This window comes from Methylophilus sp. 3sh_L (genome assembly GCF_046766015.1).
Taxonomy (GTDB): Bacteria; Pseudomonadota; Gammaproteobacteria; order Burkholderiales; family Methylophilaceae; genus Methylophilus.
Genome location: NZ_JBKOUF010000003.1, coordinates 230,686 through 286,849 on the forward strand (window position 1 = coordinate 230,686; position 56,164 = coordinate 286,849).

Consider the following 56,164-nt stretch of genomic DNA (forward strand, 5'->3'; position numbering starts at 1 on the left):
AGACTCAACTGGCTCATAGGTCATGCACACGTGGTTAAGTGGCACATAAAACATTTTGTTTTTAGGTGAAAACGCGGACGGTTGTTCGTCTTTGACCCCTAGCGCAGAAGGGCATACGCCTTTCGCGTTGTAATCCTGGTGGGTAGAAAACTTTGGATCCTTAACCGGAATACCTGTTTTCAAATCAATCTTGGTTGCCCAGTTGACGAACGGATGCATTTTCTCAGCGACCAGCAGCGTGCCGTTTGCACGGTCAAAGGTATAACCAAAGCCGTTGCGGTCAAAGTGGGTGGCCAATTGTTTGCCGTTGGCTTCCCACAGCACGATTTCGTTCATGCCGTCATAATCCCACTCATCGTGTGGCGTCATCTGGTAGCCCCAGCGAGCCAACCCGCTATCGAGGTCACGGGCAAAAATCGTCATCGACCATTTGTTGTCGCCTGGACGTACGTCTGGGTTCCAGGTGCCTGGGTTACCGCTGCCGTAGTACATCAGGTTCAATTTCGGATCATAAGAGTACCAACCCCATGTTGGGCCACCGCCATTCTGCCAGCCGTCTTTCTGCTGTTGTGGTTTGAGCCAGGTGCGTACCCCCAGGTTAGCTTCTGGATATTTCAATTGTGCTTTGTCCAGATTTTTAAAGGAGCCACCCATTTTGTTGCCACCATTGACATCTTCATACAATGACAAAGCATTGTAGTGCGGGTTTTCCTTGTTGAAGTCTGGTCCAATCATCACTTCGCTGTCAGGGCCGGTGCTGTAGGCTTTCCAGATCAGGCTACCATCTTTGATGTTGTAGGCGCTGATGTGGCAACGTACACCGAATTCACCGCCTGAACAGCCAGTGATTACTTTATCTTTAAACACGTGCGGAGCGTTGGTGTTGGCCGCACCTGTTCTTGGATCATTCACCGTTACTTCCCAAACTTTGGCCCCTGTTTTTGCATCCAGTGCAACCAGTACGCCATTATTCTGTTGCAGCAGAATCTTGCCGTCACCGTAGCCCAAGCCTTTGTTCACGTTGTCGCAACACATCACAGATTGCACATCTGGACTCTGTTTAGGGAAATAAGACCACAGAATTTTCTGGTCATCGTTCAAGTCCAGCGCATACACGTTGTTTGGGAATGCGGTATGGATATACATGGTGTTGCCGATGACCAATGGCGCACCTTCGTGGCCGCGGTTCACGCCAGTGGCAAATGACCAGGCCATTTTCAATTGTTTGACGTTGCCTTTGTTGATTTGTGACAAGCGGCTGTAGCCCTGATTCGCGTAGTCTTTACGCTGCATGGCCCATTGGTTGTCGTCTTTCATTAAAGCGTCCAGTTCAGCATCTGCCCATGCGCTGGTGCTGATGCTGCCTAACAGTAATGCGCTGATGGCAAGCTTGATACGTTGTTGCATAAATAACCTCCAAAATGGTTGCTTTGAAGCTGGATGAATTGTTTAACACGCCGGTAACAAATGCTTCTTTTGTGACGGCTTGATCATTCATTGCAATGCGTGTGCCAAGCGCCACATTTTTTTGAAAATTTTTAAAAAATATATTAAAATCAGTGAGTTATTCAGATATGCTAAAAGTCCGCGACTGTGTGCAAGATTGCCTGCGCTGTTCACGACTGTGTCATACTGGTACAGTTGTTCAATCCGATGTGACAGGTGTTCAGTTTTCCATGCCCAACAAGTATTCCCCTTCATCCACAACACAGCCAACATTGGGTTTGCGTGACGATCAGCGTGCGATTGCCGAGGCGATTGCCCGCTCATGGCGGCGTTGCATGGTTAAGGGTGTGGATGAACAGGCGACCGCTGAAGACCAAGTGATCACCGCGCAAGAGTTGGCGCAGCGCCTGGAGAAAAACCGCCTGTTGCTCACCCATGCCGAGCCGGAAATGATCACCTTGAGTGAGCAAATTGCCCATACGCGCAGCCTGGTGATTTTGACCGATAACGAAGGTGTGATTTTGCGCACCATGGGTGAAGGCGTGGATGAAAACCAGGTCAGGGCCTCCTTATTACCTGGCGCTTCGTGGAGCGAAGAGCACCGCGGCACCAATGCGATTGGGACGGCATTGGTCGAACGTCTGCCGATCAGTGTGCAGGGCGCCGAGCACTTTATGGCCTACCATCATTCACTCAGTTGTTCTGCTGTGCCTATCTTTGCCGCCAACAATCATTTGGTTGCCACGCTGGATGTTTCTAATGACCTTAATGCGCCACAACAGCACACGTTAGCCCTGGTGAAAATGGCCGCGCAAATGGTGGAAAACCGCTTGTTCCATGCCACGGCAGAAGGCGAGATTGGCGTGCACTTTCATGTGCGGCCAGAGTTTATTGGCACTTTGTGGGAGGGGGTTGCCTTGTTTGATGCAGCTGGCCAACTGCAGACCATTAACCGCAGTGGCCAATTCCAGTTTGGCTTGCCGCTGGATCAGGATAGCCTGTCTGCCCGCCGTATTGCTTTTGAAGATATTTTTGACGAGTCATGGGCCTCGTTCAAGCAGCGCGGTTTAAATGCTGAGGTCCTGTTTCCCTTGCATCTGCGCAATGGCGCGCGTTTGTTTGCGCGTGCATCGGCCAGCCAGCCAGCCACTATCGCCAAAAAGCCAGTGACGATGACGCCACGCGAATCTGCGGCCAGCCTGGAGCTGCTCGATAGTGGTGACCCGCAATTCAAGTTAGCGATCACTCAGGTCAAGCAAGTACTGGATAAAGACATTCCGGTGCTGATTCTCGGCGAGACCGGCGCCGGTAAAGAATTATTTTCACGTGCCATTCATGACGCCAGTGCGCGCCGCAATAAGCCTTTTATTGCCGTCAACTGTGCGGCCTTGCCCGAGGGGCTGATCGAAGCCGAACTGTTTGGCTATGAAGAGGGCGCGTACACCGGGGCGAAACGCAAAGGCAATATTGGCAAGATTCAGCAAGCCGATGGCGGCACCTTGTTCTTAGATGAGATTGGCGACATGCCACTGTCACTCCAAGCACGCTTGTTACGCGTGTTGCAAGAGCGCAGCGTGACGCCGTTAGGGGGCAGCAAGGCGATTCCTGTTAATTTTATGCTGCTGAGCGCGACGAATCAGAAGTTAAAAGACAAAGTGGCTGCGGGCGAGTTTCGTAGCGATTTGTATTACCGCATCAATGGCTTAAGTGTGCAGTTACCTGCATTGCGTGAGCGACTGGATATGGCTAGGTTGATTCAGGTGATTTTGCAAATTGAGCAGGCGCCGCAAGCCAGCTTGAGTGAAGAAGTTATGGCCTTGTTTAATGCGCATCCTTGGCCGGGCAATGTACGCCAGTTGCATAATGTACTGCGCACAGCCGTGGCTCTGGCAGATGGTGGTGTCATTGGCCGCCAGCATTTGATGCAGGATTTTCTGGATGAAATGCATGCCCTCAGCGAACCGGCTACCTCTGTGGCCGCATTGTCAGCGGTACCGGCAGGCAACTTGAAAGCACAAAACGATGAAGCCATCCGGCAGGCCATGCTGCAGCATGGCGGCAATATTTCGGCCGTTTCTCGCCAGCTGGGGTTAAGTAGAAATACGCTTTACCGGCGCCTGAAAGCGCTCAATCTTTCTTAAGGGCGCCTCTAAAAATTCCAATTCCGTTGCGATACTGAGTTGCACTTTAGGCTCTTGTCGAGATTAGGACGCGCGTTTTAACCGGTACATTGCCAGGTTGCCCAGCAAGTTAGGCAAGAAATGGATATCCTGGCCATCGGTAATCACTTTACGCTCAATGACTTGAATGTTGTGCTGATGACAGAAGTGGTCAAAGTCGTGGATGGTGCATAAATGTACGTTGGGCGTGTCATACCATTGGTATGGCAGGCTTTTGGAGACGGGCATATTCCCCAAGGTGATTTGCAGGCGGTTGCGCCAATAGCCAAAATTGGGGAAGGTGACGATGATTTCGCGGCCGACACGCAGCATTTCATGCACGATGCTCTCAGTATTGTGCATGGCTTGCAAAGTCTGCGACAAGATGACCGTGTCGAATGACTGGTCTTCAAAGCCAGACAAGCCTTCTTCAAGGTTCATCTGAATCACGTCCACCCCGTTTTTTAAGGCTGCCAGCCAGTTACCATCATCTTTCTCGATGCCATAGCCGGTGATGCTCAGGGTTTCATGCAAATGCGTGAGCAGTGTGCCATCGCCACAACCGAGGTCCAGCACTTTAGCTTTTGTTTGCACCCAGTTTGTAATTAATGCAAAGTCTGGGCGAATATTGGTAATATTTGCATTCGTCATACTTTGATTTGCTCCAGGTAGGCGCGCATGATGGCGTGGTAATGCGCATCCGGCATCAAGAAAGCGTCATGGCCATGGGCAGACGTCACCTCGGCATATTTGACGGGCAAGGCATTATCCAGCAAGGCCTGCACAATTTCGCGTGAGCGGGCAGGCGAAAAGCGCCAGTCAGTGGTAAACGAGATGACGACAAACTTGGCCTTGGCACGGCTCAGCGCCTTGCTTAAATTGCCGTCGTAATCGAGGGCCGGGTCAAAATAGTCCAGTGCGCGTGTCATGCGCAAATAGGTGTTGGCATCAAATTCACCGGCAAATTTGTCGCCCTGATAGCGCAAGTAAGATTCCATTTCAAACTCGACATCAAAGCTGTACTTCACATCGCCATGGCGCAATTTGCGGCCAAATTTTTCACCCATGGCGTCATCCGACAGGTAGGTGATATGCCCCAGCATGCGGGCAATACGCAAGCCACGGCGCGGCACGGTGCCATGGTTGTAGTAATCGCCATCAAAAAACTCGGGGTCGGTGATAATCGCCTGGCGTGCCACTTCATTAAACGCCATGTTCTGTGCGGTCAGGTTGGGCGCCGAGGCAATCACAAAGGCATGGCGCACACGCTCGGGGTAGACAATATTCCAGTGCAGCGCTTGCATGCCTCCGAGGCTACCGCCAATCACTGCGGCCAGTTGGTCAATTCCTAGATAATCCAGCAGGCGTGCCTGAGATTCCACCCAGTCTTCTACCGTCACTACGGGAAACGTCGCGCTATAAGGCTTATCAGTCAGCGGATCCACGCTGGATGGCCCACTACTGCCGTGACAGCCACCCAGGTTATTGAGACCAATCACAAAAAATTTGTTGGTATCCAGTGGCTTACCCGGACCTACCAGATTATCCCACCAGCCGGGGTATTTATCTTCAGGCGTATAGCGTCCGGCCACATGATGGTTGCCAGACAGGGCATGGCAAATCAGCACAGCGTTGGTTTTGGCCGCATTGAGTTCACCATAGGTTTCATAAGCAAGATGGTATTGTGGCAACACGGCGCCGCTTTTGAGGGTGAGCGGCTGGGTGAAATGCGCAACTTGCGCTTTAACGATACCAACAGAATTCGATTCAAACATGCCGCGATTATACTATGCGGCATGCCGAAACGGCGAGCCCATGCGGGTCCTGGTCAGGAGGAATGGGCTGAGGTTGAAAAGCAGCCTAATAATGCCGGTAAATCTGCTACAGAGGCAATAATCGCATCTGGCTCGACTGCAGATAATCGGGTGTATGTTTCCCGGTATTTACCTGTTTTCACCAGAATGCCATGCAGGCCGGCATCCTGTGCGCCCCCAATGTCCGCATCAATGTCATCCCCTATCATCACAACTTCTGACGGTTTGAGCCGCAAGGCATCTAAAACCATATGAAAGAAATGCTGCGAGGGTTTGCCCATCAGCATGGCTTTGGTATTGCTGGCATACTCCAGACCGGTGACAAACGCACCAATGTCCATTTGTAAACCCGTCTCGGTTTGCCAGAAGCGGTTTTTATGGATGGCAATCAACTGCGCACCATTCACCAGGCAGGTAAACACTTCATTGAGCAGCTCATAAGACCAGCGGTCGCCAATATCGCCGATCACCACATAGTTGGCTGCAGTTTCTGACTGGTCAAAGCAGGAAAAATCTTTTTTGACGTCGTCTGCCAGCAATAATTTACAGACCGGGTTCGGCTGTTTTTTGAGGTACTGGATGGTCGCTTGTGGTGCACTCATGATTTCTTCTGGCACTACATTGAAGCCCAACGCATTCAGTTTGGCTTGCAGCGACGCCAATGACAGCGTGCTGGTATTGGTGACAAAGCGCACGGCAATGCCCGCTGCGCGTAATTGTTTCACGGCTGCAATCGCGCCATTGATGACTTGGTTGCCGATATACAACACGCCGTCCAGATCAAATAGCACGGCTTTAATATTGGGGATAGGCTGCATCACAACTCCTTTACGAAAGGTTTTGTTTTCAATCTAGCAAAAATCATACTGGTTTTGCTAGCGGCCATTTTCCTGACGTAACCCGGGGCTGATTGCCCAGATCACTCACCGTGATGATCTCGGTAAACCCTTGTTCGTTTAAAAGTGACTGCACGGCCTCGGCCTGGTTATAACCGTGCTCCAGCATCAGCCAGCCATTTTCAGTTAAATAGCCAGGCGCCTGGGCAATAATCTGGCGGATGGCGTGCAAACCATCTGCCCCTGAAGCCAGTGCGGATAAAGGTTCAAAACGCAAATCGCCTTGTTGCAGATGCGGGTCGTCCGCTTCGATATAGGGCGGATTACTCACAATCACATGGTAAGGTTTGGGAGCCAGCGCTGAAAACCAATCGCTTAACACAAACCGTGTATTCTCAATGCCTAATGCATAAGCATTCTCTTTAGCCACGGCAAGTGCAGCGGGAGAGGCATCCACGGCAGTGACCGTGCAGTCTGGTCCATGCTTGGCCAGCGCGAGTGCAATGGCCCCGGTGCCGGTGCCCAGGTCTAACACTTGCAGCGGCTTGCCCCGCGCATGCAAGTTGATTTTTTCCAAAGCGGCTTCTACCAGCGTTTCGGTATCTGGCCGCGGGATCAAGGTGTCCGGCGTCACTCTGAGCGGTAGCCCAAAAAACTCGCGGTAGCCCAAAATATGCGCAATCGGCTCGCCTTGCAGGCGGCGGGCAACCAAGGCGTTAAAGTCTGTTTGTTTTTGCGTATCCAGCAAATCCAGGGCATGCCCGAGTAGCCAGGCATGATTCACCTTGAGTACTTCCATCAATAGCATACGCGCCTCTATGCTGGCTTCATCAGCCGGGAGGGATTGCATCAATTGGGTTTTTGCAGCGTCTAGACAGGCGCGTATGGTAGGCAACATTTATTTCCCTCCTGCAGCCAGCCGGATGGCAAGCGCTTGCGCATTACCTTGCTTGGCTGGGTGCCGCACCGCATGGCGGATCACCCATTTCAAGTCTTTATCTGCATTGGTCAGCCAGCGCTCACATACTTCAAATGCCAGTGCCGGGTGATCTTTGGCAATATCACCCAGGTGATTGGCCACACTGCGGCGCACATACAGGCTGGGGTCATTTTTCAGGGCTTCCAGAATAGGTAGCGTTGGCCTGGGGTCTTTAATCAATTGGGGAATGCGTGCGCCCCACGGCAGTCGTGGACGGCAGCCTTCGGAACACAAGCGGCGTACATGCGGATCTGCGTCATTTAGCCACAGGGTCAGTTGATTCAAGGTGCGCTCAAAATCATGCATTAAAAACGGCCGGATCGAAAACTCGGCAGTAAAGCGGCGCGTCAATTCATATTGAGCACGCATGGCCGTGTCAAAGGGATCTTCACCGCCATTGTGTTCTGGGTCACGCCCGTAGTCCGCGACAAAGCGGGTATGGGGTAAATAAAAAAACACACTCAGCCCGAGGCGTTCGGTTAATACATTGGGCGGCGTGAGTGTGCTGAGCAGAATGTCGGTGGCTGCAGAAAACTTGGCGGGTAAGGTCGCTTTTAATGCTGCGGCAATGTGTGCCGAGCGATCCATAAAACTCAATGGCGCAATGTTGGTGAGTGCTAACTGTTTAAAGGCATTCGCATCAAAATCGGGATGCACCAAACTGATATTATGGGCCAGGCAGTCAACGGCCTCAGTATCAAGCAAAAATTTGATCGGGCTGTCTTTTTGAATGCTGCGCGGGGCCGCTGGGATTCGGAATAATGTCATATCCGGCTGGCGAGCCAGCTAAGGCCGCTCAGTATATTGAGGCGCTTCATCGTGAATCTCGTGCCATTCAGCTTTAGACCCCACAAAGATATGCGCTGAGACTTGGGTTGGTAGAGGCGTGTCTAAGGAGCCCACTCTCAACCGTAATATCTCTGGCGCACTCTCGCGGTAAGCCATAATGGGCGAGCCGCACTGACCGCAGAACACACGGCATACTCCTGCCTCACTGCGGTAGGTTTTGAGTGCCGCCTCGCCATGCGTGATTCTGAAGTTGGCTTTGGGGACAGGAGCCACCGCAATAAAAGCTGAGCCCGTGGCTTTGCGGCAGCGCTGGCAGTGGCAACAGATGAGCTCTCCTAATTCGCCACTGACTTCATAGCGCACAGTGTTACACAGGCAACTGCCTTGATGGCGTGGAGTATGCATTTCTTTTGTCATGGTCTGGATCAGGCGTCTTCACCCAAGCTGGCCAGCAAATCTGCCTGGTATTCCGTTGCCAGCGCATTAATCAGCTCGTCCATATCGCCTTCTGTGATCGCTTCAATTTTGTAAAGCGTGAGGTTGATGCGGTGGTCTGTAATGCGGCCTTGCGGATAGTTGTAAGTACGGATGCGCTCTGAGCGGTCACCTGAGCCAATCAGGTTGCGACGCTCGGAGGCGATTTTGCTTTGTTGTTCATCAACTTGTTTGGCCTTGATGCGCGCAGCCAGCACTTGCATGGCCTGCGCCTTGTTGGCGTGTTGGCTGCGGCCGTCCTGGCATTCCACCACAATACCGGTCGGTGCGTGCGTGATCCGCACGGCTGAGTCGGTTTTGTTGATGTGCTGACCACCCGCACCACTGGCGCGGAAAGTGTCGATGCGGATATCGGCCGGGTTGATTTCTACATCTCCCACCTCTTCCACTTCAGGCAAAATCGCCACGGTACAGGCTGAAGTGTGGATACGGCCTTGTGTTTCTGTATCAGGCACACGTTGCACGCGGTGGCCACCGGACTCGAATTTGAGTTTTGAATAAGCGCCGTAGCCGATAATTTTGGCAATAATTTCTTTGTAGCCGCCAACCTCGCCTTCGTTGGCAGAGACCACTTCTACCTTCCAGCCCTGGCGGTCTGCATAGCGGGAATACATGCGGAACAAGTCACCGGCGAATAGGCCGGATTCATCGCCACCGGTGCCCGCGCGGATTTCGAGGAAAATATTTTTGTCGTCGTTGGGATCTTTGGGCAGCAGTAACTTTTGCAGGGTGAGGGCAACCTCTTCGAGGCGCTTTTTGCCAGTCTCGATTTCTTCCTGGGCAAACTCTTTCATCTCTGGGTCAGAAAGCATGGCATGCGCCTCTTTGATATCAGACTCGGTTTGCGCATACACGTGATACTGCTCGACAATCGGAGTAATCTCCGTATGCTCCTGCATGATTTTACGGTAGTTATCCATATTATCAGTCACGCCTTCACTGCTGAGCAGGCGGTTAAGTTCTTCAAGGCGCTCGCTTAAGTTGGCGAGCTTCTGCAACATGCTTGGTTTCATTGTGGGACCCTAAAATTCAAAGCGTCAGCGGAGGCCGATATCTTGAAAAAATTATTCTTTTAGCTGAAAAAGTTGTTTGACCAGATGCTCCATGTGCGCATGGGCATCGCCTTCGGTGTTGTTGAGCGCGTGGCTGGGGCCATGCAAAAACTTATTGGTGAGTGCATTGCTGAGGTGTTCCAGCACTTTTTCGGGCGGCTCGCCTTTTTGCAGCAATTTGAGCGATTTTTCCACCTCGGCCTTACGCATGCTGTCTACTTGGTCGCGCAGGGCTTTAATGGTGGGCACCGCTTCGCGTTGCTTTAGCCACTGCATAAAATGCTCAACCCGCGAGTTGACGATCATTTCAGCATCGATGGCGGCTTCTTTACGATTGCCCAGGCCTTCGGAGACCACTTGCGCCAAATCGTCTACCGTGTACAAAAACACATCATCCAGTGCCGAGACTTCAGGCTCAATATCCCGCGGTACGGCCAGGTCGACCATGAACATCGGCCGGTGCTTACGGGCTTTAATGGCGCGCTCTACCATGCCGAGGCCGACAATCGGCAGTTGGCTGGCGGTGCTGGTGATGACGATATCAAATTCGTGAAAGAGTTCGGGCAGGTCGTTGAGCAAAATAGCCTGCACATTGAGGCCCTGGCCGCGAATCTTGTCTGCCAGTTGTTCACCGCGTTCTAATGTGCGGTTGGCGACCGTGATTTTTTTTGGTTTTTGCGCGGCAAAATGGTCGGCACAAAGTTCTATCATTTCGCCTGCGCCGATAAACAGCACGCGTTGCCCACTCAAGTCACCAAAAATCCGTTGTGCCAGTTTGACCGCTGCGGCGGCCATTGAGATCGAGCTGCCGCCGATATCGGTGTTGGTGCGTACTTCTTTGGCCACTTCAAACGTGCGTTGAAACAGTTTGTGCAAGAGGGTGCCCAAGGTGCCTGCGTCCTGGGCAATTTTTACCGATTGCTTGAATTGGCCCAGAATCTGCGCCTCGCCCAACACCATGCTATCCAGCCCGCTGGCCACGCGGAACGCGTGTTTGACCGCTTCGTGGCTACTCAGTGTGTAGGTGTAAGGCAGTAATTTGTCTGCTTCGAGGCGGTGATAGGCCGCTAACCAATCAATCACGACTTCCGGCCGGATCGATTGCACGTAAATTTCGGTGCGGTTGCAGGTGGATAAGATCGCTACCTCTGCCACATTGTGCCGCGCCAGATCAGCCAGTGCTTGTGGCAAGGTTTCGTTGTTAAACGCAACATTCTCGCGGATGGCAATGGGGGCGGTGGTGTGGTTGACACCAATGGTATACAGTTGCATGGCGCTATTTTACCTGCGGGACAGGGTCAAAAGTGAAACACGTGGGCGCTTGCAGGTGGTTCATGGCGAATTGGAGGGGCATCCATGTCAAAAGTGCCGACATTTTCTTATATTCGGCGGCGGCAAGCAAGAATCCTGTCAATTTGTCACAAAATGGCGTTAAAATATTGGTTTTGCTAACTTTTTATTAGATTCATTTACGGAACATCAAGCGCATGGACAAAACTTTCCGCATTGCCCCCAGTATTCTGTCTGCCAACTTTGCCAAGTTGGGCCAGGAAATCGAAAACGTGATCAAATCCGGCACCGATATCGTGCACTTTGACGTGATGGACAACCATTACGTGCCTAACCTGACCATTGGCCCATTGGTCTGTGATGCGATTCGTGACCTGTCACACAATGTTGGCGCACTCATCGACGTGCACCTGATGGTGAAACCTGTTGACCGTATCATCCCAGACTTTGCCAAAGCGGGTGCGGACATCATCACTTTTCACCCTGAAGCCTCTGACCATATTGACCGTAGCCTGGCCTTGATCCGTGATAGCGGCTGTAAGTCTGGCTTGGTATTTAACCCAGCGACGCCATTGCATTACCTGGATTACGTGATGGATAAAGTGGACATGATTTTGCTGATGTCGGTGAACCCAGGCTTTGGTGGTCAAAAATTCATTCCTGCCACCTTGGACAAACTGAAACAAGCGCGTGCCCGTATTGATGCCTATTACGAAAAAACTGGCCGTCAAATCTGGCTCGAAGTGGACGGTGGTGTGAACGCCAATAACATCGCAGAGATCGCAAAAGCTGGTGCTGATACTTTCGTTGCAGGCAGTGCGATTTTCGGTTCACCCAAAGACACCGACCCTAACCGTTACGACACGGTTGTGGCCGCGATGCGCGCTTCTTTAGCCACGGTTTAATTTAAAAAGCCTGTTGTGATGCGGTTTCAAGTCAAGTTGGTGATGTTCGATCTGGACGGCACCCTGCTGGATACCGCACCGCAAATTGCCGAAGCTGCCAACCGCATGTTGGTGGCTTTGGGCAAACCCATGTTGCCACAAGCACAAATCGCTACTTACATTGGCGAAGGCGTGCAAAACCTGATCAAGCGCTGCCTCACTGGAAGCGTGCAGGTGGAGCCGGAGGCCGCTTTGTTTGCGCAGGCGCAGCCGCTGTATCATGATTTTTATACGGCCAACGCCACGCAAAGCCAGCCATTCGCAGGGGTTGTCCCTGCTTTGCAACAGCTCAAGAAACACGGCTATCGCCTGGCTTGTGTGACCAATAAACCCGAAAAATTCACCTTACCTTTGCTGCAACAAGCCGGGTTGGCTGATTTTTTTGAGGTCATTATTTCTGGCGACAGCTTGCCGAAAAAGAAACCTGACCCCTTGCCACTGTTGCATATTTGCCAAAAGCTAGGTGTGCTGCCTGCTCAAGCGGTGTTGGTGGGGGATTCTGAGACGGATATTCAGGCCGCGCATGCTGCCGGATGCTTTGTCGTCACCGTGCCTTATGGGTATAATCAAGGCCGCGAAATTGATGTCGCGACGGTGGATGCCACCGTACAGCAACTCACCGATGTGGTGAACTTGCTGGAGTTACCTGCTCTCTTAAAGCAGGGATCATAAAAAACAGACCTTAATTACCATGATGTTTTGTGCTCATCATTCTTCCAGTTGGCCAGTATTAAGCTGGCGTCGTTCGTGGCGGGGCTAGTCCTGCCCCACGCGCAGGTGCGCGCCATTCGCACCGAACTGCTGTGATTGTTTGCACGGCACTCTACGAATCAACCTGGAAAAAAGCATCATGTTAAGCACATTAAGCAAGACCGAATTCGACGCGCTGGCGGCGCAAGGTTACAACCGTATTCCGCTGGTGCTAGAAACCTTTGCCGATCTGGATACGCCTTTATCACTGTATCTCAAACTGGCCAATCAACCTTATTCCTACCTGCTCGAAAGCGTACAAGGCGGTGAGCGCTTTGGCCGTTATTCGATTATCGGATTGCCTGCCACTACCCGCATCGTCGTGCGTGACCAGCAATTGCAGGTGATTCAGGACCATCAAGTCATTGAATCGCATAGCGATCAAAATCCGCTGGATTTTATCAAGGCTTACCAGGCACGCTTTAAAACGCCGCCTTATGATGGTTTGCCGCGCTTTACCGGTGGCCTGGCGGGTTATTTTGGCTACGAGACCATTCAATACATTGAAAAACGCCTAGGTAAGCAGAAAAAGCCAGATGTGATTGGTACGCCAGACATATTGCTGATGGTTTCAGAAGAAATTGCCGTGGTGGATAACCTCTCCGGAAAACTGTATTTCATCGTGTATGCTGACCCGGCTAAAGCCAATGCCTATGAAACTGCATGCGCACGCATGCACACCTTGGTCGAGAAGTTACGGTGTAGCGTAGAGATTCCTGCTGCATTGCCCAGCGCTAAAACAGCGGCCATTTCTGAGTTTGGTGAAGACAACTTTAAAGCGGCAGTCAAAAAGGCACAGCAATATATTTTAGAAGGCGACATCATGCAGGTGGTGCTCAGCCAGCGGATGGTGCAAGACTTTGATGCCTCTCCATTGAGCCTGTACCGCGCTTTGCGTAGCCTCAACCCATCTCCTTATATGTTCTATTACGATATGGATGATCACCATGTGGTCGGAGCTTCACCAGAAATCCTGGTGCGTCTGGAAGAGACCACCGTGACCTCACGGCCGATTGCCGGGACACGTCCACGTGGTAAAAACCGTGACCATGACCTGGCGCTTGAAGCAGAGTTGCTGGCCGATCCGAAAGAACGTGCCGAGCATGTGCAACTGATGGATCTGGGCCGCAACGACGTCGGCCGTGTCGCACTGACTGGTACGGTCAAAGTCACTGACAATATGACCATTGAGCGTTATTCACATGTCATGCATATTGTCAGCAACGTCGAAGGCCAGCTCAAGCCAGGCTTGGATGCGATTGATGTGCTCAAAGCGACTTTCCCTGCCGGGACGGTGTCTGGTGCCCCTAAAGTGCGCGCCATGGAAATCATTGAAGAACTGGAGCCTTCCAAACGTGGCATTTATGCTGGCGCCGTCGGCTATTTAGGCTTTAATGGCGATATGGATGTGGCGATTGCGATTCGTACTGCTGTGATCAAAAACAAAAAACTCTATGTGCAGGCGGGCGCCGGCATTGTGGCCGACTCGGTGCCGCAAAGCGAATGGGACGAAACCCAAAACAAGGCCAAAGCCGTCATCCGCGCCGCCGAACTGGTGCAGGCAGGCTTGGATAGCCAAGCCGCCAACATCCAAACCCATGCAGGAAAAGGAGCCTGATATGTTGTTGATGATTGATAACTACGACTCTTTTACCTATAACCTCGTGCAGTATTTTGGCGAGCTCGGGCAAGATGTACATGTGCACCGCAATGACGAAATCACCCTGGAGCAGATCAAAGCCATGGCGCCGGAAAAAATCGTGATTTCGCCAGGGCCATGTACACCCAACGAAGCCGGAATCTCCGTGCCTTTGATTCATGAGTTTGCTGGCAAGATTCCCTTACTTGGGGTGTGTCTGGGTCACCAGAGCATAGGCCAGGCGTTTGGTGGCAATATCATCAAGGCGAAAACGCTGATGCATGGTAAAACCTCATTGATTCACCATACCAATACCGGCGTGTTCAGAAATCTGCCTAACCCTTACACCGCGACGCGGTACCACTCCCTGGTCATCGAGCGCGAAACTATTCCGGATTGTCTGGAGATTACGGCCTGGACCGAAGATGGCGAGATCATGGGCGTCAAGCATAAAACACTGGCCGTGGAAGGCGTACAGTTTCACCCCGAGTCTATCTTGACTGAATATGGGCATGAGCTGCTGGACAACTTCCTGAAAGGCTATTGATGGCCATCACGCCTAAAATCGCCTTACAGCGGCTCATTGACCATACCGATTTCACGCATGAAGAAATGCTGGAAATCATGCAGCAGATCATGAGCGGGGAATTTACCCAGATCCAGATTGCCGGCTTTTTGTCGGCCCTGCGCGTCAAGGGCGAAACCGTCACCGAAATTGCCGCCGCTGCGCAGGTGATGCGCGAGTTGTCCAGCAAGGTAGAGATCACCGATACCCGCCACCTGATTGATACCTGTGGCACCGGCGGTGCGCCGAACAAGGTATTTAACGTCTCCACCGCGTCAGCCTTTGTCGCCGCAGGGGCTGGCGCCAAAATTGCCAAGCATGGCGGCCGCGCAGCGTCTTCAAAAAGCGGCTCTGCCGATGTGCTGGAAGCGTTGGGCGTCAATATTGTATTGACGCCTGAGCAAGTGGTACGTTGCGTCAACGAGGCTGGCATTGGCTTTATGTTTGCGCCTAATCATCACGCGGCCATGAAATACGCCGCCCCTGTGCGCCGCGAGCTGGGCGTGCGCACCATGTTTAACCTACTAGGGCCGATGACGAATCCAGCTGGCGCCAAGCGCCAAGTCATGGGCGTGTTTCACCGCGACCTCGTACCGTTACTGGCGCAAACCCTGCAAAAATTGGGTAGTGAGCACGTGATGGTGGTGCACAGTGCCGACGAAATGGACGAAATTTCGTTTTCTGCCGACACCTATGTCGCAGAACTCAAAGATGGACACATCACTGAATACACTTTGAATCCAGCGCAGTTTGGCATGCCATTGCATGATATCAATAGTATCCGCGTTGAAAGTGCACAGCATTCCAGCGAGATTATTCTCGGTTTGCTGGCCGGCGAAAAAGGTCCGGCACGGGATATCGTGTTGCTAAATGCCGGTGCTGCCATTTATGTTTCCGGCCTGGTTGCTGACTTAACGTCTGGCATTGCTCAAGCGGCGCAATCCATTGATTCGGGTGCAGCCATGCGTAAACTGCAACAGCTAAAGGCCTTGAGCCAAGCCGCATGAAACGCTATGCATTGATTGTTTTGGTGAGTTGGCTCGCTGCCTGTCAGCAAGCGCAGCAGCAAAGCCAGATCAATCAGCCACAGTCCACCGTTGAGGTTAAATCGCAGGCCACAACGTTACAGCTGCAACCACTCAGTGCAGGCCTCACCACTGCCGACAATACGACCTTGAAACAGGCCTTTGCCCAAAAGCAAAGTCATGTCTGGATAGAAGGCACCGGCACAGTGAAAAAATTGTTGGCAGATGACACCCAAGGGGCCAGGCACCAGCGGTTTCTCGTCAGTGTCTCGCCCGAGCAAACGCTGTTATTTGCGCATAATATAGATCTAGCGCCACGGGTGGCTGATCTGAAGGTGGGTGATCAGATCAGCTTTAAAGGCGAGTATATTTATAACCCCAAAGGCGGCATCATGCACTGGACGCATCATGACCCGCAAGGTCGCCAGCATGGCTGGATTACCTATCACAATCACACTTATGAATAAGGCATGCGAGTCGATTATGTCCGATATTTTAAATAAAATTTTAGCCACCAAACGTGAAGAAATCAGCAAAGCGCAAGCTGCCAAGTCATTGGATGCCATGCGTGAAGAGGCGCTGAGTCAGCCAGATTGCCGCGATTTTATTGGTAATATTGTTAAAAAAGTCGATGCAGATAAGCCTGCCGTGATTGCAGAGATCAAAAAAGCCAGTCCGTCTAAAGGCATCATCCGGGCTGACTTTCATCCGGCTGAAATTGCTAAAAGCTATGAAAAGGGCGGCGCGGCCTGTTTATCTGTCCTGACTGACGAGCAGTATTTCCAAGGCTCTGCCGCCTATCTCCAGCAAGCACGTGCCGCTTGCAAGTTACCTGTGTTGCGCAAAGACTTCATGATCGATCCTTATCAGATCTACGAAGCACGTGCCATGGGTGCTGACTGCGTGTTGCTTATTGTGGCAGCACTGGAGCTGTCACAAATGCAGGAACTGGAGCTGACGGCCCACAATCTGGGCATGGCGGTACTCGTCGAAGTCCATAACGCGGATGAGCTTGAACTCGCTCTGCAACTCGAAACACCGTTACTGGGAATCAACAATCGCAATTTGCGCACGTTCGATGTCACCTTGCAAACCACGCTCGATCTGCTAAAGGAGATGCCAGAAGACCGATTTGTCGTCACAGAGTCTGGCATTTTCACCCCAGAAGATGTCGCCTTAATGCGTAGCCATCACGTCAATGGCTTCCTGGTTGGCGAAGCATTTATGCGGCAAGATGATCCAGGTGCAGAACTCGCCAGGGTCTTTGGTTAGCAGAGGGTTTAAACAGCGCGAGTGCAAAGGCATGAACTGCACCAGCGTTTTCGAATCTGGCGCAATGATTAAAAGCGTGACCAGTTGCGATGGTCAAACAAGGAATCGATATGAGTAATCAATTTTTAGCTATCCGTCCACGCCGTATGCGAAAAGACGAATTTTCACGCCGCCTGATGCGTGAAAACGTGTTGACCACCAATGACCTGATTTATCCGGTGTTTGTGCTTGAGGGTGAAGGGGCTATTGAAGAAGTCAAATCCATGCCTGGCGTGCAGCGTCAAAGCCTGGATGTGCTGCTCAAGACCGCTGAAGAATGTGTCAAGTTGGGCATTCCTGCGTTAGCGCTTTTTCCGGTTGTGCCGCAGCAATACAAAAGCCTGGATGCCAAAGAAGCTTATAACCCGCAAGGCTTGGTGCCAAGAACCGTGCGAGCGTTGAAAAAAGCTTTTCCTGAGTTGGGCGTGATTACCGATGTCGCACTCGACCCTTACACCACTCATGGGCAGGATGGCCTGATCGACGACACCGGCTACGTCCTGAATGACGAAACGGTCGAAGTGCTGGTTAAACAGGCGTTATGCCATGCAGAAGCGGGCGCCGATGTGGTCGCTCCATCCGATATGATGGATGGCCGGATTGGCGCCATCCGTGATGCACTCGAAGAACAAGGCTACATCTATACGCGCATCCTGGCTTATTCTGCTAAATACTCTTCTGCTTTCTATGGCCCTTTCCGTGACGCCGTCGGTTCAGCAGCCAATCTGGGTAAAAGCAACAAATATAACTACCAGATGGACCCCGCCAATTCTGACGAAGCATTGAAAGAAGTCGCACTGGACCTGGAAGAAGGCGCCGATATGGTCATGGTGAAACCAGGCATGCCGTATCTGGACATCGTGCGTCGCGTCAAAGACGAGTTTGGTGTGCCGACATATGCATATCATGTGAGTGGCGAATACGCCATGCTCAAAGCTGCAGCACAAAATGGCTGGCTGGATGAAAAAGCCTGTGTGCTGGAAGCAATGTTGGGCTTTAAACGCGCCGGGGCAGACGGCGTGCTGACTTATTATGCTATGGATATCGCGAGATGGCTGAAATAAGGGGCTAAAAATAAAAGGGGCTTTTGAAAGCCCCTTTTTTTACAATCATGATCGGTCGACTAGAGTGCAGTCTATATTGATTACGAATTTAAGGCGCATTCCACGCGTTCGACCACTAATTGTTGTAGCCTGTCTCTTTGGTCTTGTTTTAGCGGCTGACTCTCGGAATCCCTCACAGCGCTTCCCCAATGGCTATTCGGGAAGTGTTTATCCTCCTCAAATCTGGGTAGAATATGCCAGTGCAAATGCGGTGTTTTATTACCGAGGCTGGCCAGGTTGATTTTATCCGGCTGAATGACTTCCCGCAGTGCAGTTTCCACCGCAAAGACCACTTTCATCGTGCGTGCCCGTGCTGCGGGAGGCAGGTCGGTCATTTCTTTGACGTGTGCCAGTAACTCTACCCTGCAATAAGCAGGGTAATCAGCGTCATGTAATAACACTACCCGGCAAAAATCATCTTGCCACAGCAAGTCATGCGGAGTAGGGAGGCATAATGCACACGTAGTCATTATGATACGGAGAGCATTCTATCCAGGGTGAGCTTGGCCAGTTTGGCTTCATGCTCTGGTACTTTAATCTGGTTGACCACATTGCCTTCGGCCAGGTTTTCCAGGCACCAGGCGAGGTGTTGCGGGTCAATACGTGCCATGGTTGAGCATTCGCAAACTACATGACTCATAAACTGAACCAGCTTGTTTTGTGGTTTCATTTCCTCAGCCAACCGGGTGACCAGATTCAATTCGGTACCCACCAGCCATTTTGTCCCTGGTGCGGCCTCACTTACAGTGCGCAAAATATATTCTGTAGAGCCCACGTAATCGGAGTTAACACAGACTTCAAACGCCGTTTCCGGATGGGAAATGACCTTGCCATCAGGATGTTGGGCGCGGAACTGGTCGATATTCTGTTTGCGGAACATCTGGTGTACTGAGCAATGGCCTTTCCATAGCAGGATTTTTGCATCTTTGATTTGTTGCTCGGTCAAGCCGCCCATGGGCAAGTCAGGGTCCCAGACGGGCATTTGCTCTAATGGGATGCCCATTTTGTAGCCACTCCAGCGGCCCAGGTGCTGATCGGGGAAAAACAGGATTTTTTCACGCTGGCTAAATCCCCACTCCAGAATTTTTGGTGCGTTGGTGCTGGTACAGACGATGCCTCCGTGCTCGCCGCAGAAGGCTTTTAAATCCGCGGCTGAGTTGATGTAGGTTACCGGTGTGATGGTCTCATCAAAGTTAAGGACCTTACTGAGTTCACGGTAGCTACGTTCTACTTTGGCCAGGTTCGCCATGTCTGCCATAGAGCAGCCTGCTGCCAGGTCAGGCAAAATGACAGTCTGGTCTGGCCGGCTCAAGATATCGGCTACCTCGGCCATAAAATGCACACCCAGAAACACAATGTATTCTGCATCCAGGCTGTCACAGTATTTGGATAACTTGAGCGAGTCGCCTGAATAATCCGCATGGCGGTAGACACTCTCGTGCTGGTAATGGTGGCCCAGAATCACCAGTCGCTTACCCAACTTTTCGCGGGCAGCCAGAATACGGGCCTGACAGTCATCGTCCTGGGCCGACTGGAACTTTTCAAATTTGATGGTGGCGGTTTGCATGGTCATAGCCATTAGTTGAGGGTAAAACGCTATTTTACAACCGATGTGGATTTATCCCAATTGCCTCGCGTGGGTTACAAGGTTAAACGGTGTTTTTCACCAAGCCGTTTCAGGGCGTCTACATTGGTCCAGCTGAAGACTTTTTTAGCGGCTTGCCGCCAGTCTACCCACTCATAACGCGTATGCTCGGCTGGCGCGAGTGTCACGTTGAGCGGCGATGGCAGGCATAAGCCAAACAAATGCTCGGTGTTTTGCGTGATGCCCGGCGCATAGCGGTGACGCCAATGCGGATAAATTTCATAGACATTGCTGGCCTGCCAGTCTTCAAAGTCGTACGCGAGTGCGTCTAGGCCGGTTTCTTCCCGCACTTCGCGGATGGCAGCCTGATAGGGGGATTCATCTGTTTCTATACTGCCAGTCACTGACTGCCAGTATCCTGGCTTGTCAGTGCGTTCGAGCAACAGGACTTGCAAATCTTGGGTATGAATTAACACCAGTGCAGAGACGGGGATCTTAAATGATTGTGTCATAACTATAGATTGTCTATAAAGGCTGCCGCCTTGTCCATCGCTGGCAGTGGTTGCAATCGACTCTTTTCTACAAAGATTAGTTCTATGAAAGATTGTCGTAAGCAGATAAGGCTACTATGATGAGAATAATTAGGTGTATGCCATAAAAAATTAAGTGATGAACACAGGGATAGATTGTATGTTGAGGCGTCAGCAGGGCTGGCTTTGTGTGCTGCTAATGTTATGTCTTGAAGCGGTTGCTGACGTTGGCAATCCTCCATTTGTTGCATTCGATCAACTTAGTCTCCAACAAGCTGAGCAGGTGTTTGCTGGAAATAACCGCGACCTGCTAGCTGCCAAGCGAGCGATTGAGGGTGCCGAAGCGGACACCTTGATCGCTGGTCAAAAGCCAAACCCCGTTTTGTCTCTGGGCTTTTCCAGCCTCAACCTGAACCGTGGGCAAGGCAATAAAAATCAAAATGGCAAACAAGACCTGCTTGATCAAACCTACAATTCTTCAGTACAAGTGACGCAGTTATATGAGCGTGGCGATAAGCGTGCGCTCCGCGCTGCTGTGGCAGAAAGTGCGGTAAAAGCCACAAAGCTGGATTATGGCGAAACGTATCGTCAACAGGCGCTGGCGATGGCCATGGCTTATTTTGACCTCAAGCTTGCGCAGGAGAGCCTGATCATTCAACAAGCGAATGTCAGCAGTTATGAGAAAACCTTGCAAGCTGCACAACTGCGCTTGAAAGCTGGCGATGTTGCTTCTGCAGACGTTGCTCGTATCCGGGTAGATGCGTTGCGTGCCAGTAACGATTTGCGACAGGCTGAAGCGACCTTGCAAAAAGCCCAAGCCATATTGGCGTATTTGCTTGGCAAAGACCAGGATGCGAGCAAGCTTCATGTCACCGACCCCTGGCCAGCTTTGGTTGAAGAGTCCTCAGCCAATCCCACGGCTGAGAAAGACAATGGCTGGCTACCACAGCGTCCGGATGTAAAGGCAGCTGAAGCGCGCATGGAGCAAGCACAGCAGGCCAGAAAGCTTGCGGAGTCGCTCAAAACGAGAGATTTTACGTGGTCGTTTGCTTACCAACATTTTCCTGGGCAGGAGCCTGGGTCGGCACCAGATACCGTAGGCGCTTCACTCAGCATTCCTTTGTTTACCAATTATCAATATGAAGGGGAGGCAGCACGAGCAGAGGTGGGCTATACCAGCGCTATTGAGGCCAAAGAGCGGGTGAAGGCTGCAGCGATTGCTGAGATGCGGCAAGCTAAAGCAGACTTGGATGCGGCGATTGATAAAAACCGACGTTTTGACCAGAGCATTCTACGAGAGGCCCAGAAAGCGGCTGATGCTGCTGAGTTTGCGTATCAGCATGGCGCCATGAATGTGATGGATTTGCTTGATGCAAGGCGTGTATTGCGAACATTGCAACTAGAGGCGGTCACCGTCAAGGCTGATTATGCCAAGTCTCTTTCAGCCTGGCTGGCAGCCACTCGTCAGGCATTTGTTATCCCCAATTAAATATCATGCGCGCCTTTATTCTGCTTGTTTCCCATTCTTTTAATGCCCAGGTTATGCGCCAACTCGCCAATACAATGTGCTTGGCATTTGTATGTGTGCATCCCGCCTTTGCCGCAGACAAAAATACCAGTATGCCAATACCGCAGGCTAATCAGCCAGTCGGTAATCAGATTGTGCTTAAACCTGGGTCGCCACAATTGACCAGTTTGAAAATAGAGCCAGTCACCGAGATTCCTGTTCCAGTGACAGAGCCTTTGAATGGCAAGATTGTGTTCGACGAAAACCGGACGGCGCGCGTGTATTCGCCGGTGGCAGGACGTGCGCTGAATATTCAGGCGCAAGTAGGGGATAGCGTCAAAGCTGGCCAGACGCTGCTGGTGATGGATTCGCCAGATGTGGGTGCCGCCGTGGCTGATGTGCGCAAGGCGCAGGCCGATTTGGCCTTGAAACAACAAGCCCTCGAACGTAGCCGCATGTTGTTAGAAGGGGGCGTGGTAGCCAGAAAAGAAATGGAAGTCGCGCAGGCAGACTGGGCAAGCTCACGCGCAGAATATGAGCGCGCAATTGCCAGGTTAAAAAATTTACGGGTATCCGCGGGTGCCAGTGATCGTTATGTTGTGCGCTCTCCGATTGCGGGAGTGGTGGTTGACCGCAAAGTGAACCCTGGTAGTGAAGTGCGGCCTGATGCGGCCGATCCATTGTTTTTGATCACGGATCCTAGTCATGTTTGGGCTAGTATTGATTTACCTGAGCGGGACTTAAGCCGTATTTCGCAAGGACAAAAGCTCAGCGTGCAGGTCGATGCTTATCCCGATGACGTTTTTGAAGGCGAGATCAAAACTATCGGTGTGATGGTGGACCCGGCCACTCGCCGTATTCCAGTGCGTTGCCTGTTGGATAGCAAAGGCAAGCTTAAGCCCGAGATGTATGCGCGAATCACGCCATTGGATACCAGCCAGCACCGAGTCATCCGCGTACCTAATAGCGCCTTGATTACCGAGGGCCTCTATAGCTATGTGTTTGTGGAAGAGCAGCCATTGCACTTCAGCAAGCGCAAAGTCGCCCTGGATTTACAGCGCAGGGAATACGCGACAGTCAAAAGCGGGTTAACAGCCGGTGAGCGTATCGTGACTGTCGGCGCGATCTTGTTGAATTCTGATTTGTCCGTGAGCAAATAAGCCATGTTAAAAGGCTTAATCACTTTCTCACTGCAACAGCGTGTATTTTTGCTCATTGGTGCTGTGATCCTGATGATTTTTGGGTGGTTCGCGGTACAGAACTTGCCCATTGAGGCGTTCCCGGATGTCGAAGATGTGCACGTAATTATCGTGACGCAGTCGCCTGGGATGGCACCAGAAGAAGTCGAGCGCGTGGTCTCACTGCCCATTGAACACGGCATGAGTGGTGTGCCTGGCCTGGCGCAGATCCGCTCGGTGTCTATTACGGGGCTGTCTGTGGTGACGCTCACTTTTGCTGAACGCACGCAAGATTATTTTGCCCGACAGCAAGTGTTAGAGCGCTTGCAAGGCGTAAGCTTGCCGACTGGTTTGCAACCGACACTGGCGCCGCTGACGACGGCGGTCGGTGAGGTTTACCGCTATCTGGTCGAAGCGCCGGCAGAGATGCCACAGCGCGAAATCCGCGCCATTCAGGACTGGAAAATTATCCCGCAACTGCGCATGGTGCCCGGTGTGGCGGATATCACCAGTTTTGGTGGTTCGGTCAAGGAATACCAAATCAAGCTTGACCCATACCGCCTGAAAAAATTTGGTGTGAGCATTGACCAAGTCAATCAGGCGGTGAGTAACAATAGTAGCAACGTCGGTGGTGGCCTCATGCATAGAGGAGATGAGGCCCTGGTTGTGCGGGGCATTGGCCTGTTTCACAGTTTGGATGATATTGCGCAATCCGTGGTTGATACGCGGGATGGTAAACCGATTCTGGTCAGTGATCTTGGCCAAGTGGTGATCGGCGACCGGCCACGCTCCGGCATCGTCTCCTTCAATCAGCAGGATGACATTATTGAAGGCATCGTGCTGATGACCAAAGGCCAGAATGCGGCCAAAGTGATTGAAGCCTTGCGCGAGAAAGTCGATCTGGTAAACCAGACCCTGCCGCACGGGGTCAAAATCGTGCCTTTTTATGACCGGACAGGCCTGGTTGACCATACGGTACATACCGTAGCAGAAAACCTGATAGTCGGCGCTTTGCTGGTGGTGACAATTTTAGTCGTGTTTTTGCGCAACTGGCGCGCCGCATTGATTGTTGCTTCGGTGATTCCGTTGTCTCTGCTATTTGCTTTTATTGTCATGGACTTGCGCGGGGTTTCTGCCAATTTGATCTCGCTCGGTGCGGTAGACTTTGGCATTATTATTGACAGTGCTGTGGTCCTGGTAGAAGCGCTGATGGTGCGCCTGGCCGTTGCCGAGGTCGATAAAACGCAATCCAATACAGGTCTGGCCTGGCGCATGCAAACGCTTAAAAGTACGGCGATCGATATGGGCCATCCGATTTTATTTTCCAAAGCCATTATCATCACCGCCTTTTTGCCGATTTTTACTTTTCAGCGTGTAGAGGGAAAAATCTTCTCGCCAATGGCATTTACGTTGAGTTTTGCCTTACTGGGCGCCATTGTATTAACCTTAACGCTAGTGCCCGCTTTGCTCTCTTACACCATGAAGCGGGAGGATATGGCTGAAAAACACAGTCATTGGATGCAGCGTTTGCAAAATGCTTATCGGCATATGTTGCTGACCACCCGCCGCTCCCGCACATTGGTTGTGATTGTATCCGTCGCTATTTTAGGCGTGTCTATTGTTTCTGCGCCTATGCTGGGCTCAGAGTTTCTACCCAAGCTGGATGAAGGAAATATTTGGCTGACCGTGGATCTGCCCCCTTCTGCCGGCCTGGAAAAAACCAAAGAGGTCGAGCGCGAAATCCGCAAGATTCTGACGAGTTATCAAGAGGTACGCTTGGTCGTGGCGCACGTGGGGCGGCCGGATGATGGGACAGATCCTAAAGGACCCTACCATATTGAGATTTTGACAGACCTCAAGTCTCACGGTGAATGGAGATTTGCCAACAAGGAAGCACTGATCAAGGATATGTCGCGGCGCATTCATGAGATCCCTGGCGTGCCTACCAACTTTTCCCAGGTGATCCAGGATAGCGTGGAAGAAGCGCTGTCTGGGGTGAAGGGTGAAATTGCCGTCAAGATTTTCGGGCCGGATTTGACCGTCCTTGAGCAGAAAGCCGCAGAAGTGGTCGATGTCATCAACCAGGTCAGGGGCGCGACTGATGTGGCGGCGGTCAGGATCTCTGGCAATTCTGAGCTGGATATCATCCTAAACCGTACACAATTATCGCGTTATGGACTGATGGCGGGCGATGTTAACAATACCGTGCAAACCGCTTTGGCTGGCAATCCGGCAAACACGTTTTACGATGGCGACAGGCATTTTGATGTCACTTTGCGGTTAGACAGGCCGTTCCGCGATTCTGTGGATGATATTGACGAGTTACCGATTGCCTTGCCGAATGGAAACGGCAGCATCCCGCTGAGCGAGGTCGCTGAGGTGACGATCAAGGAGGGCGCTTCACGTGTCAGCCGTGAGTCAGGCTCACGCATTGTCTCGATTAAAGCAAACATTACAGACCGCGACCAGGGCAGTTTTGTCCAAGAAGCCATGCAGCAGGTGAAAGCCCAGGTCAAGCTACCTCCAGGTTACAGCATGACCTGGGGCGGACAATTTGAAAACCAGCAACGTGCGATGAAGCGCCTGATGGTAATTGTGCCTTTGTCGGTATTGTTGATTTTTGTCTTGCTTTTCTGGGCCTTCAAGTCGGTTAAAAATGCCCTGCTGGTGTTGTTGATGATTCCATTTACGCTGGTGGGTGGTTTGGCGGGACTTGCCGTTGCCGGGCTGCATTTGTCGGTATCAGCCGCCGTTGGGTTTATCGCACTGGCTGGTATTTCGGTGCAAAACGGCGTGATCATGGTCGAGCAGATCAAGAGTTTAATGCGGGAAGGCAGAGAGTTATCTGAATCAGTGATTGAAGGCGCGGTTGCCCGCTTGCGTCCGATTTTGATGACCGCCTTAATGGCTGGGTTGGGTTTGATGCCCGCGGCGCTCTCGCATAGCATTGGTTCCGAAACTCAGCGTCCATTTGCTGTAGTCATCGTCGGCGGCTTGATTACCGCGACTTTGTTCACACTTTTGCTTTTACCTTTACTCTTCCCACTATTCTCAGACCTGCGCCGTCCGCGTGCTTCATAACCACCACATTGGTTTAAAAGAACCAATGTGGTGGTTGATATCAATCAATCCATGTGGTCAACTATGGCTGGTTTTCAGAATTGTTCTATTAAAATCAATTACTTGAGAGTGTTAAATAATTTGGCATAAATCATGCACGCATGAATAAGTGTAGCGGGCTCTAATCGCTATTGCAGTTCACAACAATAACATGCGAGTTTCCCGACTATCCTTTCCCGAGGATATTGCTTGTCCCAAGCTTAGCTGGCTTGGGCTTTTTTTTGCCAGTCTAATTGAGGTGGGGTTGGTGTCGGAGAACGAGATTCAACCTGTTTACGACGAATGCACCGTGCTACCAATGTAGTTACACTGGCAAACATGGCGCAGCTTGATTGCGTAGACTAGAAAGCGATGACCTGAATGTGGCAACTGTTTAAACTGTGCTGCGTTTCTCTGCATTCACCAGATTTTTAGGGAGCTGGAACACGACGTTTTCCACCACACCTTGCAACTCTTCTACCTGGTCGGCGCCCATGTTTTTCAGGGCTGCAATCACTTCCTGCACCAGTACCTCAGGTGCGGAGGCCCCTGCAGAAATACCGATTTTCTTTTTTCCTTGTAGCCAGCTCGCTTGCAAGTGGCTGGCATTGTCGACCATATAAGCTTCTACGCCCTGGTTTTTGGCGACTTCTCGCAGGCGGTTTGAGTTTGAGCTATTGGGTGAGCCAACAATAATGACCAGATCACAATCTTTGGCCATGATCTTGACTGCATCCTGGCGATTTTGCGTGGCATAGCAAATATCATCGCTTTTTGGGGCCTTGATGTTGGGAAAGCGTGTTTTCAGGGCGTTGATGACCTGGGTCGCGTCATCTACCGATAAGGTGGTTTGTGTCACGTAGGCCAGTTTGTCTGGGTCGGCTACGATGAGCGCGGTGACATCTTCCGGGGTTTCCACCAGATACATGCCGGCCTCAGATTGGCCCATGGTGCCCTCGACTTCGGGATGGCCCTTATGGCCGATCATAATGATCTCCAAGCCATCTTTGCGCATTTTGGCGACCTCGATATGCACCTTGGTCACCAGCGGACAAGTGGCGTCAAACGCCGTCAGGCCGCGCGACTCTGCCTCTGCGCGCACCGCCTTGGAAACGCCATGCGCACTGAAAATCACGATACTGCCTGCCGGAATTTTTTCCAGATCATCCACAAAAATGGCGCCTTTGTCGCGCAGTTGACCGACGACAAACTTGTTGTGGACGACCTCATTACGCACATAAATCGGCGCGCCGAATTTTTCAAGTGCCTGTTCGACAATGATAATGGCACGGTCTACGCCCGCACAAAAGCCGCGCGGATTGGCCAAGACGATTTCGGGTGTCACTTCTGTTTGCATAATGAATTCCGTAAGAGTTTGCTACTGACTGCGCCTGCAAATACCAAGGTCAACCACAAGCGCTGGCAGGCATCAGGTATAATCTGCATTTTTGTTGCTCGCTTAAAGCCCCTGTTATGAAAAACACTGCTACCTTGCTGATTACCTGCCCGGATACCAAAGGGATTGTGGCGGCGATTGCGCAATTTTTGTATGAGCACAATGCCAATATTTTACACGCAGACCAGCATCAGGATGCGGAAAATAATCTGTTTTTGATGCGCGTCGAATGGGACCTGAGCAATTTCAATGTGGCCGTGGCCGATTTTGAGCAGGCATTTGGCCCGGTGGCGCAACGCTTTGACATGACCTGGCAACTCAAGCTGTCCGAGCAAAAAACACGCATGGCGATCATGGTGTCGCAGTACGATCATTGCCTGGTCGATTTGCTGCACCGTCATCATAGCGGCGAACTGGCGTGCGAGATACCACTGATTATCAGCAATCACCGCGATACGGAAAAACTGGCGCAGTTTTATGGCATCCCATTTCACTATCTGCCGATGACCAAAGACACAAAGGCTGAGGTGGAAGCGCAGCAATTTGCTTTATTTGATCAACACGAGATCGACCTGATTGTGTTGGCGCGCTATATGCAGATTCTTTCGCCGAATTTTGTTGCGCGCTATCCGCAGCGGATTATCAATATTCATCATTCGTTTTTACCAGCCTTTATCGGCGCGCGTCCTTACCACCGTGCGTTTGAGCGCGGCGTGAAGCTGATTGGCGCGACCAGCCACTATGTGACTGAGGTGTTGGATGAGGGCCCTATTATTGAGCAGGATCTGGCGCGTATTTCGCACCGTGACCAGGTCGAAGACCTGATCCAGAAAGGGCGTGACCTGGAGCGCGTTGTGCTCTCCAAAGCGGTACGCTGGCATATTGAGCATCGTATTTTGCTTTATGCAAATAAGACCGTGATTTTTGATTAACACGCAATCGTTAACAATAAAAAAACCGAAGCCTATGACCGCTTCGGTTTTTTTATTGATGACCGCTCAAAGAGTCACAATCACTGCCTGGCTTAAGGCAAAACGCGCTCCAGTTTAAACAGATCCGCAATCTGCTCACGCTCGCGGATCACATGGACCTGATCACCATCGACCAGTACCTCTGCGGCACGGGCGCGCGTGTTGTAGTTGCTGGCCATGCTCATGCCGTAGGCCCCCGCAGAGTGGATGGCCAAGTAATCACCTTCTGCAATCGCCAGTGTCCGGTCATGCCCCAAGAAGTCACCACTCTCGCACACAGGGCCCACGATTTCATAGACCGCTGTGGGCGCTGTAGAAGCGGCAATCGTTGTGATATTGTGAAAAGCGTCGTATAAGGCCGGGCGCATCAGGTCGTTCATCGCGGCATCAACGATGGCAAAGTTTTTGGTCTCGCCGGGCTTGAGATATTCGACTTTGGTCAGTAATACGCCTGCATTGCCTACCAGGGCGCGGCCAGGTTCAAACAGCACCTTAACGTTTCTGCCGGCCAGTTTTTGCAAAATAGCTGCCGTATAGGCGGCAAAGTCCGGCGGGGTTTCGTCACTGTAGGTAATACCTACACCGCCACCGACATCAATGTGCTGAATATGAATGTCTTTGGCGGCCAGCGCATCCACCAGGCCCAGGACTTTATCCAGCGCATCCAGAAACGGCGATAACTCGGTAATCTGGGAGCCGATATGGCAGTCGACGCCATGCACAGCGATGTTGGGCAATTGCGCTGCTTTTTCATACAAGGCCAGTGCATCTTCAAAGGCCACGCCAAACTTGTTGTTTTTAAGGCCGGTGGAGATATACGGGTGGGTTTTTGCGTCTACATTGGGGTTGACCCGCAACGAAACCGGGGCCTGTTTACCCAACTTGGCTGCGACTTGCTGGATGCGGTCCAACTCATTAATGGATTCAACGTTAAAGCAAAAAATCCCAGCGTTAAGCGCTGCCTCAATTTCAGCATGGGATTTCCCTACGCCAGAAAAGACGACTTTCTTCGGGTCCCCCCCGGCAGCAATTACGCGCGCCAGCTCACCGCCAGAGACAATATCGAAGCCGGCTCCCAGCCGAGCAAACAGATTCAAAATCGCTAGACTCGGGTTGGCCTTCACAGCAAAGCAGACCAAATGGTCATGTCCTTGCAGCCCGGCGGCAAACCGTTCAAACGCCTGGGTGAGCGCCGCGCGCGAATACACATAGGTCGGAGTTTGGTGGGTTTGCGCAATATCACGCAAGGCTACATTTTCGGCATGTAGCAGGCCTTGTTGGGTTGAAAACGGGATCACGATGGCGACTTGTCTGATTGCGGTTGTGGTTGAGGATATTGACGCTCTGGAATGTACAAATTGCCTTTGAGGCCACAAGCACTCAGGGTGCATAACAGCAGGGCAAGTGCTATTAATCTTGTAGAGCTGGCAAGCATGATCCGGCGTCCAATCAAAATAAAAGCAGATTCTACCACTAAAGCCGTGCAGACCCATGCCTGGGCTGGTGTGCTTGGGTTAAGTCTACCGTTTATCGGCCCAGTCTAACCGCTAGTCGGATGCTACTGGACAGGACGAATCGCTGTTTGCATGATAAGGGCGTGCAAAAAGGGGGTATTCATGAAGCATTTTCTGCAACAGGGATTTAGTCTGATTGAAGTGATGGTCGTAGTTGCCATTATCGGCTTGCTTGCCAGTATTGCGGTACCAGGGTATCAGGATTATGTGCGAAGTGGCAACGCCGCTGAGGCGCCTGCCAATCTTGCCAATTGTCGTGTCCAGGCGGAACAGTTTTATCAAGATAACTTTACTTACGTGGGCTTTGCTTGTAACCCAACTGATGCACGATTTTTCGACTACACCATAGATAATCAGACAGCAACAAGCTACACCTTAATTGCAACCGGTAGAGCTGCCCAAAATATGGGTAACTTTTCATTTACCGTCAACCAGGATAACGCCAAGACATCCACCTACGACGGCACCACTGGCGCCACTTGCTGGCTGACTTCAGCCTCAGGAAGTTGCTAATGCCGCAGCAAGGTTTTTCCTTGATTGAGCTGATAGTTGCCATGGCAGTGTTGGTGTCGGTCAGTACTATCGCAATTCCAGCATTCCAGACATCTATCGGAAATGCTCAGGTTCGTACTGTTGCCGAGTCTATTCGTAATGGACTGCAACAAGCTAGGGCAGAAGCGATTAAGCGAAATGCCAGGGTCAAGATGACACTAGAACAGAATAGCGCATGGCAAGTTGGTTGCGTAACAGTGACGCCAACCTGTCCAGCGCTCATTGCACAAAAAAGCGCGATCGAAGGATCATCAAGCAATATCACTGTTACTGCGGATCATAATACTGCCGTATTTGGTAGCTTTGGCACTCGGGATGCAGCAACACCCATCGCATTGACAGTCGTGAATGTCAGCAATACACAAGTGAGAAGCGAGGAGCTGCGTGCACTAAGAGTTATTTTGACGCCTGGCGGAAACATTAAAGTATGTGACCCCTCGGTGACAGAAAATGGAGACTCGAGGAAATGTTGATTTTTTCTCAAAGAAGAAGGGCGAATTTAGCGAGTCAGCAAGGATCAGTCTTGATTGAATCTTTGGTGGCCGTAACTATTTTCAGTATGGGTGTTTTAGCCTTGGTTGGCTTGCAAAGTGCCATGATAAAGAATAGCAGTGATAATCGATATCGGGCAGAAGCTCAACTCATCGCTCAAACACACATTGCCAATATGATGGCTTATGGTGGAGACGCAGCAACCTACGTTTCACAAGTGGATGCTGAAAAAATTAAAACGCAGTTGCCAAACGGAACACTTACCTTTTCGGCGATCACGAACAGTATGGTCACAGTGAGTGTCGGATGGCAGGTGCCCGGTGGCAGCCGCCATGTAGTGAATGCATCAAGCTATTTGTTCGATGTGATGTAATGACACAATACTTCAATTTTATTCATAAGTATCGTAAGCGCTCATTCCAGTCGGGAGTGTCGCTTGTTGAGCTGCTAGTTGGGATACTGATCGGCCTGGTAGCCACGCTCGCAATCAGTAATTTATTTAGTGGTTTCGAAGCACGCAAACGCGCGATTACCTCTGGCTCAGATGCGCAGTCGACAGGTGTGCTTGCCATGTTTTACATGAAGCGAGATGCACAGAATGCTGGTTATGGTTTGCCACTCAATAATAGCAGTGACCCTTCCCCTTTACTTTGCCCGATTGATACCTCAATTAATCAGGGAGGCGTCATCATCAATCTTTCACCTGTGGTGATTGTGGATGGCGGAGCAGGCAGCGACATTTTACGTATCAGGTATGGAAATCCTGCAGCCGGTGGTGCCTCTTTACGTGCCACAGGCATTATCACCAGCCCAACACTGGATGGCGCTCTCATTGGATGTCGTGAAAACGACATTGTTTTATACCGCCAAACCAACTCAAGTCCAAATTGTAGCTTGGGGCGATTACAACAATTGAATCCTAATCGGGTAATAAATGCGCTCTCAGAACTTAATACAACGCCTACTGCAAGCCCAGTCAATGATTTGAATGGCTCTGAGTGGGTTAGATTTTCATGTTTAGGGGCATGGAATCAATATGAGTACACTGTAAATGAGGCATTTGAGCTGACACGAACTGGTGGGGTAGAAGGCGGTAATCCTTTCCCCGACAGTACAGCCGTGCCAATTGTCAGTGATATTGTTTCTTTACAAGCTCAGTATGGAGTGACAAATAGTATTGATCCGGCTTCTGCATCTGCATCATCAAGCAGTGTCTCTCCATTTTCTGCAGCAAACTATCTAAATCGCGTTGATCAGTGGGTGGATGCGACCGGAATATATGGCCCCTCAATAGCGCTTTTGGATCGTAACCGTATTCGTGCAATCCGTATTGCAGTGGTTGCAAGGGATGGTAATTTGCAGAAGAGCAATGTCAGTCAACCTTGTAATGGAGCTGCGACTGGCTTAGCTAGGGTGTGCATCTGGCAAGCGGATAATACGCCAGCAAATGTTGACTTAAGTAGCGTGCCCAACTGGCAGCAGTATCGGTATCGGGTGTTCGAGGCCACTGTTCCGTTGAGAAATATTATTTGGAACCGTGATGCGCTATAGCTTGATTTTATCTGGTGAGGGATGTATCTGTACTTCGAGACAATCGGGGATAGTGCTGTTTTTTGCATTACTTGCATTAGCCGTCATGTCGATTGCAGCTGTTGCCCTAATTCGAAGCGTAGATACGAATGCTTTATTATCAGGGAATATTGTCTATCGTCAATCAGCGAGTACAACATCTAACGTGGCTTTAGAGGGCATTGCGCAAAGCATCGCCACCAATATTTCACTTTCCGACAGTTTAACTAATCATCCAACATTAGGGTATTACGCCAACTGCAGCCAATTTGATACCAATCCTAGTCAATTAATATGTGATGGTAGCCAATTAACAACCATAACTTGGAATGATGGGAATAGCCGTCTTGCACCAAATCAAACAGACGGTAATAACGAAATTCTTAATGGTAAAGACCGTCAAGGCAATGAAATCCGTTACATCGTTGAGCGTATGTGTAATTACAGTAATGCTGAAATTACGGCAGGGGATGCTTTAGTAGACTCTAATCGTTGTGTGATGGCAAGTACTCGAGCTTGTGGAGAGGATAGTTCGCATGATTCAGGCAAAAAAGAGGAGTTTGAGCCTTGTACCCCTGGATCAGACTTTCCCTTATTTCGAGTCACGCTACGAATTTCTGGGCCGAAAAATACAGTAACTTTTTTGCAGTCTTTTCTCTCGAATTAGGCGGATAGCATGATGAAAAATCAAGGCTTTATGAATAACTTAGTTTGGCTGTTTTTATTGATGCCTGGCATTTTGCACGCTGAGTTTCTTGATTTGGCAACCATGCCGCTACAAACCTCAGGCAGCTCAGATGTTAAGCCTAACCTGATGTTTGTGCTGGATAATTCGGGTAGTATGGGCTTTAATTACACCCCTGATTGGGCTGCGGATGACCCTGATGCGAGAACTTACTACAGCTCAGGAAGATGGAATACCTACGATACAGATGACTGGTTATTTAGTAACTCGGCTTTTAATACACAGTTTTATGATCCACAGGTGACCTACTCCACCCCTTTAAACTACCTTGGGACGAGCCTGGCTAATAAAACATCCTACAGTGGCTTTTCTGAAACAGTCACTACCTTTTACGGCACTTACACTAGAGGCAGATCGGCTTATTACTATGCATATGTACCGGGAGAGTACTGTACGACCCCAGCGCTGACGAGCTGCATTATTTCGAAAACACCTACGGCAACTAACAAATATCCTGCCACGATACGCTGGTGTAACTCTGCCTCAGCCTCAGGAAAAAGACAGTTGGATACAACTAGCGGAGTACAAGACCGCTGCCAAGCAATACGAAATAACGTAACTACTGTAAATGATTCAAATACCTATACATTTCTACGCGAACCAAGAGCCACCTATCGGGTGACATTTAGTATCACTGGTTCTGTGAGTGTAACAAGTATCAAAATTAACAACATTGAGTTGCTTTCCTCCGCGACAAGTGCCAGCTCCTCTTCGTCCACGGTTGCCACTCGGGTCAGCAATAATATTTGTACTAGCAGTATCACGGGCAATTGCAAAATTGCTGGAAATACACTTAGCAATGTGAGCGGTGGCAGTTTTAACATTAGCACCTTTGCTGGTGATCCGGTTAACCCTTCAAGTCCAGTTCAAATTACCTTTTCTGGTAATGGCGGGAGTTACACTGCAACGGTCGTCAGTCCTAGTAATAGTGATATTCCAGGCAGCCTGGTTTATCAGGAAATTAGCACAGGTCAAACCAGTTACACTGCGCCAGGCTCTGATAGCAAAGGATTAGATCGAACAGACTGCGCTGGGAGTGTATGTACCTACAATGAAGAGTTTACAAACTTTGCAAATTGGGTGACTTACTATCGTACGAGAATGCTGTCGATGAAGACTGCTGCTAGTCAGGCATTTAAGTCGCTTGACTCACGTTATCGCGTTGGATTCGTGACGATTAATTCACCAGCTTCAAACTATTTGGCTTTGGCGGCATTCGATAGCGCACAAAAGCGTCTCTGGTACGATAAACTTTTTGCCGTCAACCCAACAGGAAGCACGCCACTTCGTACTGCTCTTTCAAGTGTAGGCAGACATTTCGCCGGAAAAAAAACACTCGGTACGGATGATCCGATGCAATATGCCTGTCAAGCAAACTTTACTTTGCTAACTACAGATGGTTATTGGAATGATTCAAGCAATCCCACCCGAATCAATGGGTCGACAACTATTGGCAACCAGGATGGCACGGGTACAGCGAGGCCTCAATTTGACAGTAGTAATAAATCAAATACTTTAGCAGACACCGCTAAATATTTTTATGATACAGATCTTAGGGATAGCGCCTTATCCAACTGTAATGGCGCACTTGGCTCTTCAGTGTGCGGAACTCTTGATGATTATCCCAAGCAAAATATGGTAACCCTAACGTTAGGCTTAGGGATAGATGGAACGCTTTTGTACAGTGATGATTACAAAACGCAGACTATTGGTGACTTTAAGGATTTGACACTTGGTACAAAAAACTGGCCTGATCCAACGCTTGCCGAAAATGGCACGCGCATTGATGATTTATGGCATGCAGCTGTCAATGCAGGGGGGACTTACTACAGTGCGAGTAATCCCAAGCTGTTGCGGGAGTCGCTTGCAAAAGGACTCTCAGAAATTAAATCAATTCAAGGATCAAGTGCGGCAGCAGCGGCAAGTAGTCTTGCGCCCACTACAGGGGATAACTTTCAATATGTTGCTAGCTATCAATCTGTTAAATGGACTGGCAATCTTGAGGCAAGGACAGTAAATACTAGCTCTTTACAAACCTCTGAAACTGCGATTTGGTGTGTTGAGAATGTGGCTGCAGAAACTTGTGCCTCTCCCGCAACTTCATACGCTGCACCGGATGGTAATTTTTACTGTAAAACCACTAACTCCGATCAAACGACTTGTGAAGGCGCCCAAGGCTCACTAGGATCCGCTTTGAACTTTAGCGAACCGGCCTCTTGTTACGTGCAGATTGCACGTAGTTGCAATGGAAAGTTACGGACTCAGCTTGGACAGAGAAAAATATTCTTTAATTACAACAACTCTCTGGCGCTGTTCACCGCGGATAATTTGCCGGTTGAGCATAAAACTGCGCTTAACAATGGATATTTAGCATTGAGTCAAATGCAAGGGCTACCTGCTTCAGATCCTAAAATCACTGATGCTACAAAGGTGACAAAGATAGTTGACTACATTTCAGGGAATAAAACCTATGAAGACTCTAGCTCAAACACAGTGGCTGCGAATCGATTATTTCGAGAGAGGCAAGCTGTTCTTGGAGATATTTCTCAATCCAGACCAGTGTATTTCAAGAGCTCAAATGTAAGTTATCTTGATGCCAACTATAAGGCCTATAAAAACGCCACCTCAACACGCACACCAGCAGTGTATGTTGGTGCAAATGATGGGATGTTGCATGCATTTAATGCGAATGATGGTACTGAAATGTGGGCTTTTATTCCCACACCAGTCATTACTAACCTGGCCAATCTTGCCGACAAGGAATATGGTGCGAATTACCACACCAATTATGTGAATGGTAATCCCGTTGTCGCTGATGTGTGCGTTTCAGGCTGCTCTGGAGGCTCTGCAGTGTGGCGAACTATTCTTGTTTCAGGATTAAATGGTGGAGGGCGCGGATATTTTGCGATTGATGTTACAAGCCCAGAATCGCCAGTTTTGTTGTGGGAATTTTATGCACAAGCTTCTGGTGTCAATAGTAATCTCGGTTACAGTTTTGGCAATCCCATCATTACAAAAATGCAAGACGGACGTTGGGTCGTTTTGCTAACTTCTGGATACAACAATGGGACTTATGCGCGAAAATTAAATGATGGTAGCTTTGCCACCAATAATCCAATCGGAGATGGTGGAGGATATCTATATGTTCTTGATGCAAATACCGGATCATTGTTAAAAACACTTTCTACTGGTGAGGGAAGTGTGGCAAATCCTAGCGGCCTTGCAAAAATTTCCACTTACACTGAGCAGATGTTTGAGAACAATACCGCGGTGAGTGTATATGGAGGTGATTTAAATGGTAACGTTTGGCGCTTTAATATCAATACTAATGCCGTGACTAAAATTGCCAGTTTGCGTGATGGCGGCGGGAATGTTCAAAAAATCACCACTAAGCCTGAGACAGGCAAGATTGATAAAAATGTTGTGCTAATGATAGGTACCGGAAAATTTTTGGAGCCGGCTGATTTGACAAATACGCCCCAGAATTCAGTGTATACGTTTAAGGATAACGGTCAAACAACGGCAATTGGACGCAGTCAATTAGTGACGCAAATATTGGGTGGAAACAGGACGGTGACTGCTAATCCGGTAAGTTATACGAGTGGATATGGATGGCTGTTAGATTTTCCAGTTGGCGAACGCGTGAATCTTGATCCACTATTGCTAAATGGCGTTTTATTAATGCCGACACTGGTCCCGAGTAGTGAGGCTTGTAGTGGCGCCGGATATGGATGGTTCAACTATTTTAATTATAAAAAAGGCGGTTCTGTTGTCGCAAGTGGTATTGTTTCAGAGAAAATGACCACACCTGCGGTAGGTTTCAATATTGTCTATGATGCCAATGGCGTACCACATGTATTAATCACTGGGAGTAATGATCCCACCCCTTTTGAGGCGACATTAAGCAAGCAGGTTTTCGGTTTGCAAAATACCATCAAGTCCAATGAAATTTTTCAGCAAAAAACCAATGGCAGCTATGGCACCAAGCAAAGCTGGCGCGAGTTGATCCAATAACCCGGAAAAGCAAAAAGCCCCATCATCGGGGCTTTTTGCTATGTGATACAGATTACTTTACCTTTTTTGCAAATACATACAATATCAGGCAAATTGCGACGATGATGCCAATCAGTGTGTAGATGCCTACTGCGCCTAAAAACATGCTTGCCTCCTTCTCGTCCTGTTGTAACGGAAGTTTTATTGTAGGCAAACCACAGGCGGGTGTCTATCAGGGGGGGCGCTTGAGCAGTTTGTGGCTGCGCAAGCAATTTACGATGCAATCTCACGCGTGAAGTGCGTGGTGTGTGTGAGAGACCTCAGGCGTGTTTAGACGACTTCCAAAGTCAGTTCTGCAGGTTTGTAAATTGCCTGGATATTGCTGTCGGCGGTGATATCTTCGGCCAGATACATAATATCCTGCGCCGTCATCAGCTCTGGCATGCTCGCGGTGTAGGTGAGTGGCTCGTCTTGGTGCAAGTCTTTCATGGGGCGTCCTTTATTCCGGTTTATGTATACTTGTATTAACGTCATATGGTTTCCATTCTTGAGATTGATTTGTTCATGCGAACATTTAAATCTATGTTAACCAGCTTGTATGACGCTTTAATGAAGCAATGCAGGCCAGATCAGGCCCGTAGGGTGGATTCGCTAAAAAAGTGAGACGGCATGGAATCCAATAGAAAAGGAGTCACACGTATGCGCAAGAGTCAGGTTGGATGGGTTTTAGTTGCAGGCTTGCTGGCAGGCGTTGGGTATTGGTATTGGCAATCACTGCAGGTGTCCGATGCAGAGCCAGCGCAAAGCGAATTAGCGCAGGTCATCAATCAGTGTGACCTGATTGCTAGCAAGGCGGCGGCAGAGTTGCCGGAGCAATTACCATTTCAAAAGCTTGAAAAAGCTGCACGGCAATCGCGAGTGTTAGAACGGTGCATGCAAGATCGTGGCTATCAGGAAAATGCTGCCTGGGTCACGGCTGCAACAAAACAGGCTACACAGATTGCTGCTGCTCAAGGGGTTTCTGAGAACGAGGCCTTTGAAACGCTAAGGCGTAAGGCCATGCTGGAGTCAGCTGAGCCCGTTTCGTATTGGCGTAAACGCCCTTGAGGCGTTAGCGTTTTTGTCCCAGATAGTCAGTTTTGCCCAAGGGCACGCCAAGATGGCGCAAAATGTTATACGCCGTCGTGACGTGAAAATACACATTGGGCATGACCCATTTTTCCAGGTAATCCAAACCGGTGAAGGTCAGATCCACTTTACGTATGGTTAACACGACTTCTTTATCTTCGGCGCCTTCAAGCTGTGCAGGCGTGATCGCTTCTAGAAACGCCACAGTTTTAGCAATTCTCGCGTAAAGTTGCTCAAAGCTGGTTTCATCATCCTCATATTGTGGAATCTCTATGCCCGCCAGCCGGCCACCCGCACCTTTGCTCATGTCACTCACCAGTTGCACCTGTTTAGTTAATGGATACATATCCACATACAAACGGCTGTTGAGCAGGACCTCAGGCGCGACTTTTTTCTGTTCGGCATAAGCCTCTCCTTGTTGCAAAATATGCTGGAGATTGAGCAGGTTGCGGATTAGCGGGGCGATGCTGGCATCATAAAGTTGCATAGAGACTCGGCTTTTCAATAGTCATGACGCCTGTATTGTAGCGCCTCTGCAATGTGTTGATCCAGAATGTATTCCGCGTTGGCCAGATCAGCGATGGTTCTGGCCACCTTGAGGATACGGTGATAGCTGCGGGCAGACAGTGAAAACTTTTGCACGGCCATTTGCAGCAAATGATTGGCTTGCTCGCCCAGTTGGCAATGCTTGGAAACCTCCAATGCGCCTAACGCTGCATTCGGTTTCTGTTGGCGCAGCAGTTGGCGCTGCCGCGCCTGTATCACGCGATCACGGATGACCGCACTTTGCTCGCCATTGTGCGCATGGGTTAATTCTTCTGGCTTGAGTGCAGGCACATCAATATTCATATCTATCCGGTCCAACAGTGGGCCTGAAAGTTTGTTTTTGTAGCGTAAAATTTGTTCCAGCGTACAGCGGCAGCGTTGATTGTAATGCCCGTAATAACCGCATGGGCAAGGGTTCATGGCAGCAATAAGCTGAAACAGGGCCGGAAACGTCGCCTGTCTGGCAGCGCGCGAGATCGTGATATTGCCACTCTCCAGCGGTTCGCGAAGTACCTCCAGCACTTTCCTGTCGAATTCAGGCAGTTCATCTAAAAACAACACGCCATGATGTGCCAGGCTGATTTCACCTGGCCGCGGCACACTGCCTGTAAAAGCCCAAATTAAATGCAATAATCATCCCCATGAACGCAATAAATAGAATTAAAACTTCCGAATTGGTTGACGGGCCTGTGCGCAAAATAGGTGTTCAGTCGCGCAGCATTACAGGGACTATGCCAAATGGAAATCGCTACGAGTCATCGTTGGAGAGGGATTTAATGATCCTTCTAAATTTTGATCCGTTGGTCGATATCTATACCCCCCAACCATTGACTATCAAGTATCAGTCTGATGATGGTGAATGGCATCAATATACTCCTGATGGGTTGATCGAATATCGTAAGGATATATTCGTACATGACCCAAGACCGGTATTGGTTGAAGTCAAATATCGAAATGACTTTACCGGTCAATTTAAGCCGTGGCTGGAAAGGTATCGGGCGGCCAAGAAATACGCCAAAGACCGTGACTGGTTGTTTGCTATATATACCGAGGATCGAATTCGCACGCCTTTTCTTGAGAACGTTAAATTCTTAACACCTTATTTAGATCGCTATGAGCCGGATATGGTCATTTGGTTATCAGATAAGCTCAAAGAATTGCAAGTCACTACTCCGGCAGAATTGATCACTGTACTCTGCAAAGACAAGTGGAACCAAGCCAAGTTAATCCCGCTACTTTGGGGAATCGTAGCGCGTCGTGAAATTGGATGTGACTTATCAGAGCCACTCACTATGAGCACTAAAATCTGGACTTTATAACGTATGCAAAAACTCAAACCAGGATCTATCGTCATTTGGAAAGAACAAAGCTGGCAGCTGATGGATATACACGAGCTGAACAAAGTCTTGCTTAAACACATAGAGACAAACCGTGTTGAACTCGCAAACGCAGATGAGCTAAAGCTCACTTCATCCAGCAAGAATAAGTCGGCCTTAATCTCGATATCAAAGGAAGCTTGGCTGGACGTGCAGACGCAATTCAATCTGTTGAAACCTTTGCTACGGAAGAAGAAGCGAGACCGGACTTACGAAGAGATTGATGCAGTCGCCAAACAATTTGGTAAAAACCGAATCACTATCTATCGCTGGTTAAATAAGCTAGAAGCTGAACAAACTGCCACTGCTCTCTTAAGAGAAAAGCGAAATGACATTGGACGCTCTAGGCTAAAGTCGGAAATAGACCAGATTGTTACCGAACAGATTAACCAGTTCTACCTAGTAAAAGAGCGACCAACGGTTGTTGAATTATGGGAACAAATCGTCATTGCTTGCCGAGAAAAGAAATTATCTCCACCAAGTAGGACAACAGTGCAGAGGCGAGTGGATCGCATCCAAGATCGATTGGTGATGGCAAAGCGGTACAGCCCTAAAACTGCGAGAGAATATTATCAGCCGATGCGAGGGTCTTTCCCAGGGGCTGATGTGCCACTGGCTGTTTACCAAATTGACCACACCCCGGTAGACATAATTCTGGTTGATGATGTTTATCGTCAACCGATTGGCAGAGCCTATCTCACTATTGTGACCGATTCCTGCACGCGCATGCTCGCTGGCTTCTGCATTTCCTTAGATCATCCAGGCGCACTAGCAACAGGCCTAGCCTTATCGCACGCCATTCTGCCTAAGAAGATGTGGTTGGCTAAACATAACATCGAAACTGATTGGCCAATTTATGGCGTACCTCAGAAGATTTTTGCCGATAATGCAGCTGAGTTTCGAGGCACTATGCTTGAGCGCGCATGCCAGGAATATGGGATTGTGATGGAGAATCGTCCTAAGGGTTTACCAAACTATGGGGGACATGTTGAGCGGCTATTCCGCACTTTTATGCATCGCGTACAAAGTGTTCAGGGAACTACCTTCTCCAACACTGGAGAGAAAGGTGATTACGACTCAGAAAAGAAATCCATCCTGACGCTTAACGAGTTTGAGCATTGGTTTGGCATCTTTGTCACCAAGGTCTATCATCAGCGGCCCCATCGAGGCATTGGTAGAATGGCTCCAATCAAGTTATATGAAAAATTCGTATTCGGAGATGAGCACACTCGTAGCATTGGTCTGCCAGCGCCGATTCAGGATGAGCGTAAGCTGCATCTGGACTTTATGCCTTATATCGAGCGGACGATTCAGGAGTACGGGGTACTCGTTAACGGTATTCACTACTATGCAGATGTCTTAAAGCCGTGGATTCATGCGCGTGATCTGACCAGCGTTAAATTGAAGCGTAAGTTCATCTTCGCACGTGACCCACGAGATATCAGTGTTATCTACTTCCTCGATCCTGATACCAATATCTATCATGACATCCCTTATGGGAATACTTACCACCCACCTATGAGCCATTGGGAATTGATGGCGATCCTCAAGCGCTTGAGTGAACGTCCTGAGTTACAGGTCAATGAGGATTTGATTTTTGAAGGGCTGAAGGAAATGCGTCAAGTACAAGAGTCCGCAGCTGTGTTAACTAAAGTTGCAAGGCGACAGACACAACGTAGAAAAGGCTGGCAAGCGCCAAAACCTCAGAAAGTATCGAGTGAGAAGCCATTCATTGCAAAGACTCCATTGTATACAGGTGACCTGATCCCTTTTGATGTGGAGGAGGCTGAATGACTACCTATCAACACCTTAGCAATAATGCCTCTGAAAAGCTTCTACTGACTGATGAGGAGCGGATTTTCCACATCAAGAAGCAACGCTGGATTACCTACCAGGATTTTATCTTTTAACTGTTGAGAAGAAACAGTGAAATATTGAGTAAGCCAATATAAATGTGTGCTGCTTAATACTTCGCATTTGGTTGTAAAACTGTGTACCGACTTCCATACAAAGCAAATCTGTATCTGAAGCATCTGGCCTTTAGAGCTTTGATGGAAGTTGGTAGTTAATTTAATTGGGGGGTGAATATGGCGCGCTTTACAGTACGTGTTGAATTACATGATGCTTCGTGGGAGCAATACAATGAACTTCACAAAAAGATGTCTCTGCAAGGGTTTACTGACACAATTGAAGGTGAATCGAAGACAGTACAAATGCCTCCAGCGGAATACAACTTCGAAGGGAGTGTGACGAGGCAAGACGTGCTTGATAGAGCTAAAAATGCTGCCTCTTCCGTTGTGAAAAAATACGGAGTCTTGGTTACTGAGTCAGCAGGTCGAACTTGGTATGGTCTCGAAGAAGCTTAGTCTTTCTGCGGTTTGGACGCTTTTAGGGTTCAACATGTCAAGTAAGTACTTTGTGGTTATTGCCATGTGATTTCTTTTGCACATAAGGCTAGGTGTCTACAAAACCGTGGATAGTCCATGGAACCTGATAATCGTTTAGTAAAGCGGGCGAAGTCCAGTACCAGCGTAAATCATCTGGTACTAATAAGCACTTGCGAGTGCGTGGCGCCAACTTAGGGTAGCAGTGCTTAGCTACTGATAGGTTATTTAACAGGTGAGTACGGGCCACCACTCTGAACTATACTTTAAACCATCTTTATCCTAGAACTACTTAGAGAGGTGTGTGAAGCAGTTAAGGCAGCCCACAAAGATGAACGGAAAACACTTGGATACTTGCTTCGTGACACCCTTGAGGACTCGGATTATAGACTTGAGCTTGAAAAGGAAATAAACATCAAAATTACTGGAGTCGATGTTGCCCAGCGTGACAGTTTGGCATTACGAGATCTTTTGATGATATTGATGTCAGCCTGTTTTGTACTCATGGCAACTATGAATGCCAGAAGACGGGACGAAATAAATCACCGAAAATATGGATTACATTTAGGGTTTGCAACTGTTGTAGACAAAGAAATGGAGATTTATACAGGCAATTTCTACATTGAAAAGACTTTGAAGGATTACGAAAAGTTTTACATCAACAAGTCCACCTGGAAGGCTGCCATTACACTTGAGGCCATTCAAATGGAGTTTGACAAAGTAAACGTCTGCCTAGGGAGGCCTTCGTTCGCTGATATGCCGGAAAAGGAGAGATCATTATTTGGCTATCATAGATTTAGTCGACTCTTAGGAATGCACGCAACTCGAAACTGGTACGTTTTCGAAGCTTATCGAAGAGGTGCTGCTAGCAAGTTTGCTGAATTTGCTCTTGGAAAAGGGGAGCAAATAAATATCCACCCACATATGTTTCGAAGAATGTATGCCCTTGTCTTTATGTATCAACATGAAATTCCCAGCTTGCAGGCCTTAAGTCAACAACTGGCCCATGATTCTTTAGCTTCGACTCAAATCTATGTTAACGACCCCATATCCCAAAATGAGGCACAACGAATAGTCAATACGATAGCAACCAAAGATAGGGACCGCGCTACAAGATTTGCAAGACATGTCCATGAAATCCAAAAAGAAATGGATATTGTTCGAGATGAAAAGCTGATAGAAATTATGCTTTCAATACTGAATGGTGAACCTACGTCCGGCGGATATTGCTGATCATAAATCACGGCTCAATAGTGGGCATGCTTAGATATGAAAATCAATGCCTCTCGTAAACCAGAAATTGCGGATATTAATAAGCTTAGTGCTGAGAGGAACATCCTTTGTAAGTTGAATATCCTTGAAGCTTGGGCTAAGAACGGAATACCACCTATCCAAACGATCAACTCTGGGATTGATAAAAATTTAGCGGGTTTAGAGTACTTCCCGAGAAGCATCAGACAATTCAATTTTTGGGATGGCTCACAGAATTCATTGCAACTTCGTGAAGGGATACCGGCGATATTTCGTAATGCAAATGAAACTTTGAACTCTCATAAGGAGTTGCGACTACGTGTAGCCGCAGTGCTTGAAGCGTTAGTTATAAAATCGCTATCTCAGGCGAACCAGTTAAAACCATTGAGGATTAAAAAACTGAATACTAGCTTGGAACTGGAGAGGAAGCTTCGGAGTGTTGCGGAAACAGAATTGATTGTCTTGCGAGAAAACATGCGATTGCTTCAGCGCCAAATTTCAGAGTCGCAAAGTAGTTCGGTTAGTATAGAGAGGGAGTTCCAGCGATTGGTAAAGTCGCTGGAGGGCGAGCTTGAAGACACCAAGGCAGAGCTTGCGACCTTAAAGGCTAAACTGGCTAAAGTTGTCCCTTTAAAAAGAGTCAAGTGATGATCGGAAAGACAAAAGCTTCTCGAATATTACTCTCCTGGAATGGTTCGCCAGAGCAAGCTGTGGGAATTGCTTATGACACAAAAACGAATTCCATTTTATGGGAGTTAACGGATTACTCTATACACCTACAGAGTAGCGAATTACTGAATGCTAAGACTGTTCGGAACGAGTTATATCTATTAAAAGGCTTTGTTGAGCACCTGCTTGCAGAGGGGAAAGGTTACACGGATATTGATGATGTTTTTTTGAAGGTATTTAAGGAAAGTGAGTTCAAAAAGATACTTGATTCAGCTAATGGATCAAAGTGTGAAAGAGTAGCAAAGAGGACAGTTAATGCTAAGCTTCGCCGAACTTATCAGTTTTTGCACTGGCTACAGGAGTCAGAGAAGCAAGTTGTTGGAATAATTGGTGAATGGGATTGCCCGGTAACTAGCGCACTTGCTTCAAAACAACAAGGGTCGGTTTATAGACCACTTTCTCGGTCAGGAAGAACAAATAGTAGGTTGAACTACCCATTACTATTTAGGAGTACTGGCTCTAATGGTCTCCCAAGCCAATATGAGGCGTCCCATGAAGATGTTGCGCTTCTTACAGAGATGTTCCACTCCGAATTTAGCCCATATTGTGCTCAACGTAACATTCTAATGATGGATCTCGCCTGTGAGATCGGTTGGCGACGAGGCTCAATCAACTCACTCACATGTGATCAATTTTTGAATTTGAATCTTCTGGACAGTGCCCATGATAGCTATGTTGTTGTTCCACCATCGCAGAAGTTTGGGTATGTGCGCCAATTTGAAGTGCCTTTCAGATTGGCATTCAGAGTCGTAGAGTTTATCGAAACTCATCGTAAGGAATTGCTTTCCAAAAATGGCTGGACTGAGGCTAGTGCCGAAAATCGCATTTTCTTATCCGAACGTGAAGGCCGCCCGTTAAGGGATTCCACAATATCTACTATTTATGGTTCAGCGTTTAGAAAGCTTGGACGGCCGAGAGGAGCAAGTACCCACAGTTTCAGGCGAAGAAATGTGAATGATCAGGTCGATAAAGAGCTTCAATCTCGATTGGAGCTTGGCCTCGATACAAGTGAATTATCCATCACCACGGCAGTGGCATTTAATGTTGGCCAAAGTAGGCCCGAATCGCTTAGGCCATATGTGAATCGTAGAATTGGACGTATGGTTAGACAGCGTGAACAGATTAAGGAAAATCAGCTTAGAGCATTAATGGAAGAAAACGATGAGCTGAAGGGGCGTGTTGCTGAATTAGAAAAATCAAAAACTAAGCTTGAATAAGCCTTAGTCCTGAAGCCTGATAATCGTCTAGTAAAGCGGGCGAAGTCTAAAAGGCAAGTTTTAAGAATGTGAGAAACGCCAGGAGAGCCAATGCCTCATAGCGATGCATAAAGTATGGTTTTAGGATTGCGGTAAGCGGGGATAGCGATCCAGTTAAGTCAAAAGCATCTACCTGGAATTGGCCGTAAACCAAGATAAGTAATGCACTCAAGACGCCCCCGTCTAACGACAGTTGGGTGCGTGTTGAGTGCAATAACACTAAAAAATTATCGGTGAGCCAACCCATCTACAGATAACGCTCCAGATTGGCATCATTCAGGGAGTCTTTAACATCATTGCAGAAGTAGCAATCCGGGCATTCCTGTGGACGGCTAACGGCGACAATTCCCATGTTTCCGCGATATTGAAGCTGCCTGACCGCCTTCCTAATGCCGGTGGTCTGCACCATGTATTCCTGCACGGCTAATGATGCAAGGACACCGTTTAATGAAACCACTGATGGCCCAATCTCATTTAAAGCACTGCGGTCAACACCATAAATACTTTCACGGTCTTGTCTCGACTTTTCACTAGCAAGATCTTCTTGCGCAGCTTTCAGGTTAATCATGTCCATGCATACCAGGCAGTTAGGCTCATCTGGGGCAATGTAGGCCAGACGACCACCAAAGTAGAAGTTGTTTTCATCTTTGTGGGTGTCTGTTGCCAGGTCAAACAGCTCTTTTCCGTAAGCTAAGGCGTATTCATTCAGTATCAGTCGAGCACCGTCATTATCCAGGCAACCAAAGATGGTACGTGCTTCACGCATGGCATCGAAAGCTTCCTTGCTACGAACACTCGCATGCACTTTGATGACTTCAATGGTAGGGTCAATCATCGCCACTGAACGTTTGATCATATCCACCTTGGGAAAGCCGGTGACCGGATCTGCATCGTATGCAAGCACGTAACGATTTTTGTTAGTCAAACTGAGATCTTCGTCATCAATGACAATCAGTTTGCGGACACCCAGATACGACAGTTGTTGGATAACATGAGTGCCTAAGCCCCCGCAACCCACCACGGCCACCACGCTTTCACGCAGTAAGCGTTGCCCGTCAACGCCAAAGAAGCGTTCATTTCGGTCAAATCGATCCATAGGAACCTCGCAAGAATGCTTTGATGGAATTTTCAGTCGTGCGAAGAAATCCATCGCCAATCTGAATCCCGGAAATTGAAATCGGTTGTTTGCTGTCATCTACCCAGGCAAAACCATCTACGCAGTCATAGCCGTAAACAAGTGCACCATAGGGTTTCTTGGCAAGTCGCCAGCGGATATGCGGTACAAAGTCACGGAAGCCCATCCAATCAGCCAACGAAAAGGCGACTTTGGTTTGCCCAGGGTGACAGTGAATCTCGACCAGTGACGCACCCATGTCGTGAGCCTTTTTAATCAGGCCGGCACGGGTTTCATCAGACAGTTCCAGATAGTCCCGCTCCTGCGAGGCATAATCCAAACCTTTAAGGGGCATCCACTCAATAACTTGAAATGCCTGCGCCATCTCGTCAAACTGGCAGAATAGGAATCCGCCTTGTTCACGCTTGTCACCTTTAGGAAAAAGGTGACTTAGCACATCTGCATGAGTGGATGCCGTCATATGAATGACGGCTGCCATGTTTATGCCCCTTCACCCAGACGCACCGCAAAACTCAGTGCAAAGTTGAGAAGGTTGAAGCCGGCACCAATATCGCTGCTTGGTCTCCATTGGTCCGGTGCCCATGAGAACATTCCCCACTGACCAGGAAATGGCGGTGTATCTGTCACGGTATCTTGATAGTTACCTGGCATTGCACCATTGAAGCGTAGGCCTGTTGGTACCCAGAAACCATATGGTGGTGTACCTGGATAATCTGGTTGTGCACGAAAAGCAATGTCCGCTTGTCGCAAGCTCCAGCCTACTGGCAACGGATAATCTTTGATAAGAAACCAGCTACCGTCTTGGATGATTTGAGTTTTAAAATGGCCCTGCAAGTGTTGCATTTCATTGGTAAGGCGAGTGTCAAACAGGCTGTCACCACGTTTCCACTTAACCTTCTTGGCGAAACCTTGGCCTGGTTTCAATTTAATAACTTCGCCCGGTGCCAATGTGCGTTCCACATTGTCCGCATCGATTTCGATTACACCTTCACCAACCCATCCACCGAGCTTAGCGATTTCCTCGGTAGTGATAGTGTCTTTATGCCACTGATGTTCGATTCCTTCGATATTTAGAATATACTTTGGGTCACGTGGTCTTACATTTGGATCTGAAGCATTCGTATTAACTGTTTGCATGGCTGAATTTTCCTTTTCAATTTGAACAGAACTAAATGTGTTCTGCTCTTGCAAGGTAATGCTGAAAATCGGTATTTTTTTGACGTGAAAAATCCAGAAAATAAATTTTCATTGAGCGTGTCAAAAATCGTTTTTTTTAAGCATTCTTCTTGTGAGGAGGATATTTAAATGAACAAACCTGATCTATTAGCAGTGACTTTGGGTGATTTGGCGACTGATGCTGAAATACGAGCAGAGGTTGAGGCGCAAGCGCGAAATCCCTCCCCGCGTATATATGCAGCTGCGCGTGCAATTCTGAATCACCATCCAAAGTTAAAAATCCATACAACAGAGGAAGACCTCATTGGGGCAGCCTATAGCTCCGTTCTTGGAGAGCGAAACTGGAATAAGACGAAAGTAGACTTCATCGGTCATTTCGTCGGTGTCATGCGTAGCATTGCTTCTGATGCGACTAGGAAGGCAACTCATACTAGAGCGCAATTAACTTATGGTCATGAAGAGTTTGATGAAGTAGATTCAGTCAGTACAACAGAGCAATATACTGACTTGTCTCCTGAAGACATTCTCATTGCCAATGAGGAAGCAGATGCACAAGAACAGCGTATCGAGAAACTTCGTGAGCTGTTAGTTAACGATAAGGATGCGACATTGATCCTGAATCTGTTACTTGAGCATGGCTTATCTAAATCGGAAATCCGTGAAAAACTCGGAATGCATGACAAATCGTTTTGGGCTGCTGACCGCAGACTTCAGCGTGCTGTCATGAAAATAGGAGAGACCTAAATTATGCAAACTAAGGAAAAAGGAAATTTAGCAATAGACGAAGCGTTGCTTGATCAAGCCCTTGATCATATCTTGAACAGCCCAGATGATGAATTCATTACTTATGCCCGTGAAACTCTGAACCTGGACCCAGAATTTATGGCAGCTGCTAATAGTGCAGCTGCTTTGAAGGCTCTGGATGAGCAAAACATGAAAAATGTATTGGCATCCTCTAACATTGACCCAGCTAAGGTTCGTTTTCGTCCAAGCTCCATGGTGAAAACACCTGATCAAAGCCGTAGCTATGTAGATAGATTTATCGAGAACGCTAAGGTGTTGGGTTATAAATTCAGTAACGAATTTTTATCAGGACTCACAGAGAACACATTGCAGCAAAAAATGGCTTTCAAATCTAAAACTCAGCGTGAAACCAGATCACGTAAGAAAAGCCAACCATGAATTCCAGTCTAGCTCATCGTCTATTTAACTTAAGTAGATAATGACAGGCACCCCTCCCGGCCTTATGGCCGGTTTTTTTTATCTGTACACAATACAACAGTGTAGTTTTTAAATTTTAAAATGAGATTTTATTCAATAAAATCAGTTGACTATAATTGGAGTCTAGAGCTAAACTCTAAATATGAGTATTCCGAAGCCAACGCGTAAAGCCAAAACTTGGTTTGAAGCCAAGGATGCTGCTAAGCATTCAGGCCTTACCATGGATATGGTCAATTATCTGTGTCGCCATGAAATGGTGATCCCATCAGCAGGTAATCATCGCGGTCGTGGTTCCAAACGCAGATACAGTTTTGCGGATATATTATTGCTACGTGTCATGGCAAAACTCCTTGCAAACGGCATTTCACCGCTACGTTTGAAGGAAAACCTGAAGGCTTTAAACCAACGAGGCATCGAAAGTAAGGGCATCTTAACAACTCGTTACGTTGTCACTGATGGCTATAGCATCTATTTTGCAGACCATGGTGTAGTAGAATTACTAGAATCTGGTCAAATGTCGTTCGCATTTGTCCTTGAACTATCGAAACTTAGAGAAGAAATCACTGCCAATATAGAAAGTGGACTAAAAATTGCGTAGCAAAAATGTGTAGCTTGAGGTGGCTACGCATTTTTGTTTTGAATTTTTAAGAAACGGAGAAAAATATGCCTATCATGTCTTCAACACGTCCAGATAGTAGTAGTGCTAGATATAAACGTTTCGCAGCCATCGTCTCCGATTATGCCGAAAATACTGCTGCCATACCTGCCTATAACCAAATCCCAGTCGAGGGTTTATTCAGGCTGATGGAAATGTATCGTTATGATGCTTTCAAAGATGAAACACATAGCGGTGTATTGGCAATGAGCAGTGCATCGCCTGGCAGACGACACCATCAAATGTCATCTAAGAGCTGGCACTTGCCCATCAAGCAGGCATTAGACAGTACCATGAATGAGGTATTTGCAGGTAAACCAAAAGAAGAAGCGGTATACGAAGTAGAGTTCATTCTCTATCAAATGTCGGAAAATGCACCTTTAACACAAGAACAACAGGTTCAGGCTAAGAGCTTTTTCAGCACATTTGAAAAAGCATTGGTTTTATAAGGTGATCATCAATGCGTCCAGTAGATTTCCTGAAAAATGAATGTGAAAATCTGCTTTCCGTATTGGACCAAACCCTTCGATATGATTATGGATTAGAGGGTAGCCGAGAGTTTTATGAGGAATGCGGCCAACGCCTTGAATACATTAAGGCGTCCCTCGAATTGGTTGATCCCACAAATACTCATATCGTTCGTGAACTAGCTGTAAACCTTGAATTTTTGTCTGAACTTGTTTGCCGTATTGAGAGATCATCGCTAGGTGAATACTCATGGCCGTTTGTCGAAGAATTCAAGGAAATATCTAAAGCACTTTGTACTGAAAAACGAGTTTTAAAAGATCGCGTTGTAACACGTGTTCCAAATGTGCATGTTATTGCTGAAGGTGGTCTGCATACTTACTCTATTTATTCAGATGCAAACAAGCAGCTGAGCAAACGCAGAATATTCATTATTGAATTCCCGCGAACCCTCAAACATTATGTTTTATTTCATACCATCCTAGGTCATGAAATGGGGCATGCCATCTACAACATTCCCCTGATCCAAAATGAACTTGATGAAATTTTTATAGAAAATTTCGTGAAGGCAAGCCCGGTATTCAAAGATCAACCAACGGTTGTGCAATGGTTATACTCTGAATCAGCACCACAAGAAGTAAAAGCCAGACTGAATCATTTGAAAACTGAGCATTCAATTGACCACGAAGATTTTTTCTTTGCGTATGCAGATTACGATGCATGGCTGCAAGAGTTTTTATGCGACTTCATCGGATTACTAATGTTTGGCCCAAGTTTCTTGGGAGCGGTATGTCATTTGTTATACAGCAATGACCCTCTTGGCAGGCAGGTAAATGAAGAGCATCCACTAACCGGTATCCGAGCAAATACCTTGTTATTGGCAGCAGAATCGCTGGGCTATACTGAATGGAAATTTGACCAGTCCATCCAACCAGCTGTTGATGCATTTTGGAAGGATGTTTACGAGAAACAAGAAACAGATCCTTGGTTCAAAGTGATCTCGAAAGAAGCTGTCAAAATCACTGTTGATAAATTACAAGCGTTTTTGGCAAGCTTCCCGAAAACACTCTATCAGGCACCTGACCCGGAAAATATCAATCATTTAGTGCATCAGATTTTAGATCGGTGTCCGCCAGTTGGTTATAAGTTCACGCCTGAAGGCCCGCAATATAGACATGTGGATTTCAGAGATATCATTTTTGCAGGCTGGATTGCCCAGTCTCAACCAGGATCAATTATTAAGTTCTCAGATATCAATCGCTTATGCGAGCATGGGATCATGCAGCAAGTTTCAATTAAAAAGATGCTGGAAAATCCCAAGAAACCTGAAGACAATAAAAAAGCAGCATAAAAATACCACTAACAAGCGTGCTTAAGGGAGCGCACCATGTCTGCATTATCAAAGAAGGCGATTGAAGAGCGTCTTAGCACAACTTCAGCAAAAAAACTGACAGTTTCCCCCATTCTGGATCGTCTCCAGATTGGGCCATCATCCATCGACCTTCGTATGGGTAACGTAGTCATGGTTGCTAAAGCCGGTGGCCAATCTCATGTTGAGCCGGCAGTGTATAAAAAAGTCAAAGACCATGACTGTGTAAGATACAAACAGCAAAAGCATGAGCGAGTAGATATTCCTTTTGGAAAGCCATTCCTATTGCATCCAGGTACTTTAGCTTTGGTCCCAACGTTGGAGTGGGTGCATTTGCCACTTGATTTGCAAGGTATTGTGACTGCCCGATCATCTTGGGCAAGAGAAGGCTTGAACATTGCGACAGCAACGATTGTGAATCCAGATTACCGTGGCATCATTACATTGGAATTGGCCAACTTTGGGGAGATTCCTATTGAATTGTATCCTGGACTCAGATTAGCTCAAATTGCATTTTATTTATTGGATGATGCGCCAACAGAGGGTTACGTCGGCCAGTTCAAGATGAGTTTTGAACCAGCCGCTGGTGACATTTCTCAAGATGATGATTACTTCATCCCGGTTAAAGAAAATAGGGATAAATCATCAGTTTGTAGTAACTTCGGTGACGGCTCTAATGGTTGTGACGTTTAAAAAATATGTCAATAAATAGTAGTAAGCAAAGCCGACTAATACCGTTTTTCCATAAAACAGAATATAAGGTATATAAAGAATCCACGGCTCAACACCTTCAAGATTACTGTCTTCAGTGATGAGGCCTTTGTGCAGTTTCACCTCTTCAAGCCTAAAGATAATGTGCCAGGCAATACTTCCATATAAATATTGAGAAAAATCCGCTGCCAGAGCAAAAAAAACTAACAGCAATGGCGTGATTAGTTCTTCTGGTAAAGTAAACCCACCTTCAGGTTTTGTGACCTTGTACAACCAAACAATCGCAATAGCCGACAATGCTAATGTTCGGGTATTCTCAGATACTTTTTTAGTCGCATCAGAATGATAATCTCTATATGTCTGCAATGTAGGCATGATTATCCCTTTCCACCCGGACCACCGCCGCCAGTTTTGATACCACTTTTCTTAACTGCATCTTTTAAGCGCGTGCCTGCTGAAAATGATGCTCTTTTTGTAGCAGCAATTTTCATTGGTTTCCCAGTCTTGGGATTTGTTCCAGCTTTTTCTTTGTGATCGGCAACTCTAAAAGTCCCGAACCCTTGAATAGTGACATTCTCCCCATCTGTTAGCACTTCTTGGACAGCTGCCACAAAACCATCAACTGCCTTGGTTGCATCTTTTTTTGTGAGTCCTTGAGCTTCTGCAATTTTGGCTATTAATTCTGATTTATTCATGTCTCCCCCTTGATCGTTAATCAAACGTTATTTTTAAACTTAATTGTCTCAGCTAGGTTCTAGCCAAAGACAGCATACTACTTCCACATGAATTTGTTAATGAGCGACAAGAGTTATGATTTTTTGAATTTTTGTTTGTCTCAATCTCACCCATTTTGATTATGTTACGATTTCAAAATGAAGATTGAAGGCACAAAAAATCATGGTGGGAAAAGAGTAGGTGCCGGACGTAAATCCGCCTATGGCAGCCCCTCAGAAGAAACCACTGTCGTTCGTGTTCCTAAAAGCCAAAAACCCTTAGTGCTGGATTTGGTGGCAGCATATGCCAAGAGATCACGCCTAAATTAGTTACCAAAAATGAGCGTTTAATGAATGCGATGGATATCGTCAACCAACGTATGGGTAAAGGTACATTGATTGTAGGTAGTCAAGGCTTTAAAAAGCCCCTGCAAATGAAACAAGATCATAAAAGCAATAGCTACACCATTAACATTAATGAGTTACTGGTAGTGGATTAAACTTAACGATCGCTTGGATATTGCCAACTAAACTATGCCACCAAACTGGATGGCGCTGAGTATTTTCTCAACTTCGATTCTACCAGTTTGAGTTTTGGCAAACTCCGCTGGCGAAGTACCAAGCAAAGAGTGCGTTTCAAGGAGCCAGTTTATTGCAACATGTTCAGCTCCAAAAGCGCTGACAGCTTTCTCAAGAAGCTCTCTGTCGATTGAGATTCGCATGTTTACTTTTCACTAAAAATGCAATTAATTAAACTGCAAAATAGTTTCGAAAGATAGCTCATCTGCAGACTTACTAATTCCGCTGGCATTGTGAAAAATGACATCTCCGTTTTCAATCTCGAACCTGTAAATATCGCTATTTCCAAGGTCGTGAGTAAATTTTGCTTTTGAAACGCTCCTTAGCACCTGCAGCATCCACCGCTCGGTTTTATTAAGATATCCTGGGCTAACGACATACGCTCTAGTAGGTATTTGTAAGCTTGTAAACTTGGACAATGAATCTAAATCGGCGAACAAATGGGTGGAATATGTAAGTATCTCTTCGCCTTCATATTCGGGCACCTCACATAAAAACCACGGATGAAACAATGGAAGCTCCGCAGAAGAAAAAAATAAAGAATTTCTATCAAATATATCCTGATGAAGCCCAGTTTTATGTACAAAAAACATAGATGTGTAACAAATTTTGTCTGATATATCACAACATCATACACGAAATAAAATTACAGAGATCTTCAGATATATCCTTATTGCTATTGAAATATCAATAATACCTAAGAAGAAATTATTCACTAAAGGCCAATTAAAATGACCAATATATTGCGTAGTGTAATTTTCACCTGAAAGCAATGATGCAAATTCCTTAGATATGGGATTTGCAATGAACCTTAGACAGGCTTTCGGAATGGTATTTGCCAGGGCGCGAAAATCGAAAGGGTTGACTCAAGAGGAGTTTGAGTCCGTATCCCCACGTTCATACATAAGTTATATTGAACGCGGTTCAAGTTCACCAACACTTGAAAAAGTGCACGAATTATCTAAAGTCATGAATGTCCACCCTGCATCTTTAGTTTTCCAAGCATACCTAGAGTTTGAAAAAGAAAGCTCACCTTTAAGTTTGATGGCTACAATCACGGCAGATTTGAGAGAAATTGAATTGTTTAATTCAAATCAAAAGATATCTAAAGTTTAGGTCTTCAACTTTTTATGGATGCCATTTCATCTATCCCCAGCTTAATGCTATTCGAAAAAGAAGGTATCTCTATTGAAGGTTTGATGAAGAGATATGCAATTCTCTTTGATAAGGTAATCTTCAATAGACGTGGGGCGCCATACGAGGTCTTTGGAATAAATCATGTGGCTGAGCTGGTTTCAATTTTTTTGACTCCACAAGGCTCTCTCACTCAAAGAAAAGCATTAGGATCTAACAAGAAATTCAGGGAGTTATTTGTTGATTGTTGGGACGTAGTATCAGATGCAGACAAGTTCGAAGCTGATCGCTATGCAGTTATCAATGACTTACCCTTGGATGGTCTTGGGGATTTTTGTTTTGCTGAAATTCGACGTGAAAACAATCTCTCTGAAGACTCATATGACTTTGATATTGACGACGTGAAAATTTTGAGTGGTGATCTTTATGCAGATATTGGACTGAATTTTTTAGCTGTCTCTGAAGGGCTAGATGTCATTCCCAACTACTCACCCATAATTGGAAGAGCCCTAACAAACGAAATTACAAAAAGAAATGGTCAATGCCATGACTTGTTTGGAGGTGATTTATTAATTCCAAATTTTGATAGCTATAGTTGGGATGAAATTTTGGAGCTTAGAGAAGACAGACATATTAAGGCTTTCCGAAAGGTAGCAGTTGATGCTATGGAGGGATCTAAACCATTGGACACGGCAATCGAGCAGAGGGTAATGTCAGATCTTTTTAGACTTGCTCGAGACGTTAAGCCGGATGTGACACACGCAGTATTAAATGGTGTCGGATCCAATCTTCCGTCACCATTGATGGTTAATCCTCTTGCCATCGCTCTTTCAATGAAAGATGTTAAAGACAACATGGATAGAGATAAAAAATATGGCCATGTGTATTTCATCCAAGGTATGCGTGAGCGAAAGGAATGACTTGATCAATTTTTCGTTCAGGGGGTAGGTAGTTTAGATTTGGATTTTTCTAATGCTCCGTAATCGGGGTGCGCATTTTTTAACTTTT

Annotated in this window: 59 protein-coding genes and 1 pseudogene (1 of these 60 cut by a window edge); 35 read left to right on the plus strand and 25 right to left on the minus strand. The window is 48.0% G+C overall.

Annotated features, from left to right (window positions below; all coding sequences use genetic code 11):
* Positions 1-1,407: the 5' portion of a methanol/ethanol family PQQ-dependent dehydrogenase gene (locus ACIDF8_RS08815; protein ID WP_412010243.1), read on the minus strand. Its footprint begins 462 nt before the window's first position; only the first 1,407 of its 1,869 coding nucleotides appear in the window; the start codon lies at positions 1,405-1,407; the stop codon falls past the left edge of the window.
* Between the two features lie 167 nt (positions 1,408-1,574).
* On the opposite strand from ACIDF8_RS08815, the gene ACIDF8_RS08820 reads away from it, so the two are divergent.
* Positions 1,575-3,587 carry a sigma-54-dependent Fis family transcriptional regulator gene (locus tag ACIDF8_RS08820; RefSeq protein WP_412010244.1) on the plus strand — a complete coding sequence of 671 codons (2,013 nt, stop codon included), beginning with the start codon at positions 1,575-1,577 and terminating at the stop codon, positions 3,585-3,587.
* A gap of 63 nt (positions 3,588-3,650) precedes the next feature.
* Here ACIDF8_RS08820 and metW read toward each other — a convergent pair whose 3' ends face one another.
* Genes metW through hemA form a run of 8 tightly spaced genes read right to left on the minus strand, consistent with a single transcriptional unit; the run spans position 3,651 to position 10,842 of the window.
* Positions 3,651-4,256 carry a methionine biosynthesis protein MetW gene (gene metW / locus ACIDF8_RS08825; RefSeq protein WP_412010245.1) on the minus strand — a complete coding sequence of 202 codons (606 nt, stop codon included), beginning with the start codon at positions 4,254-4,256 and terminating at the stop codon, positions 3,651-3,653.
* The gene (gene metX / locus ACIDF8_RS08830; protein ID WP_412010246.1) at positions 4,253-5,380 is read right to left on the minus strand and encodes a homoserine O-succinyltransferase MetX; all 1,128 of its coding nucleotides are present in this window, start codon (positions 5,378-5,380) and stop codon (positions 4,253-4,255) included. Before metX ends, metW begins: the two co-directional genes overlap by 4 nt.
* Positions 5,381-5,433: 53 nt before the next feature.
* Complete coding sequence (locus ACIDF8_RS08835; protein ID WP_412010247.1) at positions 5,434-6,237, minus strand: TIGR01458 family HAD-type hydrolase; 804 nt, start codon at positions 6,235-6,237, stop codon at positions 5,434-5,436.
* Positions 6,238-6,280: 43 nt separating this feature from the next.
* Positions 6,281-7,153 (minus strand): peptide chain release factor N(5)-glutamine methyltransferase, encoded by an 873-nt coding sequence (gene prmC / locus ACIDF8_RS08840; protein WP_412010248.1) that lies wholly within the window; start codon positions 7,151-7,153, stop codon positions 6,281-6,283.
* Positions 7,154-8,002, minus strand: a complete 849-nt coding sequence (locus ACIDF8_RS08845; RefSeq protein ID WP_412010249.1) for a DNA alkylation repair protein — start codon at positions 8,000-8,002, stop codon at positions 7,154-7,156. It lies immediately after the preceding gene.
* A gap of 18 nt (positions 8,003-8,020) precedes the next feature.
* The gene (locus ACIDF8_RS08850; protein ID WP_412010250.1) at positions 8,021-8,440 is read right to left on the minus strand and encodes a GFA family protein; all 420 of its coding nucleotides are present in this window, start codon (positions 8,438-8,440) and stop codon (positions 8,021-8,023) included.
* A gap of 8 nt (positions 8,441-8,448) precedes the next feature.
* Positions 8,449-9,531, minus strand: a complete 1,083-nt coding sequence (gene prfA / locus ACIDF8_RS08855) for a peptide chain release factor 1 (protein WP_412010251.1) — start codon at positions 9,529-9,531, stop codon at positions 8,449-8,451.
* A 51-nt stretch (positions 9,532-9,582) separates the two neighbouring features.
* The gene (gene hemA, locus ACIDF8_RS08860) at positions 9,583-10,842 is read right to left on the minus strand and encodes a glutamyl-tRNA reductase (RefSeq protein WP_412010252.1); all 1,260 of its coding nucleotides are present in this window, start codon (positions 10,840-10,842) and stop codon (positions 9,583-9,585) included.
* Between the two features lie 215 nt (positions 10,843-11,057).
* Between hemA and rpe the strand changes: the two genes are divergently transcribed.
* The 8 genes from rpe to hemB all read left to right on the plus strand — a co-directional run bounded on the left by rpe (position 11,058) and on the right by hemB (position 18,158).
* Positions 11,058-11,765 (plus strand): ribulose-phosphate 3-epimerase, encoded by a 708-nt coding sequence (gene rpe / locus ACIDF8_RS08865; RefSeq protein WP_049639627.1) that lies wholly within the window; start codon positions 11,058-11,060, stop codon positions 11,763-11,765.
* An 18-nt stretch (positions 11,766-11,783) separates the two neighbouring features.
* Positions 11,784-12,476: a phosphoglycolate phosphatase gene (locus tag ACIDF8_RS08870; RefSeq protein ID WP_412010253.1), complete on the plus strand. Its 693-nt coding sequence runs from the start codon at positions 11,784-11,786 to the stop codon at positions 12,474-12,476.
* Positions 12,477-12,654: 178 nt separating this feature from the next.
* Positions 12,655-14,172 carry an anthranilate synthase component I gene (trpE, locus tag ACIDF8_RS08875; RefSeq protein ID WP_412010254.1) on the plus strand — a complete coding sequence of 506 codons (1,518 nt, stop codon included), beginning with the start codon at positions 12,655-12,657 and terminating at the stop codon, positions 14,170-14,172.
* 1 nt (position 14,173) lies between these two features.
* A complete protein-coding gene (locus ACIDF8_RS08880) occupies positions 14,174-14,740 on the plus strand; it encodes an aminodeoxychorismate/anthranilate synthase component II (protein WP_026295541.1) in 567 nt (188 codons plus the stop codon).
* Positions 14,740-15,765, plus strand: coding sequence for an anthranilate phosphoribosyltransferase (trpD, locus tag ACIDF8_RS08885; protein ID WP_412010255.1), 1,026 nt, complete (start codon positions 14,740-14,742; stop codon positions 15,763-15,765). Before ACIDF8_RS08880 ends, trpD begins: the two co-directional genes overlap by 1 nt.
* Positions 15,762-16,250 carry a DUF3465 domain-containing protein gene (locus tag ACIDF8_RS08890; RefSeq protein WP_412010256.1) on the plus strand — a complete coding sequence of 163 codons (489 nt, stop codon included), beginning with the start codon at positions 15,762-15,764 and terminating at the stop codon, positions 16,248-16,250. Before trpD ends, ACIDF8_RS08890 begins: the two co-directional genes overlap by 4 nt.
* 16 nt (positions 16,251-16,266) lie before the next feature.
* Positions 16,267-17,055, plus strand: coding sequence for an indole-3-glycerol phosphate synthase TrpC (trpC, locus tag ACIDF8_RS08895; protein WP_412010257.1), 789 nt, complete (start codon positions 16,267-16,269; stop codon positions 17,053-17,055).
* 110 nt (positions 17,056-17,165) lie between these two features.
* Positions 17,166-18,158 carry a porphobilinogen synthase gene (gene hemB, locus ACIDF8_RS08900; RefSeq protein ID WP_412010258.1) on the plus strand — a complete coding sequence of 331 codons (993 nt, stop codon included), beginning with the start codon at positions 17,166-17,168 and terminating at the stop codon, positions 18,156-18,158.
* An 80-nt stretch (positions 18,159-18,238) separates the two neighbouring features.
* On the opposite strand, the gene ACIDF8_RS08905 is transcribed toward hemB, so the two are convergent.
* The 3 genes from ACIDF8_RS08905 to nudB all read right to left on the minus strand — a co-directional run bounded on the left by ACIDF8_RS08905 (position 18,239) and on the right by nudB (position 20,294).
* Positions 18,239-18,667, minus strand: a complete 429-nt coding sequence (locus tag ACIDF8_RS08905) for an HIT family protein (protein ID WP_412010259.1) — start codon at positions 18,665-18,667, stop codon at positions 18,239-18,241.
* On the minus strand, positions 18,667-19,764 hold the full coding sequence (gene nadA, locus ACIDF8_RS08910) for a quinolinate synthase NadA (RefSeq protein WP_412010260.1): 1,098 nt from the start codon (positions 19,762-19,764) through the stop codon (positions 18,667-18,669). Before nadA ends, ACIDF8_RS08905 begins: the two co-directional genes overlap by 1 nt.
* A gap of 74 nt (positions 19,765-19,838) precedes the next feature.
* Entirely contained in the window at positions 19,839-20,294 is a 456-nt protein-coding gene (nudB, locus tag ACIDF8_RS08915) for a dihydroneopterin triphosphate diphosphatase (RefSeq protein WP_412010261.1), read from the minus strand.
* Between the two features lie 178 nt (positions 20,295-20,472).
* Here nudB and ACIDF8_RS08920 point away from each other — a divergent pair, with 178 nt between their 5' ends.
* The 3 genes from ACIDF8_RS08920 (at position 20,473) to ACIDF8_RS08930 (ending at position 26,078) form a co-directional block, all read left to right on the plus strand.
* Positions 20,473-21,801, plus strand: coding sequence for a TolC family protein (locus tag ACIDF8_RS08920; RefSeq protein WP_412010262.1), 1,329 nt, complete (start codon positions 20,473-20,475; stop codon positions 21,799-21,801).
* A gap of 74 nt (positions 21,802-21,875) precedes the next feature.
* Complete coding sequence (locus ACIDF8_RS08925; RefSeq protein WP_412010373.1) at positions 21,876-22,979, plus strand: efflux RND transporter periplasmic adaptor subunit; 1,104 nt, start codon at positions 21,876-21,878, stop codon at positions 22,977-22,979.
* Positions 22,980-22,982: 3 nt separating this feature from the next.
* On the plus strand, positions 22,983-26,078 hold the full coding sequence (locus ACIDF8_RS08930; protein ID WP_412010263.1) for an efflux RND transporter permease subunit: 3,096 nt from the start codon (positions 22,983-22,985) through the stop codon (positions 26,076-26,078).
* Between the two features lie 412 nt (positions 26,079-26,490).
* On the opposite strand, the gene ispH is transcribed toward ACIDF8_RS08930, so the two are convergent.
* Positions 26,491-27,453: a 4-hydroxy-3-methylbut-2-enyl diphosphate reductase gene (gene ispH / locus ACIDF8_RS08935; RefSeq protein ID WP_412010264.1), complete on the minus strand. Its 963-nt coding sequence runs from the start codon at positions 27,451-27,453 to the stop codon at positions 26,491-26,493.
* 116 nt (positions 27,454-27,569) lie between these two features.
* Between ispH and purU the strand changes: the two genes are divergently transcribed.
* Complete coding sequence (gene purU, locus ACIDF8_RS08940; RefSeq protein ID WP_412010265.1) at positions 27,570-28,424, plus strand: formyltetrahydrofolate deformylase; 855 nt, start codon at positions 27,570-27,572, stop codon at positions 28,422-28,424.
* Positions 28,425-28,516: 92 nt separating this feature from the next.
* On the opposite strand, the gene lysA is transcribed toward purU, so the two are convergent.
* Both lysA and lptM read right to left on the minus strand, forming a co-directional pair.
* The gene (gene lysA / locus ACIDF8_RS08945) at positions 28,517-29,761 is read right to left on the minus strand and encodes a diaminopimelate decarboxylase (RefSeq protein WP_412010266.1); all 1,245 of its coding nucleotides are present in this window, start codon (positions 29,759-29,761) and stop codon (positions 28,517-28,519) included.
* On the minus strand, positions 29,758-29,898 hold the full coding sequence (gene lptM, locus ACIDF8_RS08950) for an LPS translocon maturation chaperone LptM (protein ID WP_412010267.1): 141 nt from the start codon (positions 29,896-29,898) through the stop codon (positions 29,758-29,760). The genes lysA and lptM overlap by 4 nt, the downstream gene beginning before the upstream one ends.
* A 181-nt stretch (positions 29,899-30,079) precedes the next feature.
* On the opposite strand from lptM, the gene ACIDF8_RS08955 reads away from it, so the two are divergent.
* From ACIDF8_RS08955 to ACIDF8_RS08980, 6 genes are read left to right on the plus strand one after another with little or no spacing between them, the layout of a single operon-like run.
* Positions 30,080-30,490, plus strand: a complete 411-nt coding sequence (locus ACIDF8_RS08955) for a type IV pilin protein (RefSeq protein WP_412010268.1) — start codon at positions 30,080-30,082, stop codon at positions 30,488-30,490.
* Positions 30,490-31,002 (plus strand): GspH/FimT family pseudopilin, encoded by a 513-nt coding sequence (locus ACIDF8_RS08960; RefSeq protein WP_412010269.1) that lies wholly within the window; start codon positions 30,490-30,492, stop codon positions 31,000-31,002. Before ACIDF8_RS08955 ends, ACIDF8_RS08960 begins: the two co-directional genes overlap by 1 nt.
* Entirely contained in the window at positions 30,996-31,394 is a 399-nt protein-coding gene (locus tag ACIDF8_RS08965) for a type IV pilus modification PilV family protein (protein ID WP_412010270.1), read from the plus strand. The genes ACIDF8_RS08960 and ACIDF8_RS08965 overlap by 7 nt, the downstream gene beginning before the upstream one ends.
* A complete protein-coding gene (locus ACIDF8_RS08970; protein ID WP_412010271.1) occupies positions 31,394-32,572 on the plus strand; it encodes a PilW family protein in 1,179 nt (392 codons plus the stop codon). Before ACIDF8_RS08965 ends, ACIDF8_RS08970 begins: the two co-directional genes overlap by 1 nt.
* On the plus strand, positions 32,562-33,257 hold the full coding sequence (locus ACIDF8_RS08975) for a pilus assembly PilX family protein (RefSeq protein WP_412010272.1): 696 nt from the start codon (positions 32,562-32,564) through the stop codon (positions 33,255-33,257). Before ACIDF8_RS08970 ends, ACIDF8_RS08975 begins: the two co-directional genes overlap by 11 nt.
* A 9-nt stretch (positions 33,258-33,266) precedes the next feature.
* Complete coding sequence (locus ACIDF8_RS08980) at positions 33,267-37,349, plus strand: pilus assembly protein (protein ID WP_412010273.1); 4,083 nt, start codon at positions 33,267-33,269, stop codon at positions 37,347-37,349.
* A 309-nt stretch (positions 37,350-37,658) separates the two neighbouring features.
* Here the strand turns inward: ACIDF8_RS08980 and ACIDF8_RS08985 are convergent, their stop codons facing one another.
* Positions 37,659-37,817, minus strand: coding sequence for a hypothetical protein (locus tag ACIDF8_RS08985; RefSeq protein ID WP_412010274.1), 159 nt, complete (start codon positions 37,815-37,817; stop codon positions 37,659-37,661).
* Positions 37,818-38,027: 210 nt separating this feature from the next.
* On the opposite strand from ACIDF8_RS08985, the gene ACIDF8_RS08990 reads away from it, so the two are divergent.
* Positions 38,028-38,435: a hypothetical protein gene (locus ACIDF8_RS08990; RefSeq protein ID WP_412010275.1), complete on the plus strand. Its 408-nt coding sequence runs from the start codon at positions 38,028-38,030 to the stop codon at positions 38,433-38,435.
* A gap of 4 nt (positions 38,436-38,439) precedes the next feature.
* On the opposite strand, the gene ACIDF8_RS08995 is transcribed toward ACIDF8_RS08990, so the two are convergent.
* A complete protein-coding gene (locus ACIDF8_RS08995) occupies positions 38,440-38,943 on the minus strand; it encodes a DUF1993 domain-containing protein (RefSeq protein WP_412010276.1) in 504 nt (167 codons plus the stop codon).
* A gap of 14 nt (positions 38,944-38,957) precedes the next feature.
* Positions 38,958-39,608 (minus strand): annotated as a pseudogene (locus ACIDF8_RS09000) (ATP-binding protein); the annotation flags it as partial.
* Between the two features lie 35 nt (positions 39,609-39,643).
* Between ACIDF8_RS09000 and ACIDF8_RS09005 the strand changes: the two are divergent.
* From ACIDF8_RS09005 to ACIDF8_RS09030, 6 genes are all read left to right on the plus strand, one after another.
* Positions 39,644-40,321: a TnsA endonuclease N-terminal domain-containing protein gene (locus tag ACIDF8_RS09005; RefSeq protein WP_412010277.1), complete on the plus strand. Its 678-nt coding sequence runs from the start codon at positions 39,644-39,646 to the stop codon at positions 40,319-40,321.
* 3 nt (positions 40,322-40,324) lie between these two features.
* The gene (locus ACIDF8_RS09010; RefSeq protein WP_412010278.1) at positions 40,325-42,172 is read left to right on the plus strand and encodes a Mu transposase C-terminal domain-containing protein; all 1,848 of its coding nucleotides are present in this window, start codon (positions 40,325-40,327) and stop codon (positions 42,170-42,172) included.
* A 293-nt stretch (positions 42,173-42,465) separates the two neighbouring features.
* Positions 42,466-42,744: a hypothetical protein gene (locus tag ACIDF8_RS09015; RefSeq protein WP_412010279.1), complete on the plus strand. Its 279-nt coding sequence runs from the start codon at positions 42,466-42,468 to the stop codon at positions 42,742-42,744.
* 318 nt (positions 42,745-43,062) lie between these two features.
* The gene (locus ACIDF8_RS09020; protein WP_412010280.1) at positions 43,063-43,995 is read left to right on the plus strand and encodes a hypothetical protein; all 933 of its coding nucleotides are present in this window, start codon (positions 43,063-43,065) and stop codon (positions 43,993-43,995) included.
* A 36-nt stretch (positions 43,996-44,031) separates the two neighbouring features.
* A complete protein-coding gene (locus tag ACIDF8_RS09025; protein WP_412010281.1) occupies positions 44,032-44,661 on the plus strand; it encodes a hypothetical protein in 630 nt (209 codons plus the stop codon).
* Complete coding sequence (locus ACIDF8_RS09030; RefSeq protein ID WP_412010282.1) at positions 44,661-45,959, plus strand: hypothetical protein; 1,299 nt, start codon at positions 44,661-44,663, stop codon at positions 45,957-45,959. The genes ACIDF8_RS09025 and ACIDF8_RS09030 overlap by 1 nt, the downstream gene beginning before the upstream one ends.
* A gap of 286 nt (positions 45,960-46,245) precedes the next feature.
* Here the strand turns inward: ACIDF8_RS09030 and ACIDF8_RS09035 are convergent, their stop codons facing one another.
* From ACIDF8_RS09035 to ACIDF8_RS09045, 3 genes are read right to left on the minus strand one after another with little or no spacing between them, the layout of a single operon-like run.
* Positions 46,246-47,094: a HesA/MoeB/ThiF family protein gene (locus tag ACIDF8_RS09035; RefSeq protein ID WP_412010283.1), complete on the minus strand. Its 849-nt coding sequence runs from the start codon at positions 47,092-47,094 to the stop codon at positions 46,246-46,248.
* A complete protein-coding gene (locus ACIDF8_RS09040; protein ID WP_412010284.1) occupies positions 47,081-47,611 on the minus strand; it encodes a hypothetical protein in 531 nt (176 codons plus the stop codon). Before ACIDF8_RS09040 ends, ACIDF8_RS09035 begins: the two co-directional genes overlap by 14 nt.
* A 2-nt stretch (positions 47,612-47,613) precedes the next feature.
* Positions 47,614-48,324: a hypothetical protein gene (locus ACIDF8_RS09045; protein ID WP_412010285.1), complete on the minus strand. Its 711-nt coding sequence runs from the start codon at positions 48,322-48,324 to the stop codon at positions 47,614-47,616.
* A 114-nt stretch (positions 48,325-48,438) separates the two neighbouring features.
* Between ACIDF8_RS09045 and ACIDF8_RS09050 the strand changes: the two genes are divergently transcribed.
* From ACIDF8_RS09050 to dcd, 6 genes are all read left to right on the plus strand, one after another.
* Positions 48,439-49,053 carry a hypothetical protein gene (locus ACIDF8_RS09050; protein ID WP_412010286.1) on the plus strand — a complete coding sequence of 205 codons (615 nt, stop codon included), beginning with the start codon at positions 48,439-48,441 and terminating at the stop codon, positions 49,051-49,053.
* 3 nt (positions 49,054-49,056) lie between these two features.
* Complete coding sequence (locus ACIDF8_RS09055) at positions 49,057-49,491, plus strand: hypothetical protein (protein WP_412010287.1); 435 nt, start codon at positions 49,057-49,059, stop codon at positions 49,489-49,491.
* Between the two features lie 181 nt (positions 49,492-49,672).
* Positions 49,673-50,128: a MerR family transcriptional regulator gene (locus tag ACIDF8_RS09060; RefSeq protein WP_412010288.1), complete on the plus strand. Its 456-nt coding sequence runs from the start codon at positions 49,673-49,675 to the stop codon at positions 50,126-50,128.
* A gap of 65 nt (positions 50,129-50,193) precedes the next feature.
* Entirely contained in the window at positions 50,194-50,634 is a 441-nt protein-coding gene (locus tag ACIDF8_RS09065) for a hypothetical protein (protein ID WP_412010289.1), read from the plus strand.
* Between the two features lie 11 nt (positions 50,635-50,645).
* Complete coding sequence (locus ACIDF8_RS09070) at positions 50,646-52,001, plus strand: hypothetical protein (RefSeq protein WP_412010290.1); 1,356 nt, start codon at positions 50,646-50,648, stop codon at positions 51,999-52,001.
* Positions 52,002-52,037: 36 nt separating this feature from the next.
* Positions 52,038-52,712, plus strand: a complete 675-nt coding sequence (dcd, locus tag ACIDF8_RS09075; RefSeq protein ID WP_412010291.1) for a dCTP deaminase — start codon at positions 52,038-52,040, stop codon at positions 52,710-52,712.
* Here the strand turns inward: dcd and ACIDF8_RS09080 are convergent.
* Entirely contained in the window at positions 52,665-53,105 is a 441-nt protein-coding gene (locus tag ACIDF8_RS09080; RefSeq protein WP_412010292.1) for a hypothetical protein, read from the minus strand. The genes dcd and ACIDF8_RS09080 overlap by 48 nt on opposite strands.
* Positions 53,106-53,107: 2 nt before the next feature.
* Positions 53,108-53,425 carry an HU family DNA-binding protein gene (locus tag ACIDF8_RS09085; RefSeq protein ID WP_412010293.1) on the minus strand — a complete coding sequence of 106 codons (318 nt, stop codon included), beginning with the start codon at positions 53,423-53,425 and terminating at the stop codon, positions 53,108-53,110.
* A 368-nt stretch (positions 53,426-53,793) separates the two neighbouring features.
* Here ACIDF8_RS09085 and ACIDF8_RS09090 point away from each other — a divergent pair, with 368 nt between their 5' ends.
* Positions 53,794-53,943, plus strand: coding sequence for a DUF4113 domain-containing protein (locus ACIDF8_RS09090; RefSeq protein ID WP_412010294.1), 150 nt, complete (start codon positions 53,794-53,796; stop codon positions 53,941-53,943).
* A 27-nt stretch (positions 53,944-53,970) separates the two neighbouring features.
* Here the strand turns inward: ACIDF8_RS09090 and ACIDF8_RS09095 are convergent, their stop codons facing one another.
* Both ACIDF8_RS09095 and ACIDF8_RS09100 read right to left on the minus strand, forming a co-directional pair.
* Positions 53,971-54,165, minus strand: a complete 195-nt coding sequence (locus ACIDF8_RS09095; RefSeq protein WP_412010295.1) for an antitoxin Xre/MbcA/ParS toxin-binding domain-containing protein — start codon at positions 54,163-54,165, stop codon at positions 53,971-53,973.
* 24 nt (positions 54,166-54,189) lie between these two features.
* Complete coding sequence (locus ACIDF8_RS09100) at positions 54,190-54,615, minus strand: hypothetical protein (RefSeq protein WP_412010296.1); 426 nt, start codon at positions 54,613-54,615, stop codon at positions 54,190-54,192.
* A 211-nt stretch (positions 54,616-54,826) separates the two neighbouring features.
* Between ACIDF8_RS09100 and ACIDF8_RS09105 the strand changes: the two genes are divergently transcribed.
* Together ACIDF8_RS09105 and ACIDF8_RS09110 are read left to right on the plus strand one after the other, a co-directional pair.
* Positions 54,827-55,138, plus strand: a complete 312-nt coding sequence (locus ACIDF8_RS09105; protein ID WP_412010297.1) for a helix-turn-helix domain-containing protein — start codon at positions 54,827-54,829, stop codon at positions 55,136-55,138.
* 14 nt (positions 55,139-55,152) lie between these two features.
* On the plus strand, positions 55,153-56,076 hold the full coding sequence (locus ACIDF8_RS09110) for a hypothetical protein (protein ID WP_412010298.1): 924 nt from the start codon (positions 55,153-55,155) through the stop codon (positions 56,074-56,076).
* Positions 56,077-56,164 lie beyond the last annotated feature (88 nt).

Bases quoted from the DNA above. Each gene is read 5' to 3' on its own strand.
- ACIDF8_RS09050 (WP_412010286.1), top strand. From the start codon at position 48,439: ATGAACAAACCTGATCTATTAGCAGTGACTTTGGGTGATTTGGCGACT.
- nadA (WP_412010260.1), bottom strand. From the start codon at position 19,764: ATGCAAACCGCCACCATCAAATTTGAAAAGTTCCAGTCGGCCCAGGAC.
- trpD (WP_412010255.1), top strand. From the start codon at position 14,740: ATGGCCATCACGCCTAAAATCGCCTTACAGCGGCTCATTGACCATACC.
- ACIDF8_RS09005 (WP_412010277.1), top strand. From the start codon at position 39,644: ATGAACGCAATAAATAGAATTAAAACTTCCGAATTGGTTGACGGGCCT.
- ACIDF8_RS08835 (WP_412010247.1), bottom strand. From the start codon at position 6,237: ATGCAGCCTATCCCCAATATTAAAGCCGTGCTATTTGATCTGGACGGC.
- ACIDF8_RS09055 (WP_412010287.1), top strand. From the start codon at position 49,057: ATGCAAACTAAGGAAAAAGGAAATTTAGCAATAGACGAAGCGTTGCTT.
- ACIDF8_RS09035 (WP_412010283.1), bottom strand. From the start codon at position 47,094: ATGGATCGATTTGACCGAAATGAACGCTTCTTTGGCGTTGACGGGCAA.
- ACIDF8_RS08820 (WP_412010244.1), top strand. From the start codon at position 1,575: ATGCTAAAAGTCCGCGACTGTGTGCAAGATTGCCTGCGCTGTTCACGA.
- ACIDF8_RS08970 (WP_412010271.1), top strand. From the start codon at position 31,394: ATGACACAATACTTCAATTTTATTCATAAGTATCGTAAGCGCTCATTC.
- ACIDF8_RS09015 (WP_412010279.1), top strand. From the start codon at position 42,466: ATGGCGCGCTTTACAGTACGTGTTGAATTACATGATGCTTCGTGGGAG.
- ACIDF8_RS08955 (WP_412010268.1), top strand. From the start codon at position 30,080: ATGAAGCATTTTCTGCAACAGGGATTTAGTCTGATTGAAGTGATGGTC.
- trpE (WP_412010254.1), top strand. From the start codon at position 12,655: ATGTTAAGCACATTAAGCAAGACCGAATTCGACGCGCTGGCGGCGCAA.
- ACIDF8_RS09110 (WP_412010298.1), top strand. From the start codon at position 55,153: ATGGATGCCATTTCATCTATCCCCAGCTTAATGCTATTCGAAAAAGAA.
- prfA (WP_412010251.1), bottom strand. From the start codon at position 9,531: ATGAAACCAAGCATGTTGCAGAAGCTCGCCAACTTAAGCGAGCGCCTT.
- nudB (WP_412010261.1), bottom strand. From the start codon at position 20,294: ATGACACAATCATTTAAGATCCCCGTCTCTGCACTGGTGTTAATTCAT.
- ACIDF8_RS09040 (WP_412010284.1), bottom strand. From the start codon at position 47,611: ATGGCAGCCGTCATTCATATGACGGCATCCACTCATGCAGATGTGCTA.
- ACIDF8_RS08850 (WP_412010250.1), bottom strand. From the start codon at position 8,440: ATGACAAAAGAAATGCATACTCCACGCCATCAAGGCAGTTGCCTGTGT.
- ACIDF8_RS09010 (WP_412010278.1), top strand. From the start codon at position 40,325: ATGCAAAAACTCAAACCAGGATCTATCGTCATTTGGAAAGAACAAAGC.
- ACIDF8_RS08980 (WP_412010273.1), top strand. From the start codon at position 33,267: ATGATGAAAAATCAAGGCTTTATGAATAACTTAGTTTGGCTGTTTTTA.
- ACIDF8_RS08990 (WP_412010275.1), top strand. From the start codon at position 38,028: ATGCGCAAGAGTCAGGTTGGATGGGTTTTAGTTGCAGGCTTGCTGGCA.
- ACIDF8_RS09100 (WP_412010296.1), bottom strand. From the start codon at position 54,615: ATGTTTTTTGTACATAAAACTGGGCTTCATCAGGATATATTTGATAGA.
- ACIDF8_RS08960 (WP_412010269.1), top strand. From the start codon at position 30,490: ATGCCGCAGCAAGGTTTTTCCTTGATTGAGCTGATAGTTGCCATGGCA.
- metX (WP_412010246.1), bottom strand. From the start codon at position 5,380: ATGTTTGAATCGAATTCTGTTGGTATCGTTAAAGCGCAAGTTGCGCAT.
- ACIDF8_RS09060 (WP_412010288.1), top strand. From the start codon at position 49,673: ATGAGTATTCCGAAGCCAACGCGTAAAGCCAAAACTTGGTTTGAAGCC.
- ACIDF8_RS09085 (WP_412010293.1), bottom strand. From the start codon at position 53,425: ATGAATAAATCAGAATTAATAGCCAAAATTGCAGAAGCTCAAGGACTC.
- ACIDF8_RS08985 (WP_412010274.1), bottom strand. From the start codon at position 37,817: ATGAAAGACTTGCACCAAGACGAGCCACTCACCTACACCGCGAGCATG.
- ACIDF8_RS09025 (WP_412010281.1), top strand. From the start codon at position 44,032: ATGAAAATCAATGCCTCTCGTAAACCAGAAATTGCGGATATTAATAAG.
- hemB (WP_412010258.1), top strand. From the start codon at position 17,166: ATGAGTAATCAATTTTTAGCTATCCGTCCACGCCGTATGCGAAAAGAC.
- ACIDF8_RS09080 (WP_412010292.1), bottom strand. From the start codon at position 53,105: ATGCCTACATTGCAGACATATAGAGATTATCATTCTGATGCGACTAAA.
- ACIDF8_RS08880 (WP_026295541.1), top strand. From the start codon at position 14,174: ATGTTGTTGATGATTGATAACTACGACTCTTTTACCTATAACCTCGTG.
- dcd (WP_412010291.1), top strand. From the start codon at position 52,038: ATGTCTGCATTATCAAAGAAGGCGATTGAAGAGCGTCTTAGCACAACT.
- ACIDF8_RS08870 (WP_412010253.1), top strand. From the start codon at position 11,784: ATGCGGTTTCAAGTCAAGTTGGTGATGTTCGATCTGGACGGCACCCTG.
- rpe (WP_049639627.1), top strand. From the start codon at position 11,058: ATGGACAAAACTTTCCGCATTGCCCCCAGTATTCTGTCTGCCAACTTT.
- lptM (WP_412010267.1), bottom strand. From the start codon at position 29,898: ATGCTTGCCAGCTCTACAAGATTAATAGCACTTGCCCTGCTGTTATGC.
- trpC (WP_412010257.1), top strand. From the start codon at position 16,267: ATGTCCGATATTTTAAATAAAATTTTAGCCACCAAACGTGAAGAAATC.
- ACIDF8_RS08975 (WP_412010272.1), top strand. From the start codon at position 32,562: ATGCGCTATAGCTTGATTTTATCTGGTGAGGGATGTATCTGTACTTCG.
- ACIDF8_RS08965 (WP_412010270.1), top strand. From the start codon at position 30,996: ATGTTGATTTTTTCTCAAAGAAGAAGGGCGAATTTAGCGAGTCAGCAA.
- hemA (WP_412010252.1), bottom strand. From the start codon at position 10,842: ATGCAACTGTATACCATTGGTGTCAACCACACCACCGCCCCCATTGCC.
- ACIDF8_RS08920 (WP_412010262.1), top strand. From the start codon at position 20,473: ATGTTGAGGCGTCAGCAGGGCTGGCTTTGTGTGCTGCTAATGTTATGT.
- ACIDF8_RS09065 (WP_412010289.1), top strand. From the start codon at position 50,194: ATGCCTATCATGTCTTCAACACGTCCAGATAGTAGTAGTGCTAGATAT.
- ACIDF8_RS08925 (WP_412010373.1), top strand. From the start codon at position 21,876: ATGTGCTTGGCATTTGTATGTGTGCATCCCGCCTTTGCCGCAGACAAA.
- purU (WP_412010265.1), top strand. From the start codon at position 27,570: ATGAAAAACACTGCTACCTTGCTGATTACCTGCCCGGATACCAAAGGG.
- ACIDF8_RS09030 (WP_412010282.1), top strand. From the start codon at position 44,661: ATGATCGGAAAGACAAAAGCTTCTCGAATATTACTCTCCTGGAATGGT.
- ispH (WP_412010264.1), bottom strand. From the start codon at position 27,453: ATGCAAACAGAAGTGACACCCGAAATCGTCTTGGCCAATCCGCGCGGC.
- ACIDF8_RS08890 (WP_412010256.1), top strand. From the start codon at position 15,762: ATGAAACGCTATGCATTGATTGTTTTGGTGAGTTGGCTCGCTGCCTGT.
- ACIDF8_RS08845 (WP_412010249.1), bottom strand. From the start codon at position 8,002: ATGACATTATTCCGAATCCCAGCGGCCCCGCGCAGCATTCAAAAAGAC.
- ACIDF8_RS08905 (WP_412010259.1), bottom strand. From the start codon at position 18,667: ATGACTACGTGTGCATTATGCCTCCCTACTCCGCATGACTTGCTGTGG.
- metW (WP_412010245.1), bottom strand. From the start codon at position 4,256: ATGACGAATGCAAATATTACCAATATTCGCCCAGACTTTGCATTAATT.
- ACIDF8_RS09095 (WP_412010295.1), bottom strand. From the start codon at position 54,165: ATGCGAATCTCAATCGACAGAGAGCTTCTTGAGAAAGCTGTCAGCGCT.
- ACIDF8_RS08995 (WP_412010276.1), bottom strand. From the start codon at position 38,943: ATGCAACTTTATGATGCCAGCATCGCCCCGCTAATCCGCAACCTGCTC.
- ACIDF8_RS08930 (WP_412010263.1), top strand. From the start codon at position 22,983: ATGTTAAAAGGCTTAATCACTTTCTCACTGCAACAGCGTGTATTTTTG.
- prmC (WP_412010248.1), bottom strand. From the start codon at position 7,153: ATGTTGCCTACCATACGCGCCTGTCTAGACGCTGCAAAAACCCAATTG.
- ACIDF8_RS09105 (WP_412010297.1), top strand. From the start codon at position 54,827: ATGAACCTTAGACAGGCTTTCGGAATGGTATTTGCCAGGGCGCGAAAA.
- ACIDF8_RS09070 (WP_412010290.1), top strand. From the start codon at position 50,646: ATGCGTCCAGTAGATTTCCTGAAAAATGAATGTGAAAATCTGCTTTCC.
- ACIDF8_RS09090 (WP_412010294.1), top strand. From the start codon at position 53,794: ATGAATGCGATGGATATCGTCAACCAACGTATGGGTAAAGGTACATTG.